At 68.4% G+C, this 55,436-nt stretch carries 54 protein-coding genes; 20 read left to right on the plus strand and 34 right to left on the minus strand.

Features of this window, described 5'->3' with window-relative positions; translation table 11 throughout:
- Window positions 1–200: 200 nt before the first annotated feature.
- A complete protein-coding gene (locus tag D7X99_RS22830; protein WP_120564782.1) occupies window positions 201–992 on the minus strand; it encodes a ParA family protein in 792 nt (263 codons plus the stop codon).
- A 3,699-nt stretch (window positions 993–4,691) separates the two neighbouring features.
- Entirely contained in the window at window positions 4,692–5,084 is a 393-nt protein-coding gene (locus D7X99_RS22840) for a VOC family protein (protein WP_121779627.1), read from the minus strand.
- 99 nt (window positions 5,085–5,183) lie between these two features.
- On the opposite strand from D7X99_RS22840, the gene D7X99_RS22845 reads away from it, so the two are divergent.
- On the plus strand, window positions 5,184–6,137 hold the full coding sequence (locus D7X99_RS22845; protein WP_121779628.1) for an oxidoreductase: 954 nt from the start codon (window positions 5,184–5,186) through the stop codon (window positions 6,135–6,137).
- A gap of 25 nt (window positions 6,138–6,162) precedes the next feature.
- Here D7X99_RS22845 and D7X99_RS22850 read toward each other — a convergent pair whose 3' ends face one another.
- Window positions 6,163–7,035 (minus strand): helix-turn-helix transcriptional regulator, encoded by an 873-nt coding sequence (locus D7X99_RS22850; RefSeq protein WP_233613630.1) that lies wholly within the window; start codon window positions 7,033–7,035, stop codon window positions 6,163–6,165.
- A 241-nt stretch (window positions 7,036–7,276) separates the two neighbouring features.
- Window positions 7,277–7,411 (minus strand): hypothetical protein, encoded by a 135-nt coding sequence (locus D7X99_RS44305; protein WP_255429505.1) that lies wholly within the window; start codon window positions 7,409–7,411, stop codon window positions 7,277–7,279.
- A gap of 115 nt (window positions 7,412–7,526) precedes the next feature.
- On the opposite strand from D7X99_RS44305, the gene D7X99_RS22855 reads away from it, so the two are divergent.
- Window positions 7,527–8,681 (plus strand): NAD(P)/FAD-dependent oxidoreductase, encoded by a 1,155-nt coding sequence (locus D7X99_RS22855; RefSeq protein ID WP_233613631.1) that lies wholly within the window; start codon window positions 7,527–7,529, stop codon window positions 8,679–8,681.
- A 27-nt stretch (window positions 8,682–8,708) separates the two neighbouring features.
- On the opposite strand, the gene rsmG is transcribed toward D7X99_RS22855, so the two are convergent.
- The 6 genes from rsmG to D7X99_RS22885 all read right to left on the minus strand — a co-directional run bounded on the left by rsmG (window position 8,709) and on the right by D7X99_RS22885 (window position 16,465).
- Window positions 8,709–9,362, minus strand: coding sequence for a 16S rRNA (guanine(527)-N(7))-methyltransferase RsmG (gene rsmG, locus D7X99_RS22860; protein WP_120596378.1), 654 nt, complete (start codon window positions 9,360–9,362; stop codon window positions 8,709–8,711).
- Between the two features lie 76 nt (window positions 9,363–9,438).
- Window positions 9,439–11,280, minus strand: a complete 1,842-nt coding sequence (mnmG, locus tag D7X99_RS22865) for a tRNA uridine-5-carboxymethylaminomethyl(34) synthesis enzyme MnmG (protein ID WP_121779631.1) — start codon at window positions 11,278–11,280, stop codon at window positions 9,439–9,441.
- 476 nt (window positions 11,281–11,756) lie between these two features.
- The gene (locus D7X99_RS22870) at window positions 11,757–12,350 is read right to left on the minus strand and encodes a hypothetical protein (RefSeq protein WP_147476230.1); all 594 of its coding nucleotides are present in this window, start codon (window positions 12,348–12,350) and stop codon (window positions 11,757–11,759) included.
- A 72-nt stretch (window positions 12,351–12,422) separates the two neighbouring features.
- Window positions 12,423–13,100 (minus strand): glutathione S-transferase family protein, encoded by a 678-nt coding sequence (locus tag D7X99_RS22875; RefSeq protein ID WP_121779633.1) that lies wholly within the window; start codon window positions 13,098–13,100, stop codon window positions 12,423–12,425.
- Between the two features lie 37 nt (window positions 13,101–13,137).
- Entirely contained in the window at window positions 13,138–13,599 is a 462-nt protein-coding gene (locus D7X99_RS22880) for a macro domain-containing protein (RefSeq protein ID WP_121779634.1), read from the minus strand.
- Window positions 13,600–13,639: 40 nt separating this feature from the next.
- Window positions 13,640–16,465: a pitrilysin family protein gene (locus D7X99_RS22885; RefSeq protein WP_171805250.1), complete on the minus strand. Its 2,826-nt coding sequence runs from the start codon at window positions 16,463–16,465 to the stop codon at window positions 13,640–13,642.
- A gap of 230 nt (window positions 16,466–16,695) precedes the next feature.
- On the opposite strand from D7X99_RS22885, the gene D7X99_RS22890 reads away from it, so the two are divergent.
- Window positions 16,696–17,106 carry a hypothetical protein gene (locus D7X99_RS22890; RefSeq protein WP_121779636.1) on the plus strand — a complete coding sequence of 137 codons (411 nt, stop codon included), beginning with the start codon at window positions 16,696–16,698 and terminating at the stop codon, window positions 17,104–17,106.
- 21 nt (window positions 17,107–17,127) lie between these two features.
- Here the strand turns inward: D7X99_RS22890 and D7X99_RS22895 are convergent, their stop codons facing one another.
- Window positions 17,128–18,114 (minus strand): aldo/keto reductase, encoded by a 987-nt coding sequence (locus tag D7X99_RS22895; RefSeq protein ID WP_121779637.1) that lies wholly within the window; start codon window positions 18,112–18,114, stop codon window positions 17,128–17,130.
- 247 nt (window positions 18,115–18,361) lie between these two features.
- Between D7X99_RS22895 and sppA the strand changes: the two genes are divergently transcribed.
- Window positions 18,362–20,155, plus strand: a complete 1,794-nt coding sequence (gene sppA / locus D7X99_RS22900; RefSeq protein WP_121779638.1) for a signal peptide peptidase SppA — start codon at window positions 18,362–18,364, stop codon at window positions 20,153–20,155.
- Window position 20,156: 1 nt separating this feature from the next.
- On the opposite strand, the gene D7X99_RS22905 is transcribed toward sppA, so the two are convergent.
- Window positions 20,157–20,720: a cysteine dioxygenase family protein gene (locus D7X99_RS22905; RefSeq protein WP_233613632.1), complete on the minus strand. Its 564-nt coding sequence runs from the start codon at window positions 20,718–20,720 to the stop codon at window positions 20,157–20,159.
- A gap of 323 nt (window positions 20,721–21,043) precedes the next feature.
- Between D7X99_RS22905 and D7X99_RS22910 the strand changes: the two genes are divergently transcribed.
- A complete protein-coding gene (locus D7X99_RS22910) occupies window positions 21,044–22,054 on the plus strand; it encodes a general secretion pathway protein GspE (RefSeq protein ID WP_121779640.1) in 1,011 nt (336 codons plus the stop codon).
- Window positions 22,055–22,064: 10 nt separating this feature from the next.
- Here D7X99_RS22910 and D7X99_RS22915 read toward each other — a convergent pair whose 3' ends face one another.
- From D7X99_RS22915 to rpmH, 8 genes are all read right to left on the minus strand, one after another.
- Window positions 22,065–22,673, minus strand: a complete 609-nt coding sequence (locus tag D7X99_RS22915; RefSeq protein WP_121779641.1) for a Uma2 family endonuclease — start codon at window positions 22,671–22,673, stop codon at window positions 22,065–22,067.
- Window positions 22,674–22,750: 77 nt separating this feature from the next.
- Window positions 22,751–24,109 (minus strand): tRNA uridine-5-carboxymethylaminomethyl(34) synthesis GTPase MnmE, encoded by a 1,359-nt coding sequence (gene mnmE / locus D7X99_RS22920; RefSeq protein ID WP_121779642.1) that lies wholly within the window; start codon window positions 24,107–24,109, stop codon window positions 22,751–22,753.
- 59 nt (window positions 24,110–24,168) lie between these two features.
- Window positions 24,169–24,396 carry a hypothetical protein gene (locus D7X99_RS22925; protein WP_120576126.1) on the minus strand — a complete coding sequence of 76 codons (228 nt, stop codon included), beginning with the start codon at window positions 24,394–24,396 and terminating at the stop codon, window positions 24,169–24,171.
- Between the two features lie 46 nt (window positions 24,397–24,442).
- On the minus strand, window positions 24,443–25,234 hold the full coding sequence (locus D7X99_RS22930) for a hypothetical protein (RefSeq protein ID WP_121779643.1): 792 nt from the start codon (window positions 25,232–25,234) through the stop codon (window positions 24,443–24,445).
- Window positions 25,231–27,054 carry a membrane protein insertase YidC gene (yidC, locus tag D7X99_RS22935; protein WP_121779644.1) on the minus strand — a complete coding sequence of 608 codons (1,824 nt, stop codon included), beginning with the start codon at window positions 27,052–27,054 and terminating at the stop codon, window positions 25,231–25,233. Before yidC ends, D7X99_RS22930 begins: the two co-directional genes overlap by 4 nt.
- Window positions 27,055–27,108: 54 nt before the next feature.
- On the minus strand, window positions 27,109–27,327 hold the full coding sequence (gene yidD, locus D7X99_RS22940) for a membrane protein insertion efficiency factor YidD (protein ID WP_120576129.1): 219 nt from the start codon (window positions 27,325–27,327) through the stop codon (window positions 27,109–27,111).
- A complete protein-coding gene (rnpA, locus tag D7X99_RS22945; protein WP_121779645.1) occupies window positions 27,324–27,743 on the minus strand; it encodes a ribonuclease P protein component in 420 nt (139 codons plus the stop codon). The genes yidD and rnpA overlap by 4 nt, the downstream gene beginning before the upstream one ends.
- Before the next feature lie 15 nt (window positions 27,744–27,758).
- Complete coding sequence (gene rpmH / locus D7X99_RS22950) at window positions 27,759–27,911, minus strand: 50S ribosomal protein L34 (protein WP_120526629.1); 153 nt, start codon at window positions 27,909–27,911, stop codon at window positions 27,759–27,761.
- 600 nt (window positions 27,912–28,511) lie between these two features.
- On the opposite strand from rpmH, the gene D7X99_RS22955 reads away from it, so the two are divergent.
- The 3 genes from D7X99_RS22955 (at window position 28,512) to D7X99_RS22965 (ending at window position 30,750) form a co-directional block, all read left to right on the plus strand.
- Window positions 28,512–29,108 (plus strand): DUF6310 domain-containing protein, encoded by a 597-nt coding sequence (locus D7X99_RS22955; RefSeq protein ID WP_306465329.1) that lies wholly within the window; start codon window positions 28,512–28,514, stop codon window positions 29,106–29,108.
- Complete coding sequence (locus D7X99_RS22960) at window positions 29,105–29,860, plus strand: DUF5953 family protein (RefSeq protein WP_121779673.1); 756 nt, start codon at window positions 29,105–29,107, stop codon at window positions 29,858–29,860. Before D7X99_RS22955 ends, D7X99_RS22960 begins: the two co-directional genes overlap by 4 nt.
- A 152-nt stretch (window positions 29,861–30,012) precedes the next feature.
- Window positions 30,013–30,750, plus strand: a complete 738-nt coding sequence (locus tag D7X99_RS22965) for a hypothetical protein (RefSeq protein ID WP_147476231.1) — start codon at window positions 30,013–30,015, stop codon at window positions 30,748–30,750.
- A gap of 30 nt (window positions 30,751–30,780) precedes the next feature.
- Here the strand turns inward: D7X99_RS22965 and D7X99_RS43840 are convergent, their stop codons facing one another.
- The 3 genes from D7X99_RS43840 to D7X99_RS22980 all read right to left on the minus strand — a co-directional run bounded on the left by D7X99_RS43840 (window position 30,781) and on the right by D7X99_RS22980 (window position 33,039).
- On the minus strand, window positions 30,781–31,485 hold the full coding sequence (locus D7X99_RS43840) for an amidohydrolase family protein (RefSeq protein ID WP_233613633.1): 705 nt from the start codon (window positions 31,483–31,485) through the stop codon (window positions 30,781–30,783).
- A 68-nt stretch (window positions 31,486–31,553) separates the two neighbouring features.
- Window positions 31,554–32,243: an amidohydrolase family protein gene (locus tag D7X99_RS43845; protein ID WP_158627056.1), complete on the minus strand. Its 690-nt coding sequence runs from the start codon at window positions 32,241–32,243 to the stop codon at window positions 31,554–31,556.
- A 97-nt stretch (window positions 32,244–32,340) separates the two neighbouring features.
- Window positions 32,341–33,039, minus strand: a complete 699-nt coding sequence (locus tag D7X99_RS22980) for a hypothetical protein (RefSeq protein WP_121779649.1) — start codon at window positions 33,037–33,039, stop codon at window positions 32,341–32,343.
- Between the two features lie 287 nt (window positions 33,040–33,326).
- On the opposite strand from D7X99_RS22980, the gene dnaA reads away from it, so the two are divergent.
- The gene (dnaA, locus tag D7X99_RS22985; protein WP_121779650.1) at window positions 33,327–34,682 is read left to right on the plus strand and encodes a chromosomal replication initiator protein DnaA; all 1,356 of its coding nucleotides are present in this window, start codon (window positions 33,327–33,329) and stop codon (window positions 34,680–34,682) included.
- A 5-nt stretch (window positions 34,683–34,687) separates the two neighbouring features.
- On the opposite strand, the gene D7X99_RS22990 is transcribed toward dnaA, so the two are convergent.
- The gene (locus tag D7X99_RS22990; protein WP_120576160.1) at window positions 34,688–35,128 is read right to left on the minus strand and encodes a CBS domain-containing protein; all 441 of its coding nucleotides are present in this window, start codon (window positions 35,126–35,128) and stop codon (window positions 34,688–34,690) included.
- A 184-nt stretch (window positions 35,129–35,312) separates the two neighbouring features.
- Between D7X99_RS22990 and D7X99_RS22995 the strand changes: the two genes are divergently transcribed.
- Entirely contained in the window at window positions 35,313–36,113 is an 801-nt protein-coding gene (locus D7X99_RS22995; protein ID WP_147476232.1) for a hypothetical protein, read from the plus strand.
- 9 nt (window positions 36,114–36,122) lie between these two features.
- Here the strand turns inward: D7X99_RS22995 and D7X99_RS23000 are convergent, their stop codons facing one another.
- Entirely contained in the window at window positions 36,123–36,944 is an 822-nt protein-coding gene (locus D7X99_RS23000) for a hypothetical protein (RefSeq protein WP_121779652.1), read from the minus strand.
- Between the two features lie 132 nt (window positions 36,945–37,076).
- Between D7X99_RS23000 and D7X99_RS23005 the strand changes: the two genes are divergently transcribed.
- Both D7X99_RS23005 and D7X99_RS23010 read left to right on the plus strand, forming a co-directional pair.
- The gene (locus D7X99_RS23005) at window positions 37,077–38,483 is read left to right on the plus strand and encodes a pitrilysin family protein (protein WP_121779653.1); all 1,407 of its coding nucleotides are present in this window, start codon (window positions 37,077–37,079) and stop codon (window positions 38,481–38,483) included.
- Between the two features lie 2 nt (window positions 38,484–38,485).
- Window positions 38,486–39,982, plus strand: coding sequence for a pitrilysin family protein (locus D7X99_RS23010; protein WP_121779654.1), 1,497 nt, complete (start codon window positions 38,486–38,488; stop codon window positions 39,980–39,982).
- Between the two features lie 67 nt (window positions 39,983–40,049).
- On the opposite strand, the gene D7X99_RS23015 is transcribed toward D7X99_RS23010, so the two are convergent.
- Window positions 40,050–40,331 carry a hypothetical protein gene (locus tag D7X99_RS23015; RefSeq protein ID WP_121779655.1) on the minus strand — a complete coding sequence of 94 codons (282 nt, stop codon included), beginning with the start codon at window positions 40,329–40,331 and terminating at the stop codon, window positions 40,050–40,052.
- A gap of 457 nt (window positions 40,332–40,788) precedes the next feature.
- On the opposite strand from D7X99_RS23015, the gene thrA reads away from it, so the two are divergent.
- Genes thrA through D7X99_RS23030 form a run of 3 tightly spaced genes read left to right on the plus strand, consistent with a single transcriptional unit; the run spans window position 40,789 to window position 44,673 of the window.
- Window positions 40,789–43,245 (plus strand): bifunctional aspartate kinase/homoserine dehydrogenase I, encoded by a 2,457-nt coding sequence (gene thrA / locus D7X99_RS23020; protein ID WP_121779656.1) that lies wholly within the window; start codon window positions 40,789–40,791, stop codon window positions 43,243–43,245.
- Window positions 43,246–43,269: 24 nt separating this feature from the next.
- Window positions 43,270–43,920, plus strand: coding sequence for a TIGR02269 family lipoprotein (locus tag D7X99_RS23025; RefSeq protein ID WP_121779657.1), 651 nt, complete (start codon window positions 43,270–43,272; stop codon window positions 43,918–43,920).
- Window positions 43,921–43,944: 24 nt separating this feature from the next.
- On the plus strand, window positions 43,945–44,673 hold the full coding sequence (locus D7X99_RS23030; RefSeq protein WP_121779658.1) for a double-CXXCG motif protein: 729 nt from the start codon (window positions 43,945–43,947) through the stop codon (window positions 44,671–44,673).
- Window positions 44,674–44,677: 4 nt separating this feature from the next.
- On the opposite strand, the gene D7X99_RS23035 is transcribed toward D7X99_RS23030, so the two are convergent.
- On the minus strand, window positions 44,678–45,358 hold the full coding sequence (locus D7X99_RS23035) for a hypothetical protein (RefSeq protein ID WP_147476233.1): 681 nt from the start codon (window positions 45,356–45,358) through the stop codon (window positions 44,678–44,680).
- Window positions 45,359–45,390: 32 nt separating this feature from the next.
- On the opposite strand from D7X99_RS23035, the gene D7X99_RS23040 reads away from it, so the two are divergent.
- Window positions 45,391–46,041, plus strand: coding sequence for a TIGR02269 family lipoprotein (locus tag D7X99_RS23040; protein WP_121779660.1), 651 nt, complete (start codon window positions 45,391–45,393; stop codon window positions 46,039–46,041).
- A gap of 26 nt (window positions 46,042–46,067) precedes the next feature.
- A complete protein-coding gene (locus D7X99_RS23045) occupies window positions 46,068–46,796 on the plus strand; it encodes a double-CXXCG motif protein (protein ID WP_121755862.1) in 729 nt (242 codons plus the stop codon).
- 8 nt (window positions 46,797–46,804) lie between these two features.
- Here the strand turns inward: D7X99_RS23045 and D7X99_RS23050 are convergent, their stop codons facing one another.
- Window positions 46,805–47,401 carry a plasmid pRiA4b ORF-3 family protein gene (locus D7X99_RS23050; protein ID WP_233607429.1) on the minus strand — a complete coding sequence of 199 codons (597 nt, stop codon included), beginning with the start codon at window positions 47,399–47,401 and terminating at the stop codon, window positions 46,805–46,807.
- A gap of 103 nt (window positions 47,402–47,504) precedes the next feature.
- Between D7X99_RS23050 and D7X99_RS23055 the strand changes: the two genes are divergently transcribed.
- Window positions 47,505–48,155 carry a TIGR02269 family lipoprotein gene (locus tag D7X99_RS23055; RefSeq protein WP_121779662.1) on the plus strand — a complete coding sequence of 217 codons (651 nt, stop codon included), beginning with the start codon at window positions 47,505–47,507 and terminating at the stop codon, window positions 48,153–48,155.
- 6 nt (window positions 48,156–48,161) lie between these two features.
- Window positions 48,162–48,887, plus strand: coding sequence for a double-CXXCG motif protein (locus D7X99_RS23060; protein ID WP_121779663.1), 726 nt, complete (start codon window positions 48,162–48,164; stop codon window positions 48,885–48,887).
- 5 nt (window positions 48,888–48,892) lie between these two features.
- Here the strand turns inward: D7X99_RS23060 and D7X99_RS23065 are convergent, their stop codons facing one another.
- The 5 genes from D7X99_RS23065 to D7X99_RS23085 form a co-directional block, all read right to left on the minus strand.
- Window positions 48,893–50,686 carry an alkaline phosphatase D family protein gene (locus tag D7X99_RS23065; RefSeq protein ID WP_121779664.1) on the minus strand — a complete coding sequence of 598 codons (1,794 nt, stop codon included), beginning with the start codon at window positions 50,684–50,686 and terminating at the stop codon, window positions 48,893–48,895.
- Between the two features lie 45 nt (window positions 50,687–50,731).
- A complete protein-coding gene (locus tag D7X99_RS23070; protein WP_121779665.1) occupies window positions 50,732–51,148 on the minus strand; it encodes a VOC family protein in 417 nt (138 codons plus the stop codon).
- 65 nt (window positions 51,149–51,213) lie between these two features.
- A complete protein-coding gene (locus D7X99_RS23075) occupies window positions 51,214–52,071 on the minus strand; it encodes a helix-turn-helix domain-containing protein (RefSeq protein WP_121779666.1) in 858 nt (285 codons plus the stop codon).
- A gap of 10 nt (window positions 52,072–52,081) precedes the next feature.
- Complete coding sequence (locus D7X99_RS23080) at window positions 52,082–53,101, minus strand: alpha/beta fold hydrolase (protein ID WP_121779667.1); 1,020 nt, start codon at window positions 53,099–53,101, stop codon at window positions 52,082–52,084.
- Window positions 53,102–53,169: 68 nt separating this feature from the next.
- Window positions 53,170–53,607, minus strand: coding sequence for an SRPBCC domain-containing protein (locus D7X99_RS23085; protein WP_121779668.1), 438 nt, complete (start codon window positions 53,605–53,607; stop codon window positions 53,170–53,172).
- A 56-nt stretch (window positions 53,608–53,663) separates the two neighbouring features.
- On the opposite strand from D7X99_RS23085, the gene D7X99_RS23090 reads away from it, so the two are divergent.
- On the plus strand, window positions 53,664–53,993 hold the full coding sequence (locus D7X99_RS23090) for a metalloregulator ArsR/SmtB family transcription factor (protein WP_120576151.1): 330 nt from the start codon (window positions 53,664–53,666) through the stop codon (window positions 53,991–53,993).
- 6 nt (window positions 53,994–53,999) lie between these two features.
- Here D7X99_RS23090 and D7X99_RS23095 read toward each other — a convergent pair whose 3' ends face one another.
- A complete protein-coding gene (locus tag D7X99_RS23095) occupies window positions 54,000–55,280 on the minus strand; it encodes an MFS transporter (RefSeq protein WP_121779669.1) in 1,281 nt (426 codons plus the stop codon).
- Window positions 55,281–55,436 lie beyond the last annotated feature (156 nt).

Raw genomic sequence — 55,436 nt, forward strand, 5'->3', positions numbered from 1 at the left:
GGCCGGCGCGGGGGCGGCCTGGGGGATGAGGGCTGAGAGGCCCCGGCCCAGGGCGCGCTTCTGGGTGTCAGCGTTCTTCTGCACGGCGGTTGGGAACTCCCGCGCCGGCGTGGGGCCGGCGCGCATGGGCCTTGAGTGCTTCACGGCGAACCGGGCACCCGGTCCCACCATTCACATCGCTCTATTAAGGAGGCGACCGGTCAGGCGACCCGGCGCTTGGACGGCTTGGGGGAGTCCCGGCGCATCAGCTCGCGGCCCAGGGCCAGGTAGCTCTCGCAGCCCTTGGACTTGATGTCGTACAGGATGATGGGCTTGCCGAAGGACGGGCACTCGGACAGGCGCACGTTGCGCGGCACGACGGCCTGGAAGACCTGGTCCTTGAAGTAGCCGCGCACCTCGTCCACGACCTGGTGGGCGATGTTGGCGCGCGCGTCGAACATGGTCAGGAGGATGCCCTCCATCTTCAGCGAGGGGTTGAGCCCCTGCTTGACCAGGTCGATGGTGTGCGTGAGCTGGGACAGGCCCTCGAGCGCGTAGTACTCGCACTGGAGCGGGATGAGGACGGAGTCCGCGGTCACCAGTGCGTTGAGCGTGAGCAGGCCGAGCGAGGGCGGACAGTCGATGATGATGTAGTCGTACTTGTCCTTGAGCGGCAGCAGGGCTTCGCGCAGGCGGAACTCGCGGCGCTCCTGGTTGACGAGTTCGACTTCCGCGCCGGTGAGGTCGGGCGTGGCGGGGATGACCTGGAGGAAGCGCAGCTCGGTGGGGTGGATGAGCTCGGATGCGGGGCGGCCGCCGAGGAGTGCGTCGTAGACGGTGCCGGTGAGGTTCTCGCGCTTGAGGCCCAGGCCGCTGCCGGCGTTGCCCTGGGGGTCCATGTCCACCAGCAGGGTGCGGCGCTCCGCGGAAGCGAGGCTCGCTGCGAGGTTGATGGCGGTGGTGGTCTTACCCACGCCGCCCTTCTGGTTGGAGATGCAGATGATACGACCCACGTGGCCCATCCTCTCTCGCCCCGGCTGACGCCAGAGCCCCGCCCGCGATTCGCGCGGACGTGCGCGCGAATCGGAGCCTGATCAGGCAGCTAGCACGGGGTTCGAGGATGGATCAATTTCCCATCCAAGGTGGGACTCAAGCCCTGCCCGTCCCCTCGCTCGGGGACCCGTGGGTGGCGGAATTTCGCGCGGATGAGGGGGGCTGCGCGTGCCTGCTCGGCTGCTTTCTGGGTGGCGATTCCGTGCGGGGCGGAAGGGGGTTGGGTTTTTCAGGGGGTCGCGCGCGGCGAGTTCGTGGTGGCGGCTTCGCGCGGTTCGCGGGTCCGGCGTTTCATGTGGAACGGGTTGGGCTTCGTGGGGCCGTGCGGCGGGTGGATTTCGCGCGGGCTGGTGCGGCGATGCGGTTCGCGCGTTGGGCTTGGGCGTCCGGTTCGAGCTCGCGTTCGGCGCGGGTGGATGCGCGCCGGGTTGAGGATGAGGTGGCCGCGTGAGTCCGCGCATCGGTCCGGCGACTTCGGGTCGTGGGTTCCAGATTCGGTGTGGCGTGGACGCGTGAGCTTCTCAAGCTCGCCGCTGAACGAGGCGTTCCAGCCATCCGGGGCGATGCCCTCCACGTGAGCGCCACCTCCGCGGATCCCTGGAGCGCCGACCGGATGCGCGTCCGTGCCACGTTGAGGAATGGGACCGGGTGAGCATCGCGCGGTTCGCAGTGCACACCGGATGGCATCCGGTTCGGCGCCCAACCGGATGCGAAGTCCCGCCGAGCACCTTCATGGATGGCGAGGCCTGGATTCGTGGCGTCGAACGGGCGATGCGGCCAACGGACTTCGACCGTGAACCGTCATCGCAGGGACCAGCCGCACGTCACCGCCTTCGGACCATGGTGCCGCGCTTGATGGGGAGCACGGCACGCGATGAGAATCCGCGCCTCATGACATGTGGCGAGTCACCGGGTTCCCGTTCATGCCCCCGTCAGGTGGATGCGCTGGGCCCAGCCACGACCACCGGCGGTTCCACGTGGAACACGCGCCATGCCGCTGCGAGCACTACGCCGCGAAAGAACGCCCCTGTGTTTTTCGCGAACCACGCCAACCGAGGCCGCTCACGACCAGCGTTCCCGCAGCCACATCCGTTGGCGTGAGCAGTGCGATGCGACCGGACCAGGCACTTCCCACGAACTCCGTTCAACGCGGGCGGCGCATCGAAGATGAGCCAGTCCACGCAGCCGGCGTCCCGAGGATGCGCACCGCGATGAGGAAGGACGGTCCGCTGCTTTTCGCGAACCGCACCAACCGATGCCGTCCACGACAGGCGTTTTCCGTAGCCGCAGCAGCCAACCCGAGCAGCGTGATGCGGCCGGACGGTCTGGGCGCTTCCCACGAACCCCGTTCAACGCAGGCGGTGCATCGAAGGTGAGTCGCGCGGCATGAACGACCGACCACGGATGCGAGCACCGCCACGCGGAAGCGCGGGCTGAGCTTTCGGAACGGCGTCAGTTGCAGGTCGTTCATCCAGGCCGGCCGGTCCACGTGGAACACGCATGAGGGCGAGCATCGCCATGCGGAGGAACGGTCCGCCGTGTTTCGCGGACCACGCCAACGACAGGCCGCTCATCCATGCCGCGCGTTCCACGTGGAACACGCATGAGCGCACGGACCACGCCATGCGGAAGAACGCTCCGCGCGTTTCGCGGACCACGCCAACCCAAGGCCGCGCACACGTGCCAGCAGGTTCCACGTGGAACACGCTCACGCGGCGGCGAGCACACGATGCGAAGCGCGGCATTCAGGGCGGATCCAATCAGCCCAAGTCCGTGGTTCAGCGCCGCTGCTTCACGCGAACCCTGCCACACCGTTTCGAACAGGCGGCGCGAAAGAAGGCCCATCATCTGGCGCGGACAACGACGGTTCCAAGCCATGGCCCAACACAGTCCAAGCCGTTCCACGTGGAACACGCGCATGCGGTCGTGAGCACCTGCGCGGAGAAAGGCCCGGCATCCATCGCGGACAACGGCACCCCATCAAGACGGCAGGCCCGCATGGCCCGTTCCGCGTGGAACACGTTCACGCCATCTCGCGCGCATGCGGCGAGCACCAGTCCAGCATCTGGCGTGACCCCCTTCTGCTTGCCCCGTTGGTTCTCACGCGGCCCGTTCCACGTGGAACACGCTCACGCATCCGCGAACACGGGCAGGTGGAAGCACGGTCCGGAAGCCGTAGCGGTCTGACCATGCCCAGGCAGTGGATCCACCGGCACGTTCCACGTGGAACACGCTCAAGCCAATCCCACCACTGCGCTTCGACAGAGCCTTCAGCGCTTCGTGCGGACCGTGGTCGCGGAAGGAACGGTCCCCAGCCATGAGGTTCCACGTGGAACACGCTCACGCATCCGCGAACTCACGCAGGTGAAGACCCGTCCTGAGCCGCTCCTGAACACGGCGCTTCAAGGCAGTGGATCCACCGGGACGTTCCACGTGGAACACGTCATGGAGGCCGCGAAATGGAAGTGTCTGAACCACTTCCGGCACGCGCGATTCGAACCGTGGTTGGGGAAGGAGCAACCAGCCTGGGGCTCCCTTTCATCCACTTCGCTTCGCACCCGTCATCCATGAACCGCCGCATGGATGGCTGTCCGGATCCGACGCCCAAAGGCCCACGCACGCCGTGCCGCGAGCCTGATGTGGAGCCGGTCACGCGGTCCCTTCTTCATCTCCCAACAGCACATCCGATGCGCTGTCCCTCATGCTGACGGCCGCTGTCCAAGCAACCAGGGGAGCCTCTTCTTGGGGCGTGTTCCACGTGGAACATGCGAAGCCGCCTGAGCGCTGGCTCCCCTCCCCTTCGCTCCATCAAGCGCTCCAGGTCAGCCACGGTTCAGCGCCACGACGAACAACGCGTGCCGCTTCAACGCTTCTTCGCCAGTGCCTCCACATGCGGACCGGAGGCCGGCCGTGTTCCACGTGGAACACCGACCGACCTCTCAGCCCATGGGTCCATCGCTTCGTTCTTTTCAGCAATGCCCATCGCTCACCGGATCCGGTGCTGGGCAGAGGCTCATGACTTCGAGTTCCTGTGCATGCGCATGCCTGGGTTCGAAGCAGCGGCGTGATGCGGGCGCACGTGCATGCCGATGCGCGGACAACGACGTGAGTCCGGTCCTTCGCGAACAGGCTTCCACGCGGACTCTCGTGGTGCTCAGCCAGGACTCAACCGCATCAACCGCCGGGCCTATCCGAAGGACCCTCAAGCCGCGCGTGTTCCACGTGGAACATGGGCATCACCTGCGTCCGTATTCCGCTTCGAGCCTCACGGCGTGGCCCTGTTCCACGTGGAACTTCGCGCCTCTCGCCGTGAACGTGTTCCACGTGGAACGCGGAGCCACTTGAGCAACGAACGCATCCACGCGACTCCGCTTCAGACGTTCCACGTGGAACAGGAAGCCACCCAACGCTGGAGCAGGGAGTCCGGCCCGCATGTGCTTTCGCGCCGAGCCCTTGAACATGCGCTCCATCCGCATGGAGGTCCGGGGACTCAAGTCGATGCCGCGATTCACGGCGACAGTCCCGAACTTCGCTTCATCACGCGGCTGAACTCGATGACGTGTTCCACGTGGAACGCGAAGCCTCGGGACCCGCGAACGCATCCGGGCGACCCGGCCACAGACGTTCCACGTGGAACACGCGCCGCCGCGCTCCACCGTTCAGCGCGACCAGGCGGCTTGCTGAAGCACGACGCGGTAGCCGTCCGGATCCTCGAAGGTCCTTCCGTTCGCATCCCAGTACGGATTGCGTGACGGCACCTGCGCGAAGCCCGCGGCCTCCATGCATCGGACCCGCTCCGCCCACGCTTCCGGGTCCGGCACGTAGAAAACCAGGAGGTGGTCTTCGGATGGGGCTCGCGGTGCTTCGTGTCCGTGCTCCACCGTGAACTCCAGGTGATACGGCGCACCCGCATGTCCGAGCATCACGCCGTCGAACCCCGCGTGGTCCTCGAATCCTCCGAGCACCTCGAAGCCCAGCCCGTCCCGGTAGAAGCGCACCACCGCGTCCAGGTCCCGTGTCGGCCTCGCGACCCGCAGCTTCACCGCGTCCATGTGCCGCCCTCCCCTTCCCGGATCCGCATCCGGGTGGTGCCAGACATAGGATGAATTGACGCTCTTTTCGCGCGGACCCCGGGCCGGCACCTTGTGCCCATGACCACGAAACAGCTGCCCCTGAACTCCGGCTTCGGCGCGACCACCACCGCACGCGAGGCGCTCGGCAACACCCGACTCGATGGCACTGTCGCCATCGTGACCGGCGGCTACGCGGGCATCGGATTGGAGACCACCCGCACGCTCCACGCCGCGGGTGCCACCGTCATCGTCCCCGCCCGGACTCCCGACAAGGCGCGAGCCGCACTCGCTGGATTGGAGCGCGTGGAGCTGGAGCCCATGGACCTCTTCGACCCGGCGTCCATCGATGCGTTCGCTTCGCGCTTCATCGCGTCCGGCCGGCCCCTGCACCTGCTCATCAACAACGCGGGCATCATGGCCACCCCGCTCGCCCGCGACGCACGCGGCTTCGAATCGCAGTTCGCCACCAACCACCTGGGCCACTTCCAGCTCACCGCTCGGCTCTGGCCCGCGCTGAAGCAGGCGAACGGCGCGCGAGTGGTGTGCCTGTCATCGCGCGGCCACTTCTTCGCCGGCGTCGACTTCGACGACCCCTTCTTCCAGCAGCGCCCCTACGACAAGTGGGTCGCCTACGGGCAGTCGAAGACCGCGAACATCCTCTTCGCCGTCGGACTGGATGCGCGCGGACAGGCCCACGGAGTGCGCGCGTTCGCCGTCCATCCCGGCGGCATCCTCACGGACCTGGCCCGGCACATGTCCGAGGAGGAGGTCCGCGCCTCCATCGAGAACTCCAACAAGATCGAACCGCTGAAGACAGTGGAACAGGGCGCCGCGACCACGGTCTGGTGCGCGACCAGCCCCCAGCTCGCGGGCAAGGGCGGCGTGTATTGCGAGAACGTCGACATCGCCGTGATGGCGCCCGCGGACGCCGCCATCCGGCGCGGCGTGAAGGACTGGGCCGTGGATCCGAAGCGGGCCGACCAGCTGTGGTCCGCGAGCGAGGCGTGGACCGGCGTTCGCTTCAATCCGTGATGATCAGCCCGCGGATTCGCGGGGGCTACGTCCGGTCCGGACCGGGCGGCGACGACGGTTGGAACAGCTTCCGCGTGCGCTCCAGGTTGGGACCGGGACGCGGTGAGTAGAAGGACACGCGCAGCTCCCGGCCGTCGGGTTCCGAGTACGTGAGCGTGACGTTCTCGAACGCGACGGGCCCCCACTTCGGAAGGAGGAACACCTTCACCATGGAGGCGGTCTCCACCACGTCGTGCTCGCTCCAGAGGCGCGCGAACTCCGGGCTCGCGGATTGGAGCTTCTCCGCGAGCGCGTCGAACTCCGACCGGTCCGCGGACCTCGCGGCGTCCATCCGGAACCCCGCCACCGCGCGGCGCACCGCCTCATCCCACGAAGGCATGCGCGCGCGCCGCTCTGGATTCATGAACAGCGCCCACAAGCCATTGCGCGCCTCCGGGGAAGAGGCCGGAAGTTCCAGGTCCGCGTAGAGCACGGTCGCCGCCGCGTTCCACGCGACGATGTCCCACCGCCGAGTGGAGACGAGCGCCGGAAAGGGATGCGCATCGAGCAGCCGTTGAAGCGCGTCGCTGACCGACTCCGGTGAGCGCACGGGCATGGGCGCGGGCCGGCCGTGCGCCAACGCGAAGAGGTGCAGACGCTCCGTCGGAGTCAGGCGGAGCGCGACCACCAGGCGCTCCAGCAGCGGTTCGGAGACGTGGATGTCCCTCCCCTGCTCCAACCACGTGTACCAACTGACGCCCACGTCCGCGAGCCGCGCCAGTTCCTCACGGCGAAGGCCCGGCGTGCGTCGCCGCGAACCGGAAGGAAGTCCCACGTCCTCCGGACTCAAACGCTCACGGCGGCTGCGAAGGAAGTGCGCGAGCTCGACGCGCCCGGAGCTGCGGGAGGTGTCCGTCACGCGGCGGCACGTTAGGCGAACCCTCCGCGTGAGGCATCGGGACCGTGTGTTCCACGCATCCCACGCGAACGCTCGTGAGGTGCCCTCCCCTCCACCCGACCGGATTCTCCAAACCTGTCCGACTGTCGGACAAGTTCGTGCGGTGCGACTCGGACGGGAGGCCCTGCTGCTTCCCCGTGCGATGGATCCGAGCACCGCTGAAGCAGCCGTGGATCCACTCATGTCGTGACGCGGATCCGCGTCACCGTTCCAGGTTCTCCACCACGCGCTGAAGCAGGTTCACCAGTTGCTCCCGCTCCTTCGCGCCGGACCAAGCCATCGCGCTCACATCCTCCAACGCGTGCAGCACCGGCAGCTGTCCCATGCCGAGCCCCATTGGACGCAGGCGTCCCTCCTGAACCCGCGGCACCAGGTGCGAAGCGCGCTCAACCCCCGGCGGTCCCTTTGGGTTGCATAGGAGCCCATCTCAATTTACATAGCAAGCTATGCACATGACCAAGACAGTGGGAATCATCGGGGGTGGTCCGGGTGGGCTGACGTTGGCGCGGATCCTGGCGACACGGGGCATCGCGGCCACGGTGTTCGAGCTGGATGAGCACCCGCTCGCCCGTCCCCAGGGAGGTTCGCTGGACCTGCACGCCGACTCCGGGCTGCGCGCGCTTCGCGAGGCCGGATTGGAGGCGGAGTTCAAGGCCGTCGCCCGGTACGACGACCAGGGTGACGCCATCTATGACGCTCAGGGGACGCTCCACTTCCAGCACAACGAGGCGAGCGACGGCGACCGGCCGGAAATCGACCGCACGCAGCTGCGCTCCCTGCTGCTGGAAAGCCTGTCCGCGGAACGGATCCGCTGGGGAAGCAAGGTGTCCGCCGTGGAGCCGCTCCCCGACGGGCGCTACCGCGTCGTGGGGCCGGCGGGTTCGCTCGGTGAGTTCGACCTGGTGGTGGGCGCGGATGGCGCGTGGTCGAAGGTCCGCCCGCTCGTGTCCTCAGCGACGCCGGCCTTCACGGGCGTGCTCTTCATCGAGCTGCAAATCGACGACGTGGACACGCGGCATCCGGAGGTCGCGAAGCTGCTCCCTCGCGGGAAGATCTCCGTGGTCGGGGGCAACCAGGGCCTCATCGCCCAGCGCAGCAGCCACGGCCACGTGCGCGCCTACTTCATGTTCCGGGTGTCCGAGGCGCAGCTCCAGCAGGGGCTCGTGGACACCTCCTCCCCTGCCCGGGCTCGCGAACAACTCAAGGCGCTGCTGCCGGGGTGGGCGCCGTCCCTGCTCGCGTTCATCGACGCGTGCAACGACACCCTCGCCGCGCGCCCCATCGTCGCGCTTCCGGTTGGCCACCGCTGGACACACCGGCCGGGGGTGACGCTGCTCGGGGACGCGGCCCACGTCATGCCGCCCTTTGGCGGCGAAGGCGTGAACATGGCGATGCTCGACGGACTGGAGCTGGGGCTCGCGCTCGCGGCGGACTCCGACTGGAGCCAGGCCGTGAAGGGCTACGAGGCGGCCATGTTCGAGCGCGCCGCCATCGCGGCCGAGGGCTCCATGCAGGGCATGGATTTCCTCTCCGAGCACGCGCTCGAGCACGTGCTGGAGCACTTCCGTGGGGTCCAGCAGGAGCTGGCGGCCCTGGGCTCGCACTGAAGCCGAGCCCGAGCGCCCTCCCCTCCCCTACTGCTTCGCGAACACCGCGACCTGCCGCTCGGCGCCGGAGAACGGGAGCCGGTACGCCCGAGCGGACACGACGCGCAGGTTGCGCTCGGCCGCGCGCGCCTGGAGCTCCGCGTCCGTCTGCTGCTTGCCCAGCATCGCCACCACGCGTCCGCCCTCCTCCACGTACGCGGGCGCCAGGTTCAGCCAGTCCGGCAGGTCCATGAACGCGCGAGCGATGAGCACCTGCGCGCGCGGAATCCCTTCCGTCTCCGGCTTCCCTTCCGCCCGAGCGTGCAGCCCGCGAACGCCGACGAGGCCCAGGCTGGCGGCGGCGGCCTTGATGAACGCGATCTTCTTGCCCACCGTGTCCACCAGCGTCACGCCCATCTCCGGCAGCTCCAGCTTGAGCGGCAGCCCGGGGAAGCCCGCGCCCGCGCCCAGGTCCAGCAGCGACGTCGCGCCCTTCACCTCTGGCAGCACCGCGAGCGAGTCCAGGAAGTGCTTCTCCAGCACCTCCTCCGGCGCGGTGATGGCCGTGAGGTTCACCTTCGCGTTCCACTTCAGGAGCTCCGCCATCAGCCGCTGGAGCTTGGGGCCCACGTCCGGTCCAACGGTGATGCCCAACGCACTGCATCCGGATGCCAGCTGATCTACGAACCGCGCGTTATCCACAACACCTCCACCCCGAAGGGCCCTTCAAGTCCTTGGAATCACTCAGGAGAAATCCATCCCCAGAAATATCCACACGTTATCCACAGCCCTGTTCCCGATCACTTGACGGCCCCTGTCCCCGCTTGATCGCGACCAGGAGCAGGGACACCGCGGCAGGCGTCACGCCCGGAATCCGCCGAGCCTGCCCCACCGTCCCGGGCCGGTGCGCGGACAACTTCTCCACCGCCTCCGTACCCAGACCGCGCACGTCCGTGAAGCGGAACGTGTCCGGAATGCGCCAACGGTCGGACGCCTCCGCCTCGCGCGCCGCGGCCCGGGCGGCCTGGGCGATGTAGCCCTCGTACTTCACCTCCACCTCCACCTCCTCCGCGACCTCGGGGGCGAGCACCGGGAAGTCCTCGCGCTCTTGCGCCAGCTGCGCGTACGTCACCTCCGGCCGCTTGAGCCGCAGGGCCAGACCGGCGCGCTTGAGCCGCGCGACCTCCGCCGTCACCGCGTGGCCCCGAGCCTCCGCGCGCTCCAGGGCCTCCTTCGGCAACAGCCCCACGCGATGTCCGTGACGCGCGAGCCGAAGGTCCGCGTTGCCCTCGCGCAGCTTGAGCCGGTGTTCGGAGCGGCTGGTGAACATGCGGAACGGTTCATCCACGCCCTTGGTGACCAGGTCATCCACGAGCACCGCGCCGTGCGCCTCATCGCGTCCCACGACGAGCGCCGGTTCGCCCTTCACCTGGAGCGCCGCCTGGATGCCGGCCCACAGGCCCTGGAAGGCGGCCTCCTCGTAGCCGGAGGTGCCGTTGAGCTGGCCCGCGAAGAACAGGCCCGCGACGGTCTTCGTCTCCAGCGTGGGGTGCAGCTGCGTGGGCGGCGCGAAGTCGTACTCCACCGCGTAGCCGTAGCGGACCACCTCCACGCGGGACAGGCCCGGGATGGTGCGCAGGAACTCCAGCTGCACGTCCGCGGGCATGCTGGTGGACAGGCCCGCCGGGTACACGAGCGGCGACGTGGGCCCTTCCGGTTCCAGGAACACCTGGTGCCGTTCGCGAGCGGCGAAGCGCACCACCTTGTCCTCCAGCGACGGGCAGTACCGGGGCCCTCGCCCCACGATGTCCCCCTGGAACAGCGGCGAGCGGTGCAGGTTGTCGCGCAGCAGCCGGTGCGTCGCCTCCGTCGTCGCGGTGAGGCCGCACATCACCGAGGGCCGACGCGGGAACGGCAGGCCCTGCTCCAGCTGAGTGCGCCAGGAGAACGGCCGCACGCCCACGTCCCCCGACTGCGGCGTGACGGCGTCCCAGTCGATGCTGTCGCGGGACAGTCGCGCGGGCGTGCCCGTCTTGAAGCGGCCCAGCGTGAAGCCGAGCGCGTGCAGTGACTCCGACAGGCCGCGCGCGGCTTCGTCTCCCAGTCGGCCGCCGACCTCCTTCTGCTCGCCCACGTGCATGAGCGCGCGGAGGAAGGTGCCCGTGGTGAGGAGCACCGCGCGGGCCACCACCTGGGTGCCGTCCCCCAGCACCACGCCCTTCACCCTCCCCTCTTCCGCGACGACGGCCGAGACTTCGCCCTCGTGCACGGTGAGGTTCGGCTGGGTGAAGAGCACGGCCTGCATGCCGGCGGCGTAGGCGTCGCGGTCACAGAGGACGCGAGTGGCCTGCACGGCGGGGCCCTTGGAGGGATTGAGGACTTTGACGTGCGTGCCCGCGAGGTCCGCCGCGCGGCCCATCTGTCCACCGAGCGCATCCAGCTCGCGCACCAGGTGGCCCTTGGCGGTGCCACCCACGGCGGGGTTGCAGCTCATCACTGCGGCGCGCTCGCGCTTGAGCGTCACGCCCAGGGTGGACAGGCCCATGCGAGCACACGCGAGCGCCGCCTCGCAGCCCGCATGGCCCAGCCCCACCACGACGATGTCGTATCGGAGTTCCATCGCGTCCCGGGGGGTATCACGCCCCGGAGCGTCCGTGGCAAGCCGGGCATGGGGACACCGTCCACCCGGCTGGTTCCTCACCCGCCTGGGCGTGGCCCAAACACAGACATGGCTCGGCCAAGTTTGGGAGCACGCGAGGCGGGCAGTGGGAGGGGTAACAACGCCGCCCGCCTCGCGCGCACCAGTCATCGTGGATCCGTCAAGGACGCGCCTGACACACCGGTGGCGTCTCTGGCCCTTCGACGGCGATGGCATCCATGGGACCTTTCCCGCACGAGTCCCCCGGACCTCGTGCCTTCACATGGCGTCGCACACACGGGAGCCAGACCTACCCGTGCGGTGAGGGCGCATTGGGATTTCGGACTCGAACCAGCGAGGCCGGCGGACCTCCCGTGTGCGCGACGGGGAAGGGTATAGCGGGGGGGTCTGACATTCGCGGTTCCAGGCCCTTCACCAGGGCCCGGAACCGCTCGGCGTCAGCGGGTGGCCGGGGGGTTCGACCGGCTGGGGCAGTGCACGTTCTCCGGGCAGCGCCCGTCCGACTTGGGGACGCACGCGCCGCAGCACTCCATCTCGTCCGGGCGGCACGCCGGCACGCACGCGCCGCACTGCAACACGCCGCCGCAGCCGTCATCCGCGGTGCCGCACTTCAGTCCCAGCGTGGCGCACGTCGCGCGCTGGCAGACGCAGCGGTCATCCACGCAGGACTCGTTGGGTTTGCACCCGGGGCTGCAGGTGCTGATGGGGCCCGTAGGGTCCTTCTTCGGCTCGGCGGGCACGGGCGGGGCCACGCAGCGGCCATGGGTGCACGTGCCGGCCTGACAGTCGCCGCAGTCGATGAACCCGCCGCACCCATCCGGCGTCCGGCCACACGCCACCATCGCCTGCGAGCACGTGGCCGGCGCGCAGCCATCCGGCGCCACGTTGTCCCGCGACGCGCGCACGGTGCCGCCACCGCTTGGTGAGCACGCGCCCCACAGCCCCAATGCCAGACACAGTCCGGCCCACCGGCCCACGCTCCGCACCACTTCCATGTCATCCACTCCCTGGGCTCCCGTCTCGGGAGCCATGAACGGCCCCATCATGCGCACGCCCGAGACGGATGTCCGGGTCCATGACGGGGCAGGGGAGGGGAGGGCGCCTCAGCGCTGGATGAGCCCGCGAGCACCCTCGATGCGCTGCGCGGCGGTCCGAGCGTCCTCCTGCTTGCGAGGCGTGGGCACGTCCAGTCCACGCTGCGACGCGGGCCGGTTTTCGATGGCGGCCAGCCACCGCTGCACGCCCGGCAGCCCGTCCAGGGACACGCCCGCCCACTCGTGCGAGCGCACCCACGCCCAGTTCGCGATGTCCGCGATGCTGTAGTCGCCGGCCAGGTACTCATGGTCCTTCAGCCGACTCTCCAGCACCGTGTACAGGCGGCGCGTCTCGTTCTGGTACCGGTCGATGGCCGGCTGAATCTTCTCCGGGAAGTAGCGGAAGAAGACGTTGGCCTGCCCCTGCATGGGACCCACGCCGCCCATCTGGAACATCAGCCACTGGATGACCTGCGAGCGGCCCTTGGCGTCCGTGGGCATCAGCCGGCCCGTCTTCTCCGCCAGGTAGATGAGGATGGCGCCGGACTCGAAGACGGCGAAGTCGCCCTCCGCGCGGTCCACGATTGCGGGGATGCGTCCGTTGGGGTTGATGGCCAGGAACGCGGGCTGCTTCTGCACCCCGGTGGAGATGTCCAGCGCATGCACGGTGTACGGCAGCGCCAGCTCCTCCAGCGCCACGGAGACCTTGAAACCGTTCGGAGTGCCCCACGTGTACAGGTCGATCATGTCACCCTCGCTTCGCGTGTGAAGAGGTGCGCTCCGTCTAACGGCGGAAGCGCACCACGCGCACGTCGAAAGCGGGGGCATCCCCCAACGCCTCGCGCATCAGCTCCAGCGCGCGGTCCTCGTTGAAGCTCCCGGAGCCCGCGCCGATGATGGGGAACGCCACGGAGCGGAAGCCGTGCTCCCCGGCCCGCTCCAGCGCGTTTCGCACCGAGTCCTGGATGGACCGCGCGGACGCACGCCAGAGCATGTCGATGCCCGCGACGTGGATGATGCCCTTGAAGGGCAGGCGCCCCGGTCCGGTCACCACCGCCGAGCCCAGCGGCATGGGCCCCACGCGCGCGACCTCGCGGAACGGCGCCGTGCCACCCCGGCGCTTGATGGCCCCGGACACCCCCTGGGGCAACAGCAGCCACCAGGGGATGATGTTCCGGTTCCACGCGTTGACGATGGCGTCCACCGGCTGGTCCAGCAGGTCGCCTTCCACCAGTTGCACGGGCATGGGCGGACTCTAGCGCCCATGCCCAATGACAGACACGGACTTACGGAGCCGCGGGCGCCTTGGCCGGAGCCGGGGCCTGCTGCTTGGCGGCGTTCGCGAAGTCACCCGCGCGCACGAGGGTGGCCTTGCTGAAGTCCAGGTGCTTGGACAGGGCCTTGCGCACATCCTCGGCGGTCAGCTTCTGGAGCTTCGCCTCCAGGTCCGCGTCGAACTTCAGCGTGCGCCCCAGGTACAGGCCGTCGGTCAGCTGCTGCGCCAGGTTCCCATCCTGCGCCCGAGCGGACTGCCGGTACTCCAGGAGGCCCGCGCGCGCCTTGTCCAGCTCCTGCTGCGTGAAGCCCTTCTGCACGGCGCGGGTGATCTCCTCGCGCATCGCGGCCTCCAGCTTCTGGGCGTTCTGCGGCGCGTAGATGGCGTAGGTGAGGAACCAGCCCACGGTGTCCAGCTCCTGGGCGGACAGGCTGCTGCCCACGCCATAGGACAGGCCGTCCTGCTGACGCACGCGCGTGGCCAGCCGCGAGTTGAGGAAGCCACCGCCCAGCATGAAGTTGCCCATCGACATGCCGGGCCAGTCCGCGTCGTCGTCGCGAATCTGGAGCAGCTGTCCGGCGAGGAAGTACGCGTTGGCCTTGTCCGGCATCTCCAGCACGACGGACTTCGGAGCCACGTCCTGGAACGTGCGGGGCACGCGCACGTAGGGCGCCGGGCTCTTCCAGCCGTCGAGCAGGGGACCCACGAGCGAGGTGAGCTCCTTCGCGTCGAAGTCACCCACCACCGCGAGTTCTCCGCGCGAGGAGCCGTAGAACTGGCGGTGGAAGTCGCGCGCCTGCTCCAGCGTGACGGCCTTCGCGTCGGCCAGGCGCTCATCCAGGGTGGGCACGTAGTACGGGTGGCCCTTGGGGTACTGGGAGCTGAGCAGGCGCCAGAACGCGATGCTGGCCTGGGGCTGAGGCTCGCTGCGCTGCGACTCCAGCGAGGCCAGCCGCTCCTGCTTGAGGAGCGCGAACTCCTTCGCGTCGAACGCGGGCTCGCGCAGCACCTCGGCCACCAGCTTGAGGACCTCCGGGAGGCTCGCGCGAGGGCACTCGATGGAGACGCTGGCGCCCATCGCGCCGCCGTCCACGCCCACGCGGGCCTTGAGCTTGTCGAGCGCGTCGTAGAGCTGCTGGCGGGTGTGCTTCGTGGTGCCGCGCATCAGCATGCCGCCGGCGTAGGCGGCGGCGGGCAGCTTGCCGTTCAAGGTCTCCGCGGTGCCCCAGTGCAGGTCCAGCGAGAGGTTGACCATCTCGCCGCGCGTCTTCTTGGGCAGCAGCGCGTACTTCACGCCGTTGGCCAGCTCGCCGCGCTGCACGCGAGACTCGATGTTGGCGGGGGAGGGGTCGAAGGCCTCGCCCTGGGCGACGGCGGCCTTGCCCTGGTAGCCGTCCACCATCTTCGCCACGTCCACCGCGGGCGGCAGCTCCGAGCGGTCCGGCTTCGGCGTGGGCACGAAGGTGCCCAGGGTGCGGTTGGAGCTCTTGAGGTACGCGGCGGCCACGCGGGTGACGTCCGCGGGAGTGACGGCCTCGATGCGGTCGCGGTGCAGGAAGAGCAGGCGCCAGTCGCCCACGGCGGCCCACTCGGACAGGAGGATGGCGGCGCGCTCGGAGTTGTTGAGGAGCAGCTCCGTCTGCTTCGCGAGGGCCGTCTTCGCGCGGTTCACCTCTTCGTCGGTGAAGGGCGTGCGGGAGTCCTCCTCCACGGTCTTGATCAACGCTTCACGCACGGGGGGCAGGGGCTGATCCTGGCGGGCCTCGGCGCGGAAGCCGATGACGCCCGGGTCGCGCAGCTGGAAGTTGAACGCACCCGCGCGCGAGGCCTTCTTCGTCTCCACGAGCGCCTTGTAGAGGCGGCCGGACGGCACGTCGCCCAGCACCTGGGTGAGCACGTCGATGGCGGCGAAGTCGGGGTGGGCGCCCTCGGGCACGTGGTAGACGCTGGAGATGAGCTGGTTGTCGCCCACGCGGCGCAGCGTCACTTCGCGCTCACCGTCCTGGGTGGGCTCCTCGGTGTACGTGACGGGCACGGGCTCCGCGGGCTTCTGCAGCTTGCCGAAGGTGGACTGCACGAGCGCCAGGGCCTTCTCCGGCTGGAAGAGCCCGGCGATGACGAGCGTCGCGTTGTCGGGGCGGTAGTAGCGCCGGTAGAAGGCCTGGAGCCGGTCGATGGGCACGTGCTCCAGGTCCGCCTTCGCGCCGATGGTGGCCTTGCCGTAGTTGTGCCAGCGGTACGCGGCGCTCATGGTGCGCTTGAAGAGGATGCCGCGCGGATCGTTCTCGCCGGACTCGAACTCGTTGCGGACCACGGTCATCTCACTGTCGAGGTCCTTTCGCGCGATGAAGCTGTGGACCATGCGGTCCGCTTCGAAGGCGAGCGCCCAGGACAGGTTGTCGTCCGACGCGGGCAGGGTCTCGTAGTAGTTGGTGCGATCCAACCAGGTGGTGCCGTTGGGACGCGCGCCGCGTTCGGTGAGGGCCTGGGGCACGTTGGGGGTGGTGGGCGTGCCCTTGAACATCAGGTGTTCGAGCAGGTGCGCCATGCCCGTCTCGCCGTAGCCCTCGTGCTTGCTGCCCACCAGGTAGGTGACGTTGACGGTGACGGTGGCCTTGGTGGGGTCCGGGAAGAGCAGGACGCGCAGGCCATTGGGCAGGCGGTATTCGGTGATGCCCTCCACGCTCGCGACGGGGGCCAGGGCGGCCGGCTTCGTCTGGGCGCGCGCGGTCGAGGAAGCAGCGGGTTTCGGAAGGGGAGCCGGGGCCCGGGCCCACACGGGCGGGGCCGCCACGAGCAGGACAGCCAGCAGGGCGAGCGGAGTACGACGCGTCATGCGGTTCTCGGGGTGCGAAGGAGTAGGCACGGGACTTCTAACCGCTCCACCGGGTCCTCCCATCCCGAGAAACCCAGGCCCACCCGGCAGGCGTCCACCCAGGGACACCCGTGGACCGTCCCAGGTCCTGTCCCGCGCTTCCAACCCCACAGGTCGTCATGTATCCTGGCGCGGATCCGATGTCAGGATGGGTTGGTAGGAGACTCGCGCGTCACCAGGGAGGGTACGGAATGGCGAAGGCGATGGGCGGGGACCTGATGCTGCAGATGCTGCAGGAGTTCCGCGAGATGCAGGAGGAGTCGGAGGTGCAGTACGCGCGAACCCAGAAGGCGCTGCGGGTGCTCCGCATGAAGTGCCGGGTCGTCTACAGGAAGACCCGGATCTTCGCGGATCAGGTGCGTGCCTTCTCCGAACAGGTCCGCGTCTTCTCGGAAGATGTGGATGGACTCCGCGAGAACATGGAGGAGTTCGCCACGCACGTCTCCGCGCTGGCGAAGGAGGTGGACGGCGTCAAACGCACCCAGACGAAGATGTTCGGTCAGATGGGTCGGATGCTGAATCACCTCGCGGATGCCCAGACCACGGACCGCAAGCGCATCGACGTCCTGGAAGTGCGCATGGACGGCCCAGGGGAGAACTGAGCCCTCCATGCGCCTCCTCACTCAGGCGTAGATGCCGCCAGGCGCCATCGCGGAGCCGGCGCCCAGGACCTCCTCCACCTCGCGGACCTCCTCGGACGTCAGCCGGAAGTCCCCCGCGTGGATGAAGCCATCCACCTGCTTCGTGCTGCGCGCCCCTACGATGGCGGCGGTGACGGCCGGATCCCGCAACGTCCAGGCAAGGGCCACCTCCGCTGGAGAACGCCCATGCCTCGCGCCCACTTCACGCATGCGCTCCACCAGCGACAGGTGATGCGACAGCTTCGGCTCCTGGAAGTCCGCGCTGCCGCGGCGCCAGTCGTCATCTGGCATTGCCAGGATGCGCTCGCGTGTCATCGCCCCGGTCAGCAGGCCGGACGCCATGGGTGAATACACAATCACCCCGATGCCCTGCTTCTGGCAGTAGGGCAGCAGTTCGTCCTCGATGTCCTGATGGATGAGCGAGTACCGCGGCTGCAACGACGTGACCGGAGCAATGCGCCGCGCCCGCTCCAGCTGCGAGACATTGAAGTTGGACACGCCCAACCAGCGCACCTTGCCCTGCCGTTGCAGCTCCGCCAGCGCCGTCCATCCCTCTTCAAGCTCCGCCCCGGCCTCCACCGGCCAGTGCACCTGATACAAATCAATGGCATCCACCTTCAGCCGGCGCAGGGACGCCTCACACTCCTTGCGCACCGAGTCCGCCTTCAACCTCCGGCTGACCTTGCCCTCGTCATCCCAGACCATCCCGCACTTGGTGAAGACATACGGCCGCTTGTCCCGGCCCTTCAGCGCCCGGGCCACCACGTCCTCGGAGTGCCCCAGCCCATACACCGCCGCCGTATCAATCCAGTTGATGCCCGAATCCAACGCGCGCTGGATGGCTTCAATGGACTGCGCGTCGTCCTGCGCGCCCCAGGCGAACGCCCAGCCGCCCCCTCCAATGGCCCACGCGCCGAACCCCAGCGCCGTGAGGTCCATGTCGGAATTGCCCAACCGTCGCTTCTGCATCCCGTGCCTCCCGGGGCCGGATGCCCCTGGTTCCCCTGGCTCCAAGAAGGACGGTGTGCACCGCGGCGGCCCTCGCCCGGGGCTGGATGCTGGCCCGCCCCCGGGCCGCCAGGATGGGCGGGCCCTGGCTCCCCGTCCGCCGTCCATCAATGCATCGCACGCAAGCGTCGTCGGACGCGCGCGTTGATGGTAGGCCACCAGATGGGGGAACGCCCCTCGGGTACTTGGGCACCAGGAGTCCTTCCGGATGAAACGCTTCTTCATTGGCGCGCTGGCCTTCATTGGAGCGCTGTCCATCCTCTTCGTGGTGGGTGTGGTGGGGCTGTTGATGCTCGCGGCGTCCAGCAAGCCAGGCGTGCCGTCCAACCTGGTGCTGGAGCTGGACCTGCAGCAACCGCTGCCGGAGTACACGCTGGACACGTCCCTGGCGGGCGCCTTCGGCGAGGAGCCCACGTCACTCCGGGACGTGGTGGAGGGCCTGGAGAAGGGCGCCACGGACCCCCGGGTGAAGTCGCTGGTGGTGCGAATCGGTCAGCCGGGCAGCTCGGCGCAGGTGCAGGAGCTGCGTGACGCGGTGAAGGCCTTCCGTGCGTCGGGCAAGCGGGCGGTGGCCTACGCGGACGGCTTCGGTGAGGCGGGCAACGGCACCGGCGCCTACTACCTCGCGAGCGCCTTCGACGCCGTCTACATCCAGCCCTCCGGCGACGTGGGGCTCACCGGACTGGTGATGGAGACGCCCTTCGCGCGCGACGCCTTCGCGAAGTTCGGCGTGAAGCCGGAGTTCGGCAAGCGCGCCGAGTTCAAGAACGCCGTCAACACCTTCACCGACGAGTCCTACGGCCCCCACCAGCGCGAGGCCACCGAGGCCTTCGGCGGCAGCCTCTTCCAGCAGGTGGTGAAGGGCGTGGCCGAGGGCCGCAAGCTGACCGAGGACGAGGTGCGCGCCCTCATCGACCGCGCGCCCTTCATGGGCCAGGCGGCCGTGGACGCGAAGCTGGTGGACGGGCTGCGCTACCGCGACGAAATCCACGACGAGCTGAAGAAGCAGGCCGGAGACGGCGCGGAGTTCCTCTACGTGGACAAATACCTGGAGCGCGCGGGCCGGCCGCACCAGACGGGCACCACCATCGCGCTCATCTACGGCGTGGGTGAGGTGCTGCGCGGCAAGAGCCAGTCCAACCCGCTCTCCGGCGGCCAGGTGATGGGCGGCGACACGGTGGCGGCGGCCTTCCGCAAGGCGGTGGAGGACCCGTCCGTGAAGGCCATCCTCTTCCGCGTGGACAGCCCGGGCGGCAGCTACTCCGCCAGCGACACCATCCGCCGGGAGGTGCAGCGCGCGCGCGAGGCGGGCAAGCCCGTCATCGTCTCCATGGGGACGTACGCGGCCAGCGGCGGCTACTTCGTGGCCATGGCCGGGGACAAGATCGTCGCCCAGCCGGGCACGCTGACGGGGAGCATCGGCGTGTACAACGGCAAGTTCGTCACGTCCGAGCTGTGGGCGAAGCTGGGCGTGAACTTCGACACCATCGCCTTCGGCAAGAACGCCACCTTCTCCAGCTCCGACCAGGAGTTCACCCCCGAGCAGCGCGCGCAGCTGGAGTCCGAGCTGGACACCATCTACCTGGACTTCACCAGCCGCGCCGCCCAGGCGCGGAACATGCCGCTGGAGAAGCTCCAAGCCGTCGCGAAGGGGCGCGTGTGGACGGGCGAGGACGCGCTGGAGCGCGGGCTGGTGGACGCGCTCGGCGGCTACCCGAAGGCGCTGGAGCTGGCCCGCGAGGCCGCGAAGCTGGAGAAGGACGCCCCGGTCCGCATCGTCGTCTTCCCGCGCCCCCGACCCACGGGCCAGGTGCTGTCGGAGCTCCTGGGCAAGCACGAGGCGGACAACAGCGATGACGAGGCCACCGGCCACGCCGCCATGTCGTCCCAGGTGCTGGAGCAGGTGCGGGCCGTGTACCGCGTGGGCGCGAAGCTGGGCCTCACCGGGCAGGGCGCGGAGGGACGCATGCTGTACGCGCCGCTTCCGGAGGTGCGCTGGTAGCTCAGACGTGCAGGGGGACCGGGACGCGGCCTTCGTTGGGCCGCACCGGCCGCCCGAAGATGCTGTGGTAGCGCAGGGCGTGTGACGCGCAGCGGTGGCGCCGCGGATCGAACACGAGACAGCTGGCCACCGGTCCGGCGTAGACGTGCAGCGTGATGCCCGGCGCGTTGCCGGCGACGCTCACGCGGTGGATGGAGGCGCCCGGGTCGCGGAAGTCCACGTGCCCTGCGCCCACCGGCCCCACGCGTACCGGCGCCCCCAGCCGCGCCAGGCCCGGCTGAGTTCCGCCCTCCAGCAGCGGGTAGTTCTCCAGAAGGAACTCGCCGCGCTGGATGCTGAACCAGCACTCCTGACCGTCATGGTCATGGATGGGCGAGGCCACGCCCGGCGACCAGCAGTTGACGATGATCTCCATGCCCTCGTCGCGGTGGACGAGGTTGCGCGTGTAGCGACCCGGTAGGAAGTGCAGGTAGGGCTTGAGGCTGGAGGGCTCCAGGTGCAGCCCCGCCATCCGCGCGTCCACCCCCGCGAGTCCCCCGGGAGCGGCGCGGCGCGCGCGGAGCATCCGCACGAATTCTCTCAGGCACGCGTCAGCCATGCGTACAGGCTAGGAACGTCTGCGACATCCGGCCACCCTCGGGTCCGCCAATGAACGTCCGCTTTGTCGTCCCCCCCTCAAGGATTGAGGCGGGGTTCGTTGAAGGACGGTGAAACCGCGGGGAGACGTGGCCGAACGGCACCTTCTGGGTCCGAGCAGGCAACCAACGCCTGGCTGCAGCTCGCCTCCTCCGGTTTAGCTGTAATTTTACACCATCCTGACGTACAGGAGCAGGAGTGGTGGGCAGGTCGTCCCGGCCGGAGCACGCAGGGGGGCCGGAGGAGAACGAGATGAAGAAGCGCCTGGGGGACATCCTGCTCGCGCGGGGTGTGGTGGATGCATTGCAGTTGCAGTCGGCGCTGGCGTACCAGCGCAAGTGGGGCGTGGCGTTGGGGCAGGTGGTGGTGGACCAGCGCTTCTGCACGGCGGAGGCGGTGCTGTCCGCGCTGGCGGCCCAGTCCGGCGTGGAGTCGGTGGACCTGGACGCCTGCCCGCTGGACGCGTCGCTCGCGAGGCTGATTCCGTGCAAGGTGGCGGAGGCCCACCGCGTGGTGCCGCTGCGGCTGGAAGGGCAGGGGCTCCGGGAGGTGCTGGTGGTGGCCCTGGCCGCGCCGGCGAGCCTGTCCACGCTGGACGTGGTGAAGAGCGTGTCCGGCAAGGCGCGAGTGGTACCCCGGCTGGCCACGGACGAGGCGCTGGGACGGGCCATCGGGCGGATGTACCGGGGTGAGCCGGCGACGCCGCGGCGCCGTCCCGGGATGGAGAGCTTCACCCTGCCGGAATGGGAGGAGTCCATGCCCCTGGTGGTGGGCCAGTCCCTGGCGGAGCTGACGGACATGCTGGCGCCGGAGCCCGTCCGCGAACCCGTGCGGCAGGCGGACAGCGCGAACCTGCCCATGCTGGCGCCGCTGGAGCTCCCCTGGGCACCCGTGCCGAAGCCGCGCGTAACGGAGCGCGAGCAGGTGCTCGTGTACGGCTGGGGCGCGGACGCGGCGGCGGGCCTGGTGCAGGTGCTGAGCGGGGCGGGCTTCACGGTGAAGGTGGCGAGCACGGGGGAGGTGTGCGCCGCGACCGAGGCGCAGGTGGTGGTGGCGCCGCTGCCCGCGATGGAGGTGCTGGCGCAGCGGCTGCGCGCGCAGGTGCTGGTGGCGGGCAAGGCGCCGGAGCGGGACCTGCCCCGCGCGCAGGCCGTCCATGCGCGAGGCTTCGTGGCGGCGCCGGTGGATCCGGACCTGCTGCTGCGCTCCGTGCGGCGGCTGTCTCGCGCCTCCGACGAAGCGCGCCTCAAGCACGCGAGCTGAAGCCGCGGCTTCAGGGCACCGCGACGAGCCGGGGCATCTCCTCCGGCGCGTCGGGGAGCCACAGCGAGCCCAGCTCCAGGGGGACGGAAGCAAAGGGCTCCGCGCGCACCATGGCGTCGTCCTCGTGGCTCGCGGTGAGGAGCCAGCCGCGCTTGAGGCGCTGGTAGACCTCCAGCGTGCGCGCGACGGGGTCCACCAGCCAGACGTAGGACACGCCGGCCCGCGCATACAGGGGCAGCTTGCGGGCCCGGTCCAGCGCGGTGGTGGCGGGGGTCAGCACTTCGCAGACCCAATCCGGCACCAGGGTGAAGAAGGCGGCGCCGGGCTCCGGCGGAGCGGCCACGCGCTCACGGCGCCAGGCGGCCAGGTCGGGCACGAGGATGTCCTCACCCAGGTGCAGCTCCGGCGCGCGCAGGAGGCACCAGCGGCCGTTGCCGCCACGGCGCGTATCCAGCCGCTCTCCCAGCTCCACGCCCATCATGAAGGCCGCGCGAGCGGGCGCCACGGAGAGGCGGGGCGAGGCCACCAGCTCGCCATCGAGGATTTCCCCAACCCAGCCCGACGGAAGCGCCGAGAGCAGGGAGTGGGAGGTGGGTTGAAGGTGCTGAAGTGCCGTCATGAATCCTCGGGGAGCGCCGGTGAACGCGAGGCATTCTAGGGAGGGGTCTGACATGCGGACCGCCACCCGCGAAGGCGCTACTTCCCGATGCAGAAGCGATGGAAAAGGGTGTCCAGAAGCGCTTCGGAAACGCTGGTTCCGGACACCTCGCCCAGGGCCTCCAGCGCGAGCCCCACCTCGCCGGAGAGGACCTCCAGGGTGGACACGCGTGACGCCGCTTCGGCGCGGCCCAGCGCCTCGGCGGTGCGACGCAGGGCGTCCGCGTGACGCTCTGAAACGAGCGCTACCGCGGAGGGAGTGCCACCGCCCCACAGCCGCGTGAGCACGGAGGTCCGGAGCGCCTCCACGCCTTCGCCCGTGAGGCCGCTGACGCGCGGCGGGGCAGGGGAGGGGAGGGCGGCGGCGCCGTGTTCCTCCCGAGCCCCCGGCATCACGTCGCACTTGCCGGTGACGGAGAGCACGGGCGTGGCGCCAGCCTCGCGCGTCCACGACGAGGCCTCGTCCACCGAAGTCCCCGGAGGCAGCACGAGCACGGCCAGGTCCACGGCCGCGAGCAGCTCCCGCGTGCGCGCGATACCCAGGGCCTCCACGCGTCCGGGCGCCTCGCGCAGGCCGGCGGTGTCGTAGAGGGTGACGCCCAGGCCGTCCCACTCGACGCGGGCCTCCAGCGCGTCGCGGGTGGTGCCGGGCTCGTCATCCACCAGCGCGCGGGCCTCGCCCACCAGCCGGTTGAACAGCGTGGACTTGCCCGCGTTCACCGGCCCGTACAGCGCCACGCGAGCGCCCTGGCGCACCAGCCGTCCACGGCCCACCTCCGCGCGCAGCGCCTCGGCGGCGGAGCGCAGCGCGGTGACGCGAGGACCGGATTCCGCGTCCGCGCCCTCCGCCTCGTCAGGGAAGTTGAGGACGCCTTCCAGGTCCGCGTGCAGCTCGCGCAGCGGCGTCTCCAGCGCGCGGATCCGCTCGGCCAACGCACCGGACAGACCGGCCGCCGCGGCGCGCACGGCCGCCTCCGAATCCGCGGCCACCAGGTCCGCGACCGCCTCCGCGCGGGTCAGGTCGATGCGGCCATTCAGGAACGCGCGCCGGGTGAACTCACCGGGAAGCGCCGGACGCACGCGCTCATCCTCCAGCGCCCGCGCGAGCAGCAGCCGCAACAGTCGCGGACTGCCATGCGCCTGCAGCTCCACCACGTCCTCGCCCGTGAAGGACCGGGGCGCCTGGAAGTAGAGGAACAGTCCCTCATCCAGCACCGCGCCCGCCGCATCCACGAACGACGCCAGGTACGCATGGCGCGGCGTGGGAGACGCGGGGACACCGGGCGCGAGCCTCCGCCCCACCTCCAGCGCGGCCGGTCCGGACACGCGGAGGATGCCCACGGCCCCCGCGGCGGGCGCGGTGGCGAGCGCGACGATGGTGGCGGAGTCAGACGTCATGGAGGGGCAGGGGAGCACCGGCGGACGGGCGCGCACGCATGACTCCCACCCCCGAGTCCCTACCGGACGCCCTGCGGCGGAGTGGAGCCGCGAGCGGCGCGCTCCACGACGTCGCGGTGCTCCTCGATGTACTTCTCCACCTCGGCGTCGTCGACCGCCAGGTCGCGCAGCACGCCCGGGTAGACGAAGCGGAACGCCGGGGACTCCTCGTCCCCTCGCAGGCGGAAGCTCATCTTCAGCACCGCCGCGCCGTACAGCTTGTCCTTCAAACCCTTCGACTTACCCATTCGCTCCTCTCGCGCCCGCCAGCGGCCCCGAAGCGGGCACACCTGCTCAGGCGTCGACGTCGTCCTCGTCGTCGTCCGGCAGCAGGCTCCGCTTGGGCATCGGGGCGGGCTTCGCCGGGGTGAACACCACGCGCCGGTTGCGGCCTTCGCCTTCCGCCGCCACCTTCACGCCACCCACTCCTTCTACTGCCTTCAGGACGCGCGCGCGGTCCTCAGTCTTCATCGCGGCGAACGCATAGAAGCGCCCCAGGCTGGCGGACTTCTCCGCGAGCTTGCGGACGGCCTCCCGGAACGCCGGATCCTCTTCGACCTGCAGCGTGCGCTCGTCCGCCTCCGCGCTCTTCGCGGGGGCCTGCGCGGGCTTCGCGGCCTGCTGCGCCGGCTGCCCACCCCGAGCGTTGCGCTGCTGCGGCTGCGCGGCCGGAGCGGGCGCCGCGGCCCGGGCTGGCGGCTGCGCGGGAGAGGCGGCAGCCGCCTGCGCCACGGACGTGACCGGAGCGGCAGCGGCGGCCTGCTGCTGTGCCGCCGCGTCACGGCGCGGCCGGGGCTCCGGGTGTGCACCCGCGCCCAGCATCACCCAGCGGCGCTCCACGCCGGGGCGGTGGAGCATCTTGTTGAGCAGGAACTGGAGCGAATCCAGCACCTGGCTGCGCTTGCCCGGCTCCACGCCCGGAGGCGCGCCGGACTCGAAGTGGAGCGCCACGGACAGGCTGCCGTCGGTGGCGTCCTGCAGGTCCAGCCGCGCCGGGAACCCCATCAGCCCGAGGATGTCCGTGAGCAGCTTCTCCACCCGGGGACGGAAGTCCCCGCCGCCCGCCACGACCTGTGCCCCGCTCACTTGCGTTTGCCTCCCCCGGCGGTGATGACCGCCGGCGTCCCGCCGCCCGTCTGGTTCTTCTTGTTGCGGTCCAGCCACTTGCGCAGGCCCCACTGCTGGCCGATGGAGAGCACGTTGTTCGTGAAGATGTAGAGCGACAGGCCCGCCGGGTACTGGAGCAGCGTGAAGGTGAAGATGACGGGCATCACCCAGGTCATCATCCGCGCCTGCGCCGCGTCCATCATCTGCGGCTGCATCTTCTGCGTAATGATCATCGACACGCCCAGCGCCAGCGGCAGGATGTACGTCGGATCCTTGTAGGTGAGGTCGCGCCAGATGGGGCCGAAGAAGGGCTCGCCGTAGATTTCGAAGCTGTTGCGCAGCGACGTGAACAGGGCAATCCACACCGGCATCTGGATGAGCAGCGGCAGACAGCCGCCCAGGGGGTTCACCTTCGCCTCCTGGTACAGCTTCATGATCTCCATGTTCTGGCGCTCTTTGTCGTCCGCGAACTTCTTGCGGATCTCCTCCATCTTCGGCTGGAGCACCTTCACCGCCTCCATGCTGACCATGGAGCGGTAGGTGAGCGGCAGCAGCACCAGCTTCACCACCACGGTGAGCAGGATGATGGCGACGCCCCAGTTCCCCACGATGCCGTGGAAGAACTTCATGACGGCCAGGAGGATCTTGCAGACCACCGCCCAGATGCCGAAGTCGACCGTGTCCTCCATCATGGGGTGGAAGGCCGCGGTGGACAGGCCGGCCACCGAGCGCAGCTCCGCGCCGGGCACCAGGCGCAGCAGGTCCGGATCCTTGGGGCCCGCGTAGCCGCCGAAGCGGAACGTGGCCACCTGGCCGGGGGCCACGTTGAGCGGGAAGCCCGCGGACACCTCGCGCGCGGTGGGCGTGGCGGTCAGCGTGCAGTGGCCGTTGAGCGCGCCGTCCAGCGGGTAGAGCGCGGCCAGGAAGTACTGCTGGTTGATGCCGAAGAAGGAGATGGGTCCCTTCGTCTCCTCGGGCGGCTTGTCGCCCGGGGACAGGTTGTGGAGCTTGTCCTCCACCCAGCACGCGGAGCGGCTCAGGTTGCCCACGCCGCCGAAGAAGGACGGCGCGTGCTCGAACTCCGGATCGATGGCGCGGCCGTAGTGCACCTTGAGCTCACCCGCCTGTGCCTGGGCGGAGGTGTTGCGCACCTGGAGGGTGTAGGTGAACTCGAAGCCCTCGCGAGGCCACAGCACCGTCTTCGTCACCTCCCACGGACCCTGGCGGCCGGTGAACACCACGCTGCCGCCGTTGTCGGTGGGGCCCTCCTGCACGGCGTAGCGGGTGTTCGCCGCCAACGGCGCGCCGCCTTCAATCGTCACCGCGAGCGGCAGGGGCTGGCCGGGCACGGGGTGCGCCACGTTCATCTGCGGCGGCGGGGGGATGTCCTTGCCGAAGAGCTTCTCGAAGCCCTCCTTGACGGTGAGCGACTGCTGCTCGCGCATCTTCGTGCCCTGGAGCACGGCGGAGGTGAGGCCGGCGCCCTCCGAGGAGAAGGTGTACTTCACCTCCGGACGGGCGAACTCCGCGGTGCGCGCGGGGGGCGGCGGGGCCTCCGCGTGGGTGCCCGCGTCCTCGCCTCCCACACCCGGCGGTGGCACGGCGGCCATGCCCGGGGTGCCGGCGTCCAGCGTGGAGGCGACTTCGACGCCCGCGTCCGTCCCCTCCGCGCCCGGGGGCGGCCCCTTGGGGGCGAAGAAGAAGGTGTAGGCGGCGGTGGCGGCGAAGGAGAGGGCGAGCGCCAGGAGCAGCCGCTTCTGCGAATCGTTGGACTGGGGCGACAGCGGGTCGTTCGTCATGGAGTTCCCTATGCCCCGGCGGCACGGCGCCGGAGGGCGGGCGGAAGCAAACCGTCAGGGGACGGGATCGAATCCACCGGGGTGGAATGGCTGGCAGCGCAGCAGGCGCCAGACGGTGAGGGCGCTGCCCTTGAACCCGCCGTGCTTCTCCAGCGCCTGCATGGCGTAGGTGGAGCACGAGGGATGGAACCGACACGCCTTCGGCAGCAGCGGCCCCAGGAACCGCCGGTAGAAGCGGATGGGCAGGGCGATGACGAAGGCGAGTGGACTCATGGGGCGGGCTCTTTAGGAGGCACGCGCGGTGCCGGAAAGAGCCGTTGCAGCTTACGGGTGACGCCGTCGAACGCACGGGAAACTTGCGCGAAGGAGGCTTCCTTCGCCGAGGAGCGGACGACCAGGACTACGTCGAGACCGGGGGGCCATTGCCCGCGGTGCTTGCGGAACAGCTCGCGGAGCACTCTGCGCAGGCGTGCGCGCACCACCGCGTTGCCCACCTTGCTGGAAACGGTGAGACCTACGCGGGAGTGCGCCCGGGAATTGCGTTGAACGAGCGCCAGGAGGCAGTCGGACGGAACCTTCTGACCGCCCTCCTGGACTTCAAGAAACTCACGCCGCTGGAGCAGGCGAAAGGCCTTGGGGAAGCGCTCGTCGGTTGCCTGAGGCACCCGCGGCGCCGCTCCCTCGGCCATCGTCCGTGCGTCCAGTTACTTCTTGAACGACGACACCACCAGGCGCTTACGGCCCTTGGCGCGGCGGCGCTTGAGGACATCCCGGCCGCCCTTGGTGGCGTTCCGCTTACGGAACCCGTGGGCGCGGTTGCGCCGGATCTTCGACGGCTGGTACGTGCGCTTGGACACAACGACTCCTGTAGAGCTGAAGGCAGCGCCTGAATCACCGGCGCGACCCGTACAGTGGAAAGGGGGCGTCCGTAACCCTAATTCTTGGACAAGTCAATCAAGGATCACCTGCGCCGACCGTACAGCCCTGCGCCGGGTGGACCGGGCGATCATGTAGGAAAAGGGGGCAGGGAGCAAGGAAGAGGGCTTGGCTGAAGGACCCTGGGTCCGGCGTAGGGCGGGCCCGATCCAGGTCCTTCGCTGTTGACCCACGAGTGGTTGGCCGGTTGAACGGGCGTGGCCATGCGCCTCCCTGCCTGCATCCTGCTTTTGCTCCTAGCCTCGGCGTGCGCTCCCTCAACGCCCCTGAAGGCCCGCACGACCTCTTCCTTGAGAGTCGCCAACCTCCATAGGGCGTCAAAACTGCCCTGGAGTGATGAGGGACGATGCGTCGTCCAGGAGGCTTCTTCGCCTTGGTCCGTGGTGGTGGAGCGCTGCTTCGGAGCGCTGGACCATCACCGGATCCGGTTTCACGATCCGACGGGACGTTGCACGGTCGCCTCCGCTGGAGCTGCAACCCTGGGCCTTGGAGTTTGTGTCCTTGTCGCTCCTGAAATCGTCATGGGCGCAGTCATCATCACAGGGGTTGTCGTGGTGGGGGTCGCCATCAAAGAGGGACTGGACGCGTACGAGTTCCGCCAGCTCTATCCCGAGGAAGCTGGGGCCATGCGAGGAACGCAGGCCGTTCCCCGGGAGACCGTGGCGAAACGGAAGCCCAAGCTTGAACCCGACCCTGTCGGGAAGGACTGGCAGCCCCCGATACCTCCCGACGCCTTGGACCGGACGCGCCATCCCAGGTGCGAGCCCATTCCGGTCAAGCACCGGGGAGGAGACGACGCGCACAACCGGTGTGCCGACAGGATTCCACCGAATCGCTACCCCGGCCATGACGTGCTCGTGAACGGCAAGCACTTCGATGCGTTGCAATTCGGTGTGCGCGTGCTGTGGGAAATCAAGACCGACCAGTTCGACACGTACAGCGACTTCCTTCAAGCGCAGGTGGTCAGGGACCAGGTGGCCGAGCTGCTGGAGGAGCGAGACATCGCGGGGGCATGTGGCTACGCCTTCGTGGTGGGCGTGAGCAGCGAGGCGCATAAAGCCGCGCTGAAGGAGATTGCCGACGAGTTGGATATCGTCGTCACGGGGTGCGGACGATGACGACGCGCGACCGCCTCATCCTGAATGTCCATGCGCCGGCTCTAACGATGGACGACGGCCGTACGCTCGCTGTCGTTGAAGGCATGGAACGGGCGATGCCCGGCATGCGTCTGGCGTGGGAGATATCCAAGGAAGGAAAGCCCGTCGCGCTATCTCAGCGAGACGCGTGGCTCGCGGCCTCAGCAGCGCGAGGAGAGTTTCCACTCATCTGCAACGGAGACGAGGACTACCCCGTGACGATTTCCGGACTGCGCAGATCCGCCAGTTCGAGTCCGGGCAGACAACCTCAACTCCAGGTCCATGCGAAGCTGCCTCAGGACACAGCCGGCATCGCGGCGGCAGCGGATGTGCTGGAGCACGTCGCGGAGGGTATCCGCGCATATTGGGGGCTCCTGGCGCCGTCATCCGTGATGCAGGTCATCGCGGATCAAACAGGTCCGAAGCGACATGGACCTGAAAGGCCACCTCTCGGCCTGCCCGCCCTCAAGCTCCCAGAAGCGATTTCCGCTCCAGAGATTCCACGCCACCTGGGTTGGCTGAACTACTGGTCTGCCTCAGCCGCGATGGCCATCGGGTTCCCGGACCCTTCGCGTGACGCCGAGTTGCTGTCACGTGCCCGGCGCACGGCTACTGGCGGGTGGGTGGTCCGGCTCACGGATGCTCCGCTCGACCTGGGAAACCGCGCGCACCTGGCAGCACTTCTGTGGGCCTACGAGCGTTTTCCGGAGATCGGCGGACAGTCAGTGCCTTGATCGCACTCCCAATCCGCGTGTCAGACCTCCATGGCATACCCAAGGCGTAGGAACGAGAGACCGACTTCGTGCCATGCCTTCCGCTGGATTTTTTGGGTGCCAAAATGTCCTCCCCAACATCGCCTTCACCAAGAATCCCTGATGAGCGGCTCATGCTCCTATCGAAGGCGCTCGCGCTGCTGCCCCATGTCAAGCCGCGCCTCGCAAAGCAAACCCTCGAGCATTTCGAAAACGACTTCTTCAACGAGTACTACGACGCCTCCAAACGGAATGGAGCATGGGCGCAATCCTACGTTCGAGCGGACGGCACACCTATTCCCAAGCCTTCTGATCCACGCCGTCGAGAACCCAGTCCTGGGATGTTCATCACGCCTTCGGACCTGTACGAATGCTCCAAGGGCTTCGGGAACAATCGTGTGACTCCCACAGGTGCGTCCCTGCTCATCCGAATGTATGAAGCGGGACTCTTCGAGCTGCGCAAGAAAAAGGCGGGCCTCGGCGACCCCGTAGAGCTCCGGGCGTATGCCAATTCTCTTCCGGAGATCCTCGAAGCAATGCGCAAGGATGAAGAGGCCCGGCAGGCACGTGCCCTCTTGATCGATCAGCCAGAACGCATCACCGAGCAGGACTTCACATACAGCCTGCTCAACAGCGTATTCATCCGCCACCATGGTTTACAGGGCGGATCCATCCAAATGAGGATTGGGGGCCTGCTCGTGACCAAGAGCGTGTTCATCTATTGGAGTAACTCTGGGAAGAGTCACGACTCCGATGTCATCTTCTCGTGGGTTTCTGCTGATGGAACGGCCCAGAAGATTCAGAAGGAAAGCCTGTACGCCAACAATCGCCACAATGACCCTGACCGCAACTGGGGCCTGGGGCGGGAATGAGCCGACGCGTGCGGAGGCCGCAAGGGCCCTTCAGAACAACCGGCGCGGCACCCCGGATGTTTCGAACAGGAAGTCCCGGAACGCGGTGACACGCTGACGCAGGCCCGCCAGGTCCACGCCCACCAGCGCACCCCGCCACTTGCGGACCTGTCCAGCCACGATGACGGTGTCCACGTTGCTCTGCTCCAGGAGCGTCACCACGGCGCCCAGTGCGTTGTTGAGCGGGGCCACGTTGAGCGCGTCCGTCCTCAAGAGAATCAGGTCCGCTTCCTTGCCCGGCGTGAGCGTGCCCACCCGCTTCGACAAGTGCGCTACCCTCGCGCCCTCCACCGTGGCGAAGCGCAGGACGTCGCGGCAGGTGAGCATGGGCGGCAGGTCCTTCTCTCCGCGCAGGGCCCGCTCGTTCACCAGCGCTCGCTGCAGCGTGTAGACCGTCCGCATCTGCGTGAAGAAGTCCGCGGTCATCGTGCACTCCACATCCACGCTGAGCGACGGCTGGAGCCCGAAGGCCAGCACCTTCTCCAGCGGGGGCATCCCGTGCCGCATCGTCATCTCGATGGGCGCCGCGATGGAGATCCCTCCCTCTGTGTCCTTCATCCACTTCCACGGCGCATCTCCTTCCAGGCCGGAGACGTGGATGTATTCATTGTCCTCGCCCAGAAGCCCTTCACGGCCCAGTTCTTCCAGGACGGCGCCATGTCCCCGGCGGCCCACCACGTGCGTCACGATGAGCACGTCCACCTCGCGCGCCAGCGCCCAGGTGTCCCGGAAGCCCGGCGTGAACCAGCGTCACCAGCGCGTGCTCACCGGACGCGAAGTGCTGTTGCTTCAGCCGGGGCAGGTCCTTCGGGTACGCGGTTGCCCTTCTTGCCCGTGCCGAACGCGAACACCGCCCGCCGCCCGGCGTCCTTCAAAGCCTGCACCAGCGCGTCCGAGTGCTCCGGCGTGTGGATCACCTGCGACGTGTCCACCACCGTGGTGACGCCTGCGTCCAGTTGGCTGAGCGCTCCCAGCAGCACGGAGGCATACACGTCCTCCGAACGGTACGCGGGCGCCAGCTTGCCGATGATCTCCTCGAAGTAGTTCCGCTCCCCGGGCGCGCGGCCGTCATCCGTCACCAGCCCTTCCGCCAGTGCGCCTCGCAGCGCCGTCTCGAACTGGTGGTGGTGCGTGTCGATGACGCCCGGCATCACGATGCAGTCCGCCGCGTCGATGACCGCCGCGTCCGGCGCCTTCACGTCCGGCCCCACCTCCACGATGCGCCGCCCCTCCACCAGCACGTCCGCGCGGGCGAAGTCCCCCACCGCCGGGGACATGCTCATCACCACGCCGCCCTTCACCAGGTAGCGGCGGTCCGCCTTCCCCGTGTCCGAAGGCAGCACTTCGCGAGCAGGCACCGTCCCCCGTCGAAGACATCCCGAGCCCAGCAGCAGGGCCCCCGCGAACAGCGCTCTCCTGCGCGTCAGCCCCACTCCACGATGCGCCTCACACATCCCGCCGATCCCAGTCATCGAGGGTCCCCACCCATGATGCCGGGAGTAGGGGAGAGCCACGGAGGGACCTTCGCCATCCGTCCAGCGGCAGACTCCGCTATCCGGAAACCGCGAGCGGGTGGTTCCAGTAGAGCGCGTGAATGCGTTCGACCTCCGCGTGGAAGTCGAACTGGAAGCCACCCGTCACTCGGAGGACCTGGGCCTCCAGGTGGGTCTTCCGCGTGAAGGTGATGCCCCGGAGTCTCAGCGCCTCCTCCAGTTCCGTCCTTGTCGTCGACGGCTCCAAGAACCAGCCTGTGAGCTCCAGGCTGGTGAAGACCCCCACGCCGTCGTCGATCTCCAGGCAGATGAGCCGACCGTGCTCCAGGTATAGCTGCACGGCGCCGTAGAACCAGAGGACGGCGCTAGCGTCCCTCGATATGGACATCACCTCCTCGGGGACTCCCAGCAGGTCCACCAGTTCATCGGAGGTCATCGAGGGCCGCAACGGCTCCAGGCTCCCGACCTTCAGGGCGCGCACGAAGTCGATGGCCACGTGACGTCCCCGACGAACATCCTCGAACGCGGTCACCTCCGGATGCCTGCGCCGGACCTGCTCCAGAGCCTCCGTCTCCGCGGTGAAGCCTTCGGGAGGAAGTCCCTGAAGGGGCAACTCCTTCGGCATGGGGCCGAGGTAGTCCTCGTACAAGGAGAGCTCGTACGACGCAGGCTCCCCAGGTGGATCGTACCGGCGGAGCAGGAACGTCCGTCCCTCCCCGGTGGTCGCGAACACAGTCCTGCGCTCGGTGATGGCCATGCGTTCATGTCCAAGGTAGCGGGTGGGACCCGGACGTCCACCCGCGGACATGCTGACATGCCACGGTGGATCCGTTCAGGTGGCTCCACGGCACACCTCGCACAACCCACCGGAACGGCTCGCGCCGGAGGAGAAAATGCGGATCCACCGGGAGTGATCATCCCCACTCGCCAGGGCGTCCCGCTGATCCGTGCTACAGGCCGGTTCCTTGATCAGCCGGAGAGCGGGTGTTAGCACCGCCGGACGCCCGCGGGTTCCCTCGTTCCGCGCCGTCCCTGAGCCTCCAAGTGAACGCCCTCGCCCAAGCCCCTTCGCCTTCGCTTCCCAGTGCCGGCGTCATCTGGACCCGCACGCTGGAAGCCATCCGTCAGGAGGGGCTGCACTACGCCCTCACCTGGCTGGAGCGGATGCGCCCCATGGAGGTGCGCGAGAACGCCCTGGTCCTGGGCGTGCCCGACCGCTTCTTCCGCGACTGGGTGGATGACCACTACCGCTCCATGCTGGAGACGCACCTGGCCCGGCTGGAGCCGTCCCTGGGCCGCGTCGCCTACGAGGTCGTCGTCGGCCTCCCGCAGTCCGCGGACCTGCCGCCCACGCCCACCGTCAAGGTGAACTCGCTGCGGCCCGCGCGGCTCAACCCGCGCTTCACCTTCGACACCTACGTCGTCGCGGACAGCAACCAACTCCCCGCCGCCGCCGCGCAGGCCGTGGCCCACCGGCCGGGCCACAACTACAACCCGCTCTACATCTACGGCGGCACCGGCCTGGGCAAGACACACCTGCTCCAGGCAGTGGGCAATCACATCTGGGAGAAGGACCCCACCCAGCGCATCGTCTATCTCTCCAGCGAGCAGTTCACGAACGAGTACGTGGAGAGCGTGCGGGAGCACCGCATGACGGACTTCCGCCGGAAGTTCCGCGAAGAGTGCGACGTGCTGCTCATCGACGACATCCAGTTCCTGGGCAAGCGCGAGGAGACGCAGAAGGAGTTCTTCTACACCTTCGAGACGCTCTTCGGCCTCAACAAGGCCATCGTGCTCACCAGCGACATGGTGCCCGCGGAAGTGCCCGGCATGGAGGACCGCCTGCGCAGCCGCTTCGCCATGGGCCTGATGGCGGACATCCGCGAGCCCTCCTACGAGACGCGCGTCGCCATCCTCCAGAAGAAGGCGGCGCAGGAGGGCCTCGACCTGCCGGACCCCGTGGCGCACTTCATCGCGAAGCACGTGCAGAAGAACGTGCGTGAGCTGGAAGGCGCGCTCGTGAAGCTGTCCGCGATGCACAGCCTCACCAAGCAGCCGGTGACGGAGGAGTTCGCGTCCCAGGTGCTGCGCGACATCCTGCCCGCGCAGCGCGCCGTGGACGTGGACGCCATCCAGCGCGAGGTGGCCCGCTTCTACAAGGTGACGGTCGAGGCGCTGAAGGAGGATCGGCGCCACAAGGCGCTCGCGCACGCGCGCCAGGTGGCCATGTACCTGAGCCGCAAGCTGACGAAGAGCTCCTTCCCGGAGATCGCCTCGCGCTTCAACAAGGACCACTCCACCGTCATCTCCGCCGTGCGCAAGGTCGAAGGCCTGCGGGAGACGGACGCGGCCGTGCACCGCGACCTGTCGGAGCTGGAGACGAAGCTCGGCGGCATGTAGCCGTCTCAGGGTGCGGCCGGCTGTGACGGGGCGGACACCTCCTCGAGCGTCCTGCCGCTCTCCTGGTCGCTGAGCTCCGCCGAGACATCCCCCAACGAGAGGATGCCCACCAACCGCTTCTCCCGGTTCAACACCAGGATGCGGCGGATCTGCGAAGCCCTCATCTTCTGGGCCGCCTGGGTGAGGTCATCGTCGTCGTAGACGAACTCCACGCCCCGGGTCATCGCCTGGGCCACCTGGGTGCGCTCGGCGTCCAGTCCCTGCGCGACCGCGCGGATGACGATGTCCCGGTCCGTGACGATGCCCACCAGCTGGTCGCCGTCACACACGGGGATGGGGCCCACGTTCAGCAGGCGCATCTTCTCCGCGGCGACCCTCAGGGAATCAGACGGGCGGACGACCTCCACGTCGGATGTCATCACGTCGCTCACTCGTTGCGTTGCCATGGCGTCTCTCCTGTGGGGTTCCTCCTTCAGCGTGGGCACCGGCCTATCCGCTGGCATGCGATGCCTTCGCGGGTGTCTGTCCATTTCCCCGGGCTTCAGGCAGGCTGCGGCTTCGTGGGCCCTCCGGGGTCCGCGCATCGGGACGCCCGGCCGGAGGCGCTCCCCCTTACGCGTTGCTTCCGACATGCCCTCCATCCCCTGGTTGCGTACCTCCGGCCCTGCTGTCGCCGTGCGGTGTCTGTCTTTGCTGTCCCTCGGCCTGTCCGGCTGTGGTGACAGCCATCCCCGGCTGTACTTCGCGCTCAATCACTCGTTTCTCCAGGGGAGCTCCCTGGCGGTCCCGGCCTCGGGAGTCCGGGCGATGACGGACCCGGCCTCGCTCCCCGACATCAAGTCGGGTGACGGCTCGGTCTTCCGGTTGGAGACCGCCTTCGCCATCGTGGCGGACATCCGTCTGGAATTGGGCGGGGGACTGCGTTGCGAGGACGTGGAGGACGAGCTCCCGGAGGGCACCCGGTGCGTCCAGTCGGGAGACGCCCCGGGCACGGTCACGCTCGCGGGCCCGTTCTCCATCGACCTGGCGACTGGGGAGCCCTGGAATGACGTGGAAATACCGCGGGTGCCCCCCGGCATCTACCGGCGGGTTGACTTCGTGCTGGGGAAGGGCGGCTTGAAGGCCCACTCCCGCCTGACCCAGGACTCGCGGGCCTGGGACATGAACCTCACCTTGCCCGAGGGCACGGCGCTGGGCTTCGAGACCGCCTACGACCTCACGCTGGAGGAGGGCGGTTCCCTGCGCGTGATGTTCAACCAGGATGCCTGGCTGAGGGAGCTGCCGCTGGGGGCGTGCTTCCAGAGCGGGGACCTGCCCCGGACGGACTCAGAGCTGCGCCTGGACGAAGCGCGCGGCGAGTGCCAGGGCGCCGGGGACCGGGTGCGCGACACCATCCGCACCCGGATCTCCCTGCAGGCCCGTTCCTTCTGACCGCCGCGGTCAGGAGTGGATCAGGTCGGCCAGCCACGGCAGCAGGACGAGCCACCACAGCAGTGGACTGAGGAACCCCAGGACCAGGCCCGCGATGGCCTGGCCCCGGCGGCCGATGGGCGGTGTGGCCGTCAGGTCCACGCGCGTCAGCGCCACCGCGCCGCAGATCACCGCGAGCGGCGAGAGCAGGGGCATGAACAATGAGCTGTAACCGAACCGCAACGCCTGACGCGCCATCGGGTTGTTGAAGCGCTGGTCCCAGAGCGCTTTCAGCGCCCCGGGCGACACCGGCAGCCGGAAGAAGAGCTGGTTGCGCACATCGCGGTGGATGCGCAGCGCGGTGAGCAGCCCGGGAATGGCGCACAAGAAGAAGAGGAAGCGCGCGTTCCGCGCCAGGGCATCCGCCGCCACCGCCATCACCAACGGCGTGGCCAGCAGCGCATGCCTCGCCCAGCGCTGCCCCAGGAAGAAGGCCACGCCCACCGGCACGGGGATGAGCAGCACCAGCGTGAACAGCGATTGCTTCGTCGCGCGCAGCCCCCACTGCTCCAGCGCGGCGGCGGTGGCCACGCAGAGCAGCAGCGTCACGCCTCCCACCACCCACGCCCAGTCATCGCGCCGGCCCTGGTAGCGCTGGCGCAGGGCCTCCAGGTAGTTCACGTCCGGGCGCGCCGCGCAGGCCGTGCAATACAACCGCACGCCCAGGCCCGCCACGGAGGTGGCGCAGTCCGCGCAGAAGAAGCTCCCGCAGCGGGAACAGGTGCCGCCCGCGGGCAGGTCCGGGTGGACCGCGCAGCGGCCCTGCTGGGAGAGGGGCACCTCCAGGCTCATGGCCGCAGTGTCGCACGGCGAGCAACACCCGGCACCCTGGAGCCCACCCCGTCTCCTTCCGGCTTACAGGCCCTGGAGCGCGTGCTAAGCGCGCCACAGAACGTCCTGAACCGTGGAGGAACCTTGTCCCGATTGAAGGCCCTCGCCGCAGCGGCCCTGTTCGTGGGGCTTCCGGCGCTCGCTCAGACCCCCGAAGCGAAGCCGCTGGAGCCCGGCCGCGAAAACCTGGCCATCCCGTATGAGAAGTACACGCTGCCCAACGGCATGGAGGTCATCTTCTCCGTGGACCGCAAGCTGCCCGTGGTGGCCGTCAACATCTGGTACCACGTGGGTGCCTACGACGAGCAGCCGGGCCGCACCGGGTTCGCGCACCTCTTCGAGCACATGATGTTCCAGGGCTCCAAGCACGTGCCGGACGACGTGCACATCGGCCTCTTGGAGCAGGCGGGCGCCACGGACCTCAACGGCACCACCAGCTTCGACCGCACCAACTACTACGAGACCGTGCCCAGCAACCTGCTGGAGACGGCCCTGTGGTTGGAGAGTGACCGCATGGGCTTCCTGCTGGACTCGCTCACGCAGAAGAAGCTCGATACGCAGAAGGAGGTCGTGAAGAACGAGCGCCGCCAGAGCGTGGAGACGGCCCCCTACGGCGAAGCGCAGGAGAAGGCGTGGCAGGCGCTGTTCCCCGCGCCGCACCCGTACTCCGGCAACGTGATTGGCTCCATGAAGGACCTGGACGCGGCCACGGTGGATGACGTGAAGACGTTCTTCCGCAAGTGGTACGCGCCCTCCAACGCGACGCTCGCCATCGTGGGCGACTTCGACCCCGCGAAGGCCAAGGCGCTGGTGGAGAAGTACTTCGGCACGCTGACCTCCGGACCCAGGCCCCAGCGTCCGGACGTGAAGCCGGTGAAGGTCCCGCGTGAGACGGTCATCCGCCACGACGAGAAGGTGGCCACGCTGCCCCTGCTCACCATGTCCTGGCTCACCGCCCCGTACCTGAAGCCCGGGGACGCGACGGCGGACGTGCTCGCCACCGCGCTGGGCACGGGCCGCGCGAGCCGCCTGTACCGCCGGCTGGTGCTGGACAAGCAGCTGGCGCAGAGCGTGGACGCCGTGCAGCAGAGCCAGGGCGCGCAGTCCGTCTTCTCCATCGAGGCGGTGGCCCGGCCCGGCGTCACCACGGACACGCTGAAGAAGGAGATCGACGCGGTGCTGGACGAGGTCCGCAAGGACGGCGTCACGCAGGAGGAGATTGTCCGCGCGCGCACCCGCTATGACACGCGCCAGCTGGCGGGTCTGCAGGCGGTGGGCGGCTCCGGCAGCAAGTCCGACACGCTCCAGAGCTACAACCAGTTCGTGGGCGAGCCCAACTACGTCGCGCAGGACCTGGCGCGCTACCAGGACGTCACGCCCGACGCGGTGAAGCAGTTCGCCAACGACGTGCTGCGCCCGGACGCGCGCGTCGTGCTCCACGCGGTGCCGTCCGCCGACAAGGCCGCGCCGTCTTCCGCCCCGGGCAAGGAGGCCCGCTAGTCATGCACCGCCGAATCCTCACTGCCCTCCTCACGCTGTCCGTCGCCGGCTGCGCCACCACGAAGCCCGCGGAGACGCCTCCCACCGAGACGCCCCCCACGGCGCAGCAATCCCAGACACCCGCTCCGGACGCGGAGGCGTTCCGCGACCAGCAGCCCAAGCCCGGCAAGCCGCCGGAGCTGGTGCTGCCCACCTTCGAGCAGGCGAAGCTGGACAACGGCCTCACCGTCATCGTCAGCACGCGCAAGGAATTGCCGCTGGTGTTCGTGGGCATCGCCTTCGCCGCGGGCGTGTCGCAGGAGCCCGCCGCGAAGCTGGGCATCGCGGACCTGTCCTACCGCATGCTGTTGGAAGGCGCGGGCAAGCGCGACACGGTGGCGCTGGACAACGCGTTCGCGGACCTGGGCGTGTCGCCCGCGCTGTCGGTGGACCCCGATGGCGCCTTCGTGGGCGCGCGCGTGCTCACGACCAACGTGGACGCGGCGATGAGCCTGCTGTCGGACGTCGTCCTGCGGCCCACCTTCGACGCGAAGGCCTTCGAGCGCCGCAAGAAGCAGCAGCTGGGCGAGCTGGTGCGCCGCATGGGCGACCCGAACTTCCTGGCGCAGCAGGCCTACTACCAGGCCGTGTTCGGCGCGGACCACCCCTATGGCCACACGTCCGGCGGTACGCCGAAGACGGTGGAGTCGCTCACGCTGGCGGACGCGAAGAACTTCTATGCGAAGAACACGGGCCCTCGCGCCGCCGCGCTCATCATGACGGGCGACGTGACGCTCCAGCAGGCGGTGGAGTGGGGGAAGAAGTACTTCGGCGGGTGGAAGGGCGGGGCCGTGGCGCCCAAGCCGCCGCCCGCGCCGCCCGCGCCTCCGCGCCAGCAGGTGCGCGTGGTTCCCAAGCCGGGCCTGGAGCAGACGATGGTGCTGGTGGGCCGTCCGGGCCTCTCCGCGGGCCACCCGGACGAGTACCCGCTGGAGCTGGCCACCACGGTGTTCGGCGGCTTCTTCGGCAGCCGGCTCAACATGAACATCCGCGAGGACAAGGGCTACAGCTACGGCGCCAACGCGCACCTGGGCACGCGCCTGGGCGTGGGACCGCTCACCGCGTACGCGGCCGTGCGGAAGGACGTGACGGGTCCGGCGCTCAACGAGTTCATCAAGGAGCTGGCCGGCATCAAGTCCAACCCCATCACGGAGAAGGAGCTGGCCGCGGCGCGCGAAGGCCTCATCCGCGCGTTCCCGGGCGCCTTCGAGACGGTGGAGGGCCTGGGTGGCAGCGCCGCGAATCTCTACTTCCACCGCCGCCCCATGGACGACTTCAAGCGCGCCGTGGAGGGATTGGAGAACGCCAGCGCCGCGGAGGTGCAGCGCGTGGCCGAGTCCTACCTGGACCCGGCCAACATGCAGGTGGTGCTCGTGGGCGACCCGCTGGTCATCCAGGAGCAGGTGACGCCGCTCAACCTGGGCAAGCTCACGCTGGTGGAGACGCCGGCGTCCAAGTAGCGGAGCGCTTCACTGCAAGGTGTTGAAGCCGGGGTCCCGACGTGGGTGTCGGGGCCCCGGTTTTTATTCATTCCCGGGTGGGCTCGTTCTCTTCCTGGCGGGCTTCGGCCTTGAGGCGGCCGCGCTCCTCGCGCTCCTCGTCATCGACGTCGTCGAGGACGCTCTGGGGGTTGTTGCGATCCCCGCCGACGGGGGCGTCGCTGTCGAAGGCGAACTTCTGCTCCTCGGTGGAGTGCTTGGCGTCGTCCGCGTACAGGGGCTTGGTGTCGTCCGCCTCCAGCCCCCGCTCCACGCGGTCCTTGGCGAAGCCGGGCTTGTGGGCGGTGTCGCTCTTCTTGCGGGTGGCCATGGGTTGCTCCTGAAGGGGGTGGGACAGCTCACACACGCTCAATGTCGGCAGCCCTGGCCGCATGCACCACGGTGGGGACCGTGGAGCGGGGGATTGGCTGCCTGCCCCCTGACCTTGGCGGGCGGAAGCGACTAGGATGGGGACTCCATGGTCGGACGCAGCGGGAACAGCCAGCGGCACGAGGGGACGACGTCCTCCGTGGGCGCGCGCGTCCAGACCATGATGACCGAGACTTGCACTCGCACCGGCCTGACTCCTCGCGGAGCGCGGACCGCCTGACTTCCGAAGTGGACCTCCTGAAGGTCCCTCCTTCCGAACCCGGCCCCGCGCTCCTCCCGAGCGCGGGGCTTTTTCGTTGCCCCACCTGCCAGTCGTCACCCCCGAGGACCCGCATGACGCCGCTTCCGATGTGCCGCCCCAGCCACCGAGTCCCGCCGTTCCGGAAGGAGTCCGTGTCATGCGCGTGATGAAATTCGGTGGCACCAGTGTCGGAGATGCGGAACGGATGCGCGGCGTGGTGGCGCTGGTGGAGGAGGCGCGCAAGGCCGAGCGGGTGATGGTGGTGGCGTCCGCGGTGTCGGGCATCACGAATCTCTTGGTGGAGGCGGCGAAGGTGGCGCAGGAGGGCGAGTCCGTGCAGGAGGCCTGCGCCCGGTTCGACGACACGCACTCCGCCATCGCGAAGGTGCTGAGCGTGGACCTGAAGCCCGCGCAGACGCGGCCCCTGGCGGAGGGCTTGGTGGCGCTTGGCGTCGAGCTGCGAGGGCTGTTGCAGGGCGTGGGGTTGCTGCGGGAGTGCTCGCCGTCGGTGCTGGCGCACCTGTCGGGGCTGGGGGAGCGGGCGTCGTGTCTGCTGCTCGCGGCGATGCTGGAGGCACGGGGGCTCTCGCCCGTGATCGTGGACCCGAGGCAGGCGCTGGTGTGCTCGGGGGACCCGCTGCAGGCGACGCCCCGGGTGGAGGAGATCCGCGCGCGGTTCGCGACGCTGCGTGAGGGCGGGCCGGGGCTGATGTTGATGCCGGGCTTCTTCGGTGGGGATGCGCGCGGCAAGACGATGTCGCTGGGGCGGGGAGGGTCGGACTACTCGGCGGCGCTGGCGGCGGCGGCGTTGGATGCGCGGCTGTTGGAGATCTGGACGGACGTGGACGGCATCTTCAGCGCGGACCCGCGGCTGGTGCCGGAGGCGTTCGCGCTGGAGGAGGTGAGCTTCGAGGAGGCGATGGAGCTGGCCTACTTTGGAGCGAAGGTGCTGCATCCGAAGACGATTGCCCCCGCGAGGGAGCGAGGCATCCCGGTGCGGGTGTGCAACAGCTTCCGGCCGGAGCATCCGGGCACGCGGGTGACGGCCACGGCGCCAGTGTCGCGGCACCCGGTGCGGGGGTTGTCGTTCCTGCCGGACATCGCGCTCATCAACATCGCGGGGGCGGGGTTGAAGGGCGTGCCGGGCACGGCCGCGCGCGTCTTCGAGGCGATGGCGAGGGCATCCATCTCCGTGGTGTTGATTACGCAGGGCTCCAGCGAGTCCTCCATCAGCTTCTGCGTGGGGGAGGCGGAGGCCGCGCGGGCGGTGCTGGCGCTGGAGGACGCGTTCGAGGTGGAGCGCGAGGCGGGGAAGGTGGACCCCATCGAGCATCAGCCGGGGCTCGCGGTGTTGAGCATCGTGGGAGACGGGATGCGGCACCGGGTGGGCGTGGCGGGGACGTTCTTCAGCGCGCTGGCGGACGTGGATTGCAGCATCGCGGCCATCGCGCAGGGGTCGAGCGAGCGGAGCATCTCCGCGGTGATTTCGCGCGAGGACGGGCCGCGTGCAATGGCACACGTGCACCGCAAGGCCTTTGGCACCACGGAGGTGGTGGAGCTGCTGGTGGCGGGCGTGGGCACGGTGGGCGGGGAGCTTTTGCGGCAGATTCATCAGCAGGCGCCGAAGCTGCGGGCGCATGGGTTGGATTTGCGGGTGTGTGCCATTGCCAACAGCAGACACAGCCTGGTGGCGCCGGAGGGCGTGGCGCTGGACGGATGGAAGGCGCGGCTGGAGGCGAGCGAGTCTGGTTTCACGCTGGACACGTTCCGAGCGTGGGCGAAGGCGCGGCGTCCGGGCCGGCCCATCTTCGTGGACTGCACGAGCAGCGAGGACGTGGCGCTGGGGTATCCGGCGTTGATGGCGTCCGGGCTGCATGTGGTGACGGCGAACAAGAAAGCCAATGCGGGGCGGCAGGAGCACTGGAAGGCGCTGCGGGAGACGGCGGTGCGGCACCAGCGCAAGTTCCTCTACGAGACGAACGTGGGGGCGGGGCTGCCGGTCATCGACACGTTGAAGAACATGCTGCGCACAGGAGACACGGTGCACCGGGTGGAGGGCATCCTGTCCGGTTCGCTGTCGTTCATCCTGGGGCTGACGGAAGCCGGTGTGCCGCTGTCGAAGGCGGTGGGTACGGCGATGGAGAAGGGCTTCACGGAGCCGGATCCACGAGACGACCTGGAGGGCACGGACGTGGCGCGCAAGGTGCTTATCCTCGCGCGGGAGCTGGGGCGGTCGCTGGAGCTGGAGGAGGTGGCGCTGGCGTCGCTGTTGCCGGAGGAGTTCGACGCGAAGGGGCCGCTGCCGGAGTTCCTGGCGCGGCTGCCGCAGGCGGATGAGATCTTCCAGCGGAGGGTGGACGCGCACCGGAAGGAAGGAAAGGTGCTGCGCTACGTGGGCAGCGTGGGACCGGAGGGCGTGCGCGTGGGTCTTGTGCCTGTGCCGCTGGAGCATCCGCTGGCGGCGGTGAAGGGCGGCGAGAACGCGCTGAGCTTCCTGTCGGAGCGGTACAGCCCCACGCCGCTGGTGATTCGAGGGTATGGCGCGGGCGCGGCGGTGACGGCGGCGGGGGTGCTCGCGGATGTGTTGCGATTGGTGGAGGGGCCGTTGCCCTGAGCGTGGGTGGTAGGCTTTTCCGTCATGAGGAAGAGCCTGACGTTCCTAGCCCTGATGCTGTGGATGGCGGCGTGCGCGTCCAGCACGCCGCTCCAGCAGCGCTGGGATGAAGCTGAAGCGGAGTGCGCTGACGCGAGCAGCGACGCCTGTGTGACCCTGGTGTGTGGGGACACGGCCTGCGGCTTCTTCCGGTGCGAGGACGTGCCGGGGGAGGTGCTACTGGTGCGGGGACTGCCACCCCGGCCACCTCCTGTGGCCGTGGCTCCCGCGCCAGGAAGCGGGCCCCGGCGTAACTGGGGCGGCAGCATGGGGCTGCCGGGTGATCCGGAACCCGTCATGGTGTTCCCCTGGTACGGGAACCCCAAGCCCGTGCCTCCTCAGCGGCAGCTGCCAGCGGGGAAGTTCGAGAAACACCACATCTTCCCGCAGGCACGGGACCTTGCTGAATGGTTCAAAGAACAGGGTGTGGACATCCACCAGTACACCATTCCGATCCCCCGCCACATCCACCAGCGGATCCACTCCAATGGACCCAAGGGAGGGGAGTGGAACAAGGCCTGGCGTGAGTTCAAGGAAGTGAATCCGAAAGCCTTGCCTCAGGAGATCTTTAGACACGCAGGAGAACTCATCTACCGCTTTCAACTCCTGGGTGGCCCCATCCAGCAGTACCATTGATTTCCTGGCGAGCACCCACAACACATGACCTCCTTCTTCTGGCTCCGCGATGATGAAGCAGCCACCTCCCGCTACAGCGCGGACTTCGACGCAGGACATAAGTGGGGACTGCCGGGTCTCAAGAACTGCCCGGGGTGTGGCAACACTTGGTCAGGAGCAGGGCACGAGTATCCGGCCGTGGATCTTTCGCTCATCCCCGAGCATCCGGAATTTGAAGAGCCCCGACCTGAACCCCTTCACGAGTTCCTCCGTCTTCAGGCCCTGGTGCGTCCACTGGTCCCTCCACATGCTGAACTCCCTCCCGGAACGAAATTCGGTCCACTCGAAGGCCGCGCCTCCGGTCAGTTCGGTCCCTTCACGTGGTTGGGGAATTCGCTGATGCTCATCCGCCGCGACGCACTCGACGGTCTCCAGGCTGTGGGCATCCGTGGACTGCTGGGATGCAAGACGGAGCTGCGGTTCCGGCAGAAGACGCCTCCGGACATTCTCGAGCTTCAAATTGAACCGCGCGGTCTCCTGCACCACGACTGCCTTCCTCCCGACCTGGCGCCGCCCTGTCCCACCTGCGGACGACAGGGATTCCGCCGTCCGGATGATCCCATCCTCGACAATGCTTCGTTGCCCACGGACACGGACCTGTTCCGCGTAGGCAACTTCAGCACCATGATCATCGGCACGGACCGCTTCAAGGACGCGGTGGAGCAGGGCGATTGGACCGGCATCTCCTTCCGTGAGCTGCCCGTGCGTTCCTGAAGTCCTACGCTGTCCGTCGTGAAGACAACCGCTGGGGAAAACGCTCCTCGATCCCGGGAAGGAACAGGGACCGCCCGGCACGTGAGGCTTCCACAGCCTGACGAAAGTGGAGATCTCCGTAGCGGTCGAGCACCGAGGGATCGAAGTACTCAGCGCCATCCCCCATGCCTTCGTTCTCGATATCAGGTGTCAGGGATTCCCAGCTCCCTTGCGGCGCGTAGATCAAGGCCCGCACGCCTCCGTCCGCGTAGATACGGGCGCCGTGCGCGAGGAAGACAGCCCGGGCCTGGAGTTCTCCCTTCGCGCTGAGGACTGCGTTGCGGTCCCCGTACTGGCCGAAGAGACAGTCCTCCACGAGGACGGAGCCCTCGACGAAGATCCGGGCTCCGTTGCCGAATGACAGCGTTCGGGCATGAAGGTCTCCGCGGATGATGACCAGCCCGGGAAGGGAGTCGTCGGTCCAGAGATGGAGATGGTCCGCTGTCTTGAGCGAGCCGTTGTTCTGGATGACGTAGGGACCGTCGCCCGTGTCGATGCTTCCAGGAACATCCACGCCTGTGTCGATGCTCCGGAGGATGCAGGGATTGAGTCCCTCGAAGGCACGGAGTTCCGCTTCCCATCGGGGTTCGCGAAGGGAGTCGAGGGTCGTTGCGTTGCCCAGGTCTTCAAGCCTGACGTTGGTCACAGGAACGCCGGATATGAGTAGGTTTTGCCGCCATGCGAAAGATTCTGACGTTGGCGGCCCTGACGCTGTGGATGGCGGCGTGCGCGTCCAGCACGCCGCTCCAGCAGCGGTGGGATGAAGCTGAAGCGGAGTGCGCTGACGCGAGCAGCGACGCCTGTGTGACCCTGGTCTGTGGGGACACGGAGTGCGGCTTCTTCCGGTGCGAGGACGTGCCGGGGGAGGTGGTGTTGGCGCGGGGTCTGCCACCCCGGCCGCCACCTGTGGCCGTGGCTCCCGCGCCGGGAAGCGGGCCCCGGCGCAACTGGGGCGGCAGCATGGGGCTGCCGGGTGATCCGGAACCCGTGATGGTGTTCCCCTGGTACGGCAACCCCAAGCCCGTGCCTCCTCAGCGGCGATTGCCGGCGGGCAAGTTCGAGAAGCACCACATCTTCCCGCAGGCCCCGGACCTTGCCGCGTGGTTCAAGGAGCGAGGCGTCGATATCCATCAGTACACGATCCCCATTCCCGTGCACGTCCACCGGCGCATCCACAGCAATGGGCCCAACGGGGGCATGTGGAATGAGGCCTGGCGCGAGTTCAGCTTGGCGAACAGGTTCGCCAAGCCTCCAGAGATCTTCAAACACGCTGGGGAACTCATCTATCGGTTTCAGCTGTTGGGTGGTCCCATCCAGCGGTACAACTGACCTCCGGTGATTTGACTCCAGAGACCATGACCCGCTTCTTTGAGCTTCGTCGCGACAAAGCAATCTGGAACCCCTCCAGCGGGGACTTCGATGCCGCACCGAAGTGGGGCCTGCCTGGCATCAAGGAGTGCCCGGGATGTGGCGCCACCTGGTCCACCTGGGGAGACCATTACCCCGCAGTAGACCTGTCGGACCTTCCCGAGCGAGGCGAGTTCGAAGAACCCCGGCCTGAACCCTTCCACGAATTCGCACGTCTCCGGGAGCTGGTGCGCCCGCTGGCCCCCCCCGGTTCCGAGCTTGCCCCCGGAACGAAGTTCGGCCCGCTGGTAGGCCGTGCATGGGGGCAGTTCGCTCCCTTCTCGGGTCTGGAAAGATGTTGGATCCTCGTGCGCCGTGACGCCTTCGACAGCCTCCAGGCAGCCGGCATCCGAGGCCTTCTCGGCTGCAAGACGGAGCTGCGGTTCCGTCAGAAAACACCTCCGGACATCCTCGAGCTCCAACTCGAACTGCGCGGCCGGATGCACCGCGACTGCCTTCCCCCGGACCTGGAACCGCCTTGTCCCACCTGTGGACGCGTGGGCCTTCGCCTCCCGGAGGACCTCCTCCTCGACGCGGCCTCCCTGCCCTCGGACATCGACCTCTTCCGCCTGGGCGACTACAGCACCGTCCTCATCGGCACGGACCGCTTCAAGGACGCGGTGGAGCAGGGCGGTTGGACCGGCATCTCCTTCCGCGAGCTTCCGGTCCGTTCCTGAGGGACCAGTCACTTGATGGTGCGGATCGCCTTGTCCGTGGCCTTCAGGTCGAACGCTTCAGGGTCGAAGGAGCCGCCAACCCACTCCAGCAGTTCATCGTGATCTTCGTGCTCCGGATCTTGAAGCGCCTCGAGCAGGTCTTCATAGCCAGGGACACCGCCGCAGTCGTCGGGCGGAGCAGCACGTGCTCCGGCGGTGCATGTGGGGTAGCGCTTGCCGGCTTCAGGAGGCTGCACCTTCTTGACACGAATGCGGTGCACCCAGTCGTCACCGAAGTCGTAGATGTAGCCAAAGACACTGCGAGCCCGAGGGCCGAGATCCGCGACGGTGTACTTGCGTTCATCCAACAGCGGGGGACCGCCAAGACTGAAGTCGTCGGCACCCCCGTCGACCAGATCTCCATACTGCTGCCGTGAGCTGTCCTCGAACAGGTGCATGTGGCTGTTGGTCCAGCCGAAGGATGCTTGCAGGATGTCGTGCAACTTCGAGAGCGGAGTGTCACTTCGTACTTGAAGCTCTCGCCAGACCGCAGGCGCGATATCGACCAACTCGACGTGCAGCACGTGGATCGATGGTGTGGCAGCCGTTTTCTTTCGAGTGGCCATGAGTGGAGTCCTCTTTTCCATCCCTTTCATCAACGAGAAATTCTCTGAGTGCTCGGGGAATTGAACGCGTTGAGAATGACACGGTCAATTAGGCTTCTCCGCCATGAGGAAAAGCCTGACGTTCCTGGCCCTGACGCTGTGGATGGCAGCGTGCGCGTCCAGCACGCCGCTCCAGCAGCGCTGGGATGAAGCTGAAGCGGAGTGCGCTGACGCGAGCAGCGACGCCTGTGTGACCCTGGTCTGTGGGGACACGGAGTGCGGCTTCTTCCGGTGCGAGGACGTACCTGGGGAGATAGTGCTGGCGCGGGGTCTGCCGCCCCGGCCTCCACCCGTGGCGGTGGCTCCCGCTCCGGGAAGCGGGCCCCGGCGCAACTGGGGCGGCAGCATGGGCCTGCCGGGTGATGTGGAACCCGTGATGGTGTTCCCCTGGCACGGGACCCCCAAGCCCGTGCCTCCTCAGCGGCGATTGCCGGCGGGCAAGTTCGAGAAGCACCACATCTTCCCGCAGGCGCGGGACCTTGCTGAGTGGTTCAAGGAAAGGGGCGTCGACATCCACCAGTACACGATCCCCATCCCCGTGCACGTCCACCGGCGCATCCATAGCAACGGTCCCAAGGGAGGCATGTGGAACGAGGCCTGGCGTGACTTCAAACGGAAGAACAATGGCGCCCAGGCTGAGGAGATCTTCAAACACGCCGGGGAGCTCATCTACCGCTTCCAGCTTTTGGGCGGCCCCATCGAGAAGTACAACTGATCACCCATGACTCGATTCTTCGACCTTCGCCACGACAAGACCGTCAACTTCCGCCGCAACGGTCTCGTCGAGGCCACGCATAAATGGGGGTTGCCAGGCCTGAAGAACTGTCCGGGATGTGGAGCCACCTGGGGCACCTCTGCTCAGTTCTATCCAGCAGTCGACCTGTCCGAACTGCCAGAGAGGGCAGCGTTCGAGGAGCCTCGAGCAGAGCCTCTCTCCGAACTCATCCGTCTTCGTGAGTTGGTGCGTCCCCTGGTGCCACCCGACACACAACTTCCACCTGCCACCCACTTCGGCCCGCTGGTAGGCCGCGCCTCTGGTCAGTTCGAAGGCTTCGTCGGACTTGAGGATTGTCTGATCGTCTTGCGGCGCGACACGCTCGAAGCCCTCCAGGCCGCCGGTATCCGAGGCCTTCTCGGCTGTAAGACAGAGCTGCGGTTCCGTCAGAAAACGCCCCCGGAAGTCCTCGAGCTCCAACTCGAACTGCGCGGCCGGATGCACCGCGATTGCCTTCCTCCCGACCTGGCACCGCCCTGTCCCACGTGCGGGCGCGTAGGCCTTCGCCTTCCAGACGACCTCATCCTCGATGCGGCCTCCCTGCCCACGGACATCGACCTCTTCCGCCTGGGCGACTACGGCACCGTCCTCATCGGCACGGACCGCTTCAAGGATGCGGTGGAGCAGGGCGGTTGGACCGGCATCTCCTTCCGTGAGCTCCCGGTCCGCTGAAACCCTCAACCCACGGCAGGGAAGGGCGGTGGCTCCACCACCACCTCCATGGGCAGGTTCTCCTTCTCCGCGATCCACTTCACCCACAGCTTCGGACGCGCGGTCGTGTCGCGGTGCTTGGGCCGCTCCAGCCGGATGGACAGCCAGTTGCGGTCCCGCAGGTACAGCTCCTTGCCCACCGGCAACAGCTCCGTCTGCAGGAACCCTGGCAGGTCCTCTCGGGAGTCCTCCGACAACGCCAGCATCCCCTTGAACGCGAGCCACCCCGGCGGCGGATGCACGATGGGCGAAGACGTCGCCTGTTCGATGAACACCTCCCCCACCGTCCCCAGCGCGGGCACCAGGTGGTCCGGGTTGCGTGAACGCACGCGCGCCCTCGCTCCGACGTGCACGTCCCCCGACAACACCGTCACCGCGCAGTAGGACTTCTTCGCCAGCGAGAACAGGTTCATCAACAACCGCGTGCGCTCGCCCCGGTGCACCGAGGATTCCCACTGGTCCAACAGGTCGTCGCGCAGCTCGATGCCCCCTCCGCTCATCCGCTCCATCGCCGGACCGAAGCGCAAGTGCACCAGCGGCACTGACGACACCACCAACACGTGCCTCGCCTTCTTGCCGTTCTCCGGCCGCTGGCGGTGCTCCTCGCGCCACGCGTCGAAGGCGTCCCACTGTGACCGGCTCATCACCGTGAACTCGGTCTGCGGATGCGCGTCTCCGGTGTCCAGCACCCGGCTGGTCCGGCCGCTCCTCAAGTCCAGCAACACCACGTCCAGGTCGCAGTCCGCCGTGGAGAAACAGAACGTCTGGAAATAGTGCTGCGCGGGCTTCACCACGCCCCGGTCGTCTGGCTCGCGCGCCTTCGCCGGCTGCTCCAGGAAGCCCCGCTGGAAGGCTTCGAACGCTCGCGCCGCCGCGCTGTAGAGGGCCCGATACCAGGGCGCCTGCTGCAGCTCCTCGTGCGAACCCCACCCGTCGAAGATGTCGTGGTCGTCCCACATGAACAGGCCCGGCACCCGCCGCAGCACCGGCGCGATGCCCTGGCTCCCGCCCCAGCGCTCCCGGTAGAGCCAGACGTATTCCGCGAACAACCGCTCCGAAAGCCCGTCCGGCACCGCCATCGTCAACCGCTGCGACCGGGGCAGCTTCATGAACGCGTTCAACACATCCAGCGTGTTGTGCAGCGAGTCCGCGTAGAGCTGATCGCCTCCCCCGAGCAGCAGCTGGAAGCCTGGCGTCTTCGCCGGATCCACCGGGTCCTGCTGGTGTTGCTGCAGCATCCGCTCCCATAGGGCGAAGGGCTGCGCCAGGTTGCTCCAATCACTCGCACGGCTGGCGCCGTTGCAGGAGAAGAACGCGATGTTCGGCGACACGCCCTTCGCGGGGACGACCACGTCGGACACCACCAGCGGCTCCGGCGGGATGACCTTCGAGGACCACGGCCGGTCCGCTCGCGGCTGCGGACGCTCGAAGGTCACCGGCACGCCGGGCGTGTCTGTCGATTCGAAGTGATAGGACAGACGCTGCGCCACGTCCGTGCGCGGCAGGATGACCTCCCAGCGCCACACCACGCCCCGGGTGTCCTTGGGCAGGGCGGTGAGGTCCGCGGCGGGCTTCACCTCGTCGAAGACGGCGACCTGTTTGCCCTTCGCGTCCCTGAAACACAGCCTCAACGCCGGAGGCTTCTTCGCCGACGTGCTGTCCAGGAACACGTTGACGAAGAAGCTCCACACGTCGTGGGACTTCGGGTCCGGCGTGGCCTGCGCCCGGGCGTACAGGATGGGTCCCAGCAAGAGCTTCATGGGGAAAGCCTTGCATGGACACCCCCGCCCGTCGACGAAGGCGCCTCACCCCTTCGGCGGAGGCACCGCGAGCGGCTGGTACGTGCCGAAGCTCCAGACGTTCCCCTCGGGGTCCACCGCGCTGAAGTCCCGCGAGCCGTAGTCCGTGTCGTGCAGCTCCATCGCGATGGACGCGCCCGCCGCCTTCGCTCGCGCGTACAGCGCATCCGGGTCCGTCACCACCACGTAGATGCCCTGGTTCTTCAGGGGCACGTCCTTCGACGCGGCCATCTTCAGCCGGCCGCCCTCCGCGCCGCCGAACATCACGAGCCCGTGTCCCAGCGTGAGCTCCGCGTGGGCGATGGCGCCGTCAGGCTTGCGGTAGACGACCCGCTCCTCGCAGCCGAAGGCCTGCTTCAGGAAGCGCAGGGCGGACTCGGGGTCGGCGTAGTGGAGGAAGGGATAGAGGCTGGGCAGGGACATGGTGTGATTTCCTTTCACCGCGCATCCTGCCCATACGCCCCCGGCCTTTCTTGGACGGATTTTACCTACGCGCCGGATTCGAACCCGCCCGCGTCCGGAAGCGCACGCCGCAGGAGCGCGGACGGCGGCCCGCCGGTGAACTGGCGGAAGTCCCGGTTCAGGTGCGCCTGGTCGAAATAGCCCAGCTCCAGCGCCAACTCCGCCCAGCGCACCGGGCCTCCGGATTTGATCCGCTCCACCGCCCGGTCGAAGCGCACCAGGCGCGCAAGCCTTCGCGGAGGCAGCCCCACCTGTTCGTGGAACTGGTGGATGAGGTGCTTGTGGCTGTGGCCCAGCTCGCTCGCCAGCGTGGCGATGTCCACCTGGCCTCCTGTCCTCTGGATGCGCTCCACCGCCCAATTCACGCCTGCATCCACTGTCGGCCCCCGCTCCGCTCGCTGGAGCAGGAACGCGTCCGCGATGGCGAAGCGCGCCGCCCAGTCCCGCGCCTCCGCCAGGGACTCCACCAGCCTCCGTGCCTCACCGCCCCACAGGTCCTCCAGGCCCGTCACCCGGTGGGACAGCTCGTGCATGGGCAGTCCGAAGAGGCGCCTGGCCCCCAGCGGCGTGAGGTTCACCTGGAGCCCGTGGGACTCGCCGTTGTGCTCGGTGGTGCTCCAGCGCTCGTCCAGCCCCGCGACGAAGCCGGAGCGATGCCGCGTCACCTGGCCCGCGTCGTCCAGGTGCTTCAGCAGCGGTCCGAACTCCAGGATGAGCACCACCTGCACGCCGGGCAGCTCCTGCCGGCGCATGGGCTGGGGCATGGCCTCGCGATAGCCGCAGTAGTCCCGGATGAGCGGCGCCAGCGCCGGGGGCGGCGTGGCCAGCGCCATCTCCCAGCCGCCCCGCTCGGACGCGTGGCGCACCACGCGGATGCGATGCATGCCGCGCAGGCTACTTCGAAACCTTGCGCAGGAAGTCCAACAGGGCCGCGTGCCACTTCTCCGGCGACTCGAAGTGCGGGATGTGGCCCACGTTCGGGATCTCCACCAGCGTGGCGCCCGGGATGGCCGCGGCGGTCTTCTTCCCCAGCGCCGGGTACTGCCCCAGCTTCGGCAGCAGCGCGGGCGGCACGCTGCCCTTGCCCACCACCGTGCGGTCCTCCTGACCAATCACCACCAGCGCGGGCACCTTCACCAACGGAAACTCGTGCACCACCGGCTGCTCGTAGATCATCGTCTGCGTGGCGGCGGACACCCAGGCCAGGCGCGGGTACTCACCGCTGAGCGTCTGGCGGTAGAGGACCTGGACGTATTCGTCGTACTCGGGCTTCCACTTCACGTAGTAGCCGCGCTGGTACTTGCGCAGCCCCTCCTCCGTGGCCTTCAGGTTCTCCTGGTAGAGGTCCTCGGTGGACTTCCAGGGGACGGACTCGCGGTAGTCCTCCAGGCCAATGGGGTTCTCCAGCACCAGCTGCGTCGTCACCTCCGGGTACATCAGCGCGAAGCGCGTCGCGAGCATGCCGCCCATGCTGTGACCCACCACCACGGCCTGCTTCACGCCCACTTCATCCAGCACCTGCTTCGTCAGCGACGCCAGCGTGTGGAAGCTGTACGCGATGGCCGGCTTGGACGACTTGCCGAAGCCAATCTGATCCGGCACCACGACGCGGTAGCCCGCGCCGGTGAGGACGCGGATGGTGTCCTTCCAGTACGCGCCGAAGAAGTTCTTGCCGTGCAGCAGCACCACCGTGCGCCCGTTCGCGTTGCCCGTGGGCTTCACGTCCATGTACGCCATGCGCAGGTCCTGGCCCTCCAGCTTCACGGACAGGAACTGCACGGGAGCAGGGTAGGGGTAGCCCTCCATGCCCAGGCCCAGCGCCTCCGGGGCGCGCTTGGGCTCCTGTGCGTTCGCGGCGGGCGCGGAGAGGAGCAGGGCGGACAGGAGCAGGGCGGGGACGCGAACGGACGACATGGGGCTCCTTCGGAACGGGGCGCGAGGGAACGGCAGTCTGGCCGCGACATTCCCCCGCGTCGCGGATTTCAGAGCGCCCCGCCCTCGCGAAGGTTGATGCCGTATTCCAGATAACCCTTGAGGCAGAGCATCATGTGCATCCAGCCGCCCGCGTTGCCGTAGGACGCCTTGATGCCCTTCTCATCCGGCTTCCATCCGGACTCGCTGATCTTCACCATCGTGTTGCTTGCGTCCAACGGCACGAAGCGCATCTCCACGCGCGTGTTGTAGCTGTCGTCCGCGGGCCACTCGAAGACGATGCGCTCGTTGGGAATCACCTCGCGCGTGATGACGTCGAACTCGCCCGGCGCCTCCGCGAAGCTCCACTTCACCGTGGTGCCTTGCGCCAGCGGACCGCTGCTCGTCTTCACGAAGTAGCCGCTCAGCTTCGTGGGGTTCACCACCGCCTCGAACACCTGCGCCACCGGCTTGCGGATCTTCAACTGCACCTGGAACTTCGGCTCCATGGGGCACCCCTGGTCGTGAACTGGTCCTGCCCGCAAATAGGTTATATAAATATAACATGTCAAGGAGCGACCAGGACGACCTCATCTTCAAGGCGCTGGCGGACTCGCGCCGGCGGGCCATCCTGGACCTGTTGAAGGACGCGCCCCGGACCACCGGGGAGCTGTGCGAGCACTTCGAGAAGACCCTGGACCGCTGCACCGTGATGCAGCACCTCAAGGTCCTGGAGAAGGCGGAGCTGGTGCTGTCCCACAAGGAGGGACGCACGCGGTGGAACCACCTCAACGCGGCGCCCATCCAGGACATCCACTCGCGGTGGATCAGCTCCTACGCCACCCACGCGGTGAAGCTGCTGACGAAGCTGAAGCGGGACCTGGAGGAGGACTGACGCGCGTCAGTGCGCGCTGTCGGAGAACGGCTGGACGTCCGCCGGGGCCAGGGCCAGGGGCTCGTTCTCGAAGCGCGCGGGCTTGAGCAGGCGCGTGGTGAGCACCAGCGCGAGGAAGACGGCGCTGCTCCCGATGGTCACGAAGCGCAGGTGCATGCGGTCCGCCAGCGCGCCCTGGAACCAGACGCCCAGCGAATAGCCCGCGCCCAGCACCATGCTGTAGAGGCTGCCCATGCGGGCCTGGAGTTCACGCGGCACGCGGCCCTGGCAGGACGCGCTCAGGCTGCTCATCAGGATGAGGTAGTTGGCGCCGAGGAAGAAGATGCACACCGCCGCCACCTGGAGCGTGGGCGCCAGCCAGTACACGCCCGACAGCACCGCGATGGTCGTCGCCGAGTAGCCGCGCAGCTTGCGCTGCCCGCAGAGCTCCGCGAGCGTGCCCACGCACAGCGCCGCCGTCACCGCGCCCGCGCCCTGGCACGTCACCAGCAGAGACGTGGCCGCCGCGCCCTGGCCCAGCTCACGGATGGCGAACACCGGCACCAGTCCGATGAAGGGCGCCACCAGCGCGGCCACGAAGAAGGTGGCCACCAGCACCAGCGAGATGTCCTCGTCGTCGCGCGCCACGGTGATGCCGCGGCGGATGCCATCCCAGAGCGGCTCGCGCTTCACGGACGGGTCCCGCGCCGGTGGCACCACGCGCCACAGCGCCACCAGCACCGCGAAGAAGGACAGCGTGTTCGCGAGCAGCGCCCACGCGGGCCCGCCCGCCTGAAACACCACCGCGGCCAGCGTGGGCCCCATGATGCGGCCCAGGTTGAACTGCGCCGAGTTGAGGCTGGTGGACAGGTGCAGGTCTTCCGGCGGCACCAGCTCCGCCAGCAGCGCGGAGAAGGCCGGATAGGTGAGCGTGCTCACGCACCCGTTGAGGAACGAGATGACGCCGATGACGGACACCGACAGCTGCCCGCGGAACGCCAGCACCGTCAGCACGGCCGCGAGCGCCGCCTGCAGCAGCGCGCCCAGCCCCGCGTACGCGCGACGGTCGAAGCGATCCGCCAACGCGCCGCCCACCGGCGCCAGCACCACCGCGGGCAGGAAGGACAGCGCGACGATGGCGCCCGTCCACTCCGCGCGGCCGGTGGTCTGCGTGACGTACACGCCCATCGCCACCGTCTCCATCCAGGTGCCGATGTTGGAGATGAGCGCGCCCAGCCACACGGCGAAATAGCCGGGGTATTCGAAGGGGCGCAGCGAAGTCAGTCGTGGGAGTCGATGGGCAGGCACGTCGAAGGCTGTCTTAGCGCACGCCGCCCACGCATGCCTTGCACGGCGCGGCACCCTTGGAGGCGCAATGAAGCGCACGCCAGCCCAGGCAGCAGCCCGGCTTCAACAAAGCACGCATTCCCTGACGGTGATGCGCGATGCGTGACACACAAAACA

Origin of the sequence: Corallococcus sp. AB032C (assembly GCF_003668935.1) — a bacterium.
In the GTDB taxonomy this organism is placed as follows: Bacteria; Myxococcota; Myxococcia; order Myxococcales; family Myxococcaceae; genus Corallococcus; species Corallococcus exiguus.

Bases quoted from the DNA above. Each gene is read 5' to 3' on its own strand.
- D7X99_RS22840 (WP_121779627.1), bottom strand. From the start codon at position 5,084: ATGGACGCGGTGAAGCTGCGGGTCGCGAGGCCGACACGGGACCTGGAC.
- D7X99_RS22845 (WP_121779628.1), top strand. From the start codon at position 5,184: ATGACCACGAAACAGCTGCCCCTGAACTCCGGCTTCGGCGCGACCACC.
- D7X99_RS44305 (WP_255429505.1), bottom strand. From the start codon at position 7,411: ATGGGGCTCGGCATGGGACAGCTGCCGGTGCTGCACGCGTTGGAGGAT.
- D7X99_RS22855 (WP_233613631.1), top strand. From the start codon at position 7,527: ATGACCAAGACAGTGGGAATCATCGGGGGTGGTCCGGGTGGGCTGACG.
- mnmG (WP_121779631.1), bottom strand. From the start codon at position 11,280: ATGGAACTCCGATACGACATCGTCGTGGTGGGGCTGGGCCATGCGGGC.
- D7X99_RS22870 (WP_147476230.1), bottom strand. From the start codon at position 12,350: ATGGCTCCCGAGACGGGAGCCCAGGGAGTGGATGACATGGAAGTGGTG.
- D7X99_RS22875 (WP_121779633.1), bottom strand. From the start codon at position 13,100: ATGATCGACCTGTACACGTGGGGCACTCCGAACGGTTTCAAGGTCTCC.
- D7X99_RS22880 (WP_121779634.1), bottom strand. From the start codon at position 13,599: ATGCCCGTGCAACTGGTGGAAGGCGACCTGCTGGACCAGCCGGTGGAC.
- D7X99_RS22885 (WP_171805250.1), bottom strand. From the start codon at position 16,465: ATGACGCGTCGTACTCCGCTCGCCCTGCTGGCTGTCCTGCTCGTGGCG.
- D7X99_RS22890 (WP_121779636.1), top strand. From the start codon at position 16,696: ATGGCGAAGGCGATGGGCGGGGACCTGATGCTGCAGATGCTGCAGGAG.
- D7X99_RS22895 (WP_121779637.1), bottom strand. From the start codon at position 18,114: ATGCAGAAGCGACGGTTGGGCAATTCCGACATGGACCTCACGGCGCTG.
- sppA (WP_121779638.1), top strand. From the start codon at position 18,362: ATGAAACGCTTCTTCATTGGCGCGCTGGCCTTCATTGGAGCGCTGTCC.
- D7X99_RS22905 (WP_233613632.1), bottom strand. From the start codon at position 20,720: ATGCTCCGCGCGCGCCGCGCCGCTCCCGGGGGACTCGCGGGGGTGGAC.
- D7X99_RS22910 (WP_121779640.1), top strand. From the start codon at position 21,044: ATGAAGAAGCGCCTGGGGGACATCCTGCTCGCGCGGGGTGTGGTGGAT.
- D7X99_RS22915 (WP_121779641.1), bottom strand. From the start codon at position 22,673: ATGACGGCACTTCAGCACCTTCAACCCACCTCCCACTCCCTGCTCTCG.
- mnmE (WP_121779642.1), bottom strand. From the start codon at position 24,109: ATGACGTCTGACTCCGCCACCATCGTCGCGCTCGCCACCGCGCCCGCC.
- D7X99_RS22925 (WP_120576126.1), bottom strand. From the start codon at position 24,396: ATGGGTAAGTCGAAGGGTTTGAAGGACAAGCTGTACGGCGCGGCGGTG.
- yidC (WP_121779644.1), bottom strand. From the start codon at position 27,054: ATGACGAACGACCCGCTGTCGCCCCAGTCCAACGATTCGCAGAAGCGG.
- yidD (WP_120576129.1), bottom strand. From the start codon at position 27,327: ATGAGTCCACTCGCCTTCGTCATCGCCCTGCCCATCCGCTTCTACCGG.
- rnpA (WP_121779645.1), bottom strand. From the start codon at position 27,743: ATGGCCGAGGGAGCGGCGCCGCGGGTGCCTCAGGCAACCGACGAGCGC.
- D7X99_RS22955 (WP_306465329.1), top strand. From the start codon at position 28,512: ATGGGCGCAGTCATCATCACAGGGGTTGTCGTGGTGGGGGTCGCCATC.
- D7X99_RS22960 (WP_121779673.1), top strand. From the start codon at position 29,105: ATGACGACGCGCGACCGCCTCATCCTGAATGTCCATGCGCCGGCTCTA.
- D7X99_RS22965 (WP_147476231.1), top strand. From the start codon at position 30,013: ATGCTCCTATCGAAGGCGCTCGCGCTGCTGCCCCATGTCAAGCCGCGC.
- D7X99_RS43845 (WP_158627056.1), bottom strand. From the start codon at position 32,243: ATGTGTGAGGCGCATCGTGGAGTGGGGCTGACGCGCAGGAGAGCGCTG.
- D7X99_RS22980 (WP_121779649.1), bottom strand. From the start codon at position 33,039: ATGGCCATCACCGAGCGCAGGACTGTGTTCGCGACCACCGGGGAGGGA.
- D7X99_RS22990 (WP_120576160.1), bottom strand. From the start codon at position 35,128: ATGGCAACGCAACGAGTGAGCGACGTGATGACATCCGACGTGGAGGTC.
- D7X99_RS22995 (WP_147476232.1), top strand. From the start codon at position 35,313: ATGCCCTCCATCCCCTGGTTGCGTACCTCCGGCCCTGCTGTCGCCGTG.
- D7X99_RS23000 (WP_121779652.1), bottom strand. From the start codon at position 36,944: ATGAGCCTGGAGGTGCCCCTCTCCCAGCAGGGCCGCTGCGCGGTCCAC.
- D7X99_RS23010 (WP_121779654.1), top strand. From the start codon at position 38,486: ATGCACCGCCGAATCCTCACTGCCCTCCTCACGCTGTCCGTCGCCGGC.
- D7X99_RS23015 (WP_121779655.1), bottom strand. From the start codon at position 40,331: ATGGCCACCCGCAAGAAGAGCGACACCGCCCACAAGCCCGGCTTCGCC.
- thrA (WP_121779656.1), top strand. From the start codon at position 40,789: ATGCGCGTGATGAAATTCGGTGGCACCAGTGTCGGAGATGCGGAACGG.
- D7X99_RS23025 (WP_121779657.1), top strand. From the start codon at position 43,270: ATGAGGAAGAGCCTGACGTTCCTAGCCCTGATGCTGTGGATGGCGGCG.
- D7X99_RS23030 (WP_121779658.1), top strand. From the start codon at position 43,945: ATGACCTCCTTCTTCTGGCTCCGCGATGATGAAGCAGCCACCTCCCGC.
- D7X99_RS23040 (WP_121779660.1), top strand. From the start codon at position 45,391: ATGCGAAAGATTCTGACGTTGGCGGCCCTGACGCTGTGGATGGCGGCG.
- D7X99_RS23045 (WP_121755862.1), top strand. From the start codon at position 46,068: ATGACCCGCTTCTTTGAGCTTCGTCGCGACAAAGCAATCTGGAACCCC.
- D7X99_RS23050 (WP_233607429.1), bottom strand. From the start codon at position 47,401: ATGGCCACTCGAAAGAAAACGGCTGCCACACCATCGATCCACGTGCTG.
- D7X99_RS23055 (WP_121779662.1), top strand. From the start codon at position 47,505: ATGAGGAAAAGCCTGACGTTCCTGGCCCTGACGCTGTGGATGGCAGCG.
- D7X99_RS23060 (WP_121779663.1), top strand. From the start codon at position 48,162: ATGACTCGATTCTTCGACCTTCGCCACGACAAGACCGTCAACTTCCGC.
- D7X99_RS23065 (WP_121779664.1), bottom strand. From the start codon at position 50,686: ATGAAGCTCTTGCTGGGACCCATCCTGTACGCCCGGGCGCAGGCCACG.
- D7X99_RS23070 (WP_121779665.1), bottom strand. From the start codon at position 51,148: ATGTCCCTGCCCAGCCTCTATCCCTTCCTCCACTACGCCGACCCCGAG.
- D7X99_RS23075 (WP_121779666.1), bottom strand. From the start codon at position 52,071: ATGCATCGCATCCGCGTGGTGCGCCACGCGTCCGAGCGGGGCGGCTGG.
- D7X99_RS23080 (WP_121779667.1), bottom strand. From the start codon at position 53,101: ATGTCGTCCGTTCGCGTCCCCGCCCTGCTCCTGTCCGCCCTGCTCCTC.
- D7X99_RS23085 (WP_121779668.1), bottom strand. From the start codon at position 53,607: ATGGAGCCGAAGTTCCAGGTGCAGTTGAAGATCCGCAAGCCGGTGGCG.
- D7X99_RS23090 (WP_120576151.1), top strand. From the start codon at position 53,664: ATGTCAAGGAGCGACCAGGACGACCTCATCTTCAAGGCGCTGGCGGAC.